Genomic DNA, 56,258 nt, shown 5'->3' on the forward strand with positions numbered 1-56,258 from the left:
GTTCCAGTCGATCCCGACCGTGGCGTGTTCGATGCTGAATTGCTCTCGAAGCACCGCCTCGACGCGCTTGACCACGGCTCGCGCTTCCTCGTCCACATTGGGTCGCACGTGTAGCGTGGCCATGGTGCGACCGGAGGTGAGTTGCCACACGTGAACATGGCTGACAGCCGCTAGGCCGGGAACGGCGCTCATCAGGCCTTGTTCCACCTTCTCCGGCGAAGCGTCCTCCGGCGCGCCCTCCAGCAGGATATGGATAGACTTGGCCAGGAGCTTCCAGGCGCTGCGCAGGATCAGCGCCGCCACCAGAACCGACAGGATGGGATCAATGGGCGTCCACCCCGTGAGATAGATGATGACCGCAGCGAGGATTGCTCCCACCGAGCCCAACAGGTCGCCTATCACATGCAGGATGGCACCTTTCACGTTGACGTGCTCGGTATCGCCGCGTGTCATGATCCACAGCACGAGCAGGTTTATCAGCAATCCCAACACGGCGACGATCATCATGGGGCCAGCCAGGATCACCGGCGGCGCTTGCAGCCGCCCCCATGCTTCATAGACGATCCAGGCGACGATGGCGAAGAGCGTGACGGCGTTGATGAAGCCGGCAAGTACCTCGAAGCGTAGATAGCCAAAGGTGCGCTTGCTGTCTGCGGCGCGGCTGCCGAACCGGAACGCCATATAGGCCAAGGCCAGCGCCATCGCATCGGTCAGCATGTGGCCCGCATCGGCCAGCAGCGCCAGCGAGCCGGAAATCACGCCGCCCACCGCCTCCACGATCATGAAGGTGAAGATCAGCACGAAGGAAATGAGAATCTTGCGCTGGTTGGCGCTGGTCACAGTTGGCACATGGCTGTGGTCGTGACCATGGTCATGTGAGTGAGAGTGGGACATGGGAGCCTCGGGCAAGTTAAATTTTGACTACGCGAGGAAATATAACACATGAACACATGTTCATGTGAAGTGTTTTATTTAGCCATACCAGTGTTCGTGGCGGATGCGTTGCAACGCCGCGGCAAGACAGCCCTGTGTGCTGCCATTGCCGAGAAGAGGCCTATCCTCTCGGCCAGATCCGGTGCAGATCGTCCACGATCAGCGAATGATGGTGTCTGCCCTGATCTGCGTGCGTTCGCAAATGAGGGTGATCCGCCGGTAGGTTTGGATGGTCATGGGTCAGATCGGACGGGGCGCTGGCCGGCCACAGCCGAAGCGCCAGCGCCACGCCACTTCGATTTCGCCCAGGCCGAAGCGCGCCTTCACGAGGACCACCGTGTTCACGATCACCATCGAGCCCGCGGCCGAGACGGCCAGGCTGATCGCCAGCAGGCCCGCAGGCGCGGCCGAAACGAGGAAGCAGAGCATCGTTCCCACGAACAGGTTGTGAAAGCTGATGACGGTCAGCAGCGCGGCGGCCAGCATTGGGGAAATCACGCTTTCCAGGTCGTAGGCCTGCGGGACAGCGACAGCGTCTTCTAGTGAGAATGCCTGCAGCAGCGGCCACCCACTGCTGCGCGTAATGGTAGGTTTTGCGATCCGCTCGGCTACTCGTCGTTGTGGTCTTCAGCAATGTGGATGGCCATGTCCAGCAGCACCTGGCTCACGTGCTGGTCGGCCACCTCATAGAAAATCTGCTTGGCCTGGCGCGCACCCTTGACCAGCCGAGCTCCACGCAGCAGCCGCAGATGGTGGCTGACCAGTGATTGCGAGAGGTCGAGGGTCTCCGCGATGTCCCCCACCGAAGTAGACCCCTTCATGCAGCACAGCATGATTTTCAGCCGCGAAGGATCGCCCAGGAGGCGGAAGGTTTCGGCCAGGATGGTTACATCATTGTGCGACAAGGATGTCAGATCGGCGCTTGCGCCGTGAGGTGTGCTTGCTGGTTTGCGTGAAGTCATTTGTCAAAAATTCCTGCTCTCGAACGGCTGTTCATGCCCTTCAGGATCAACGAGGCTGCGGCAGAGCGATCATGCGCAGCTAGGGATCTGGGAAAGCTTGGCAACCAGAACCCGCCGCACCTCTGTCGCCAGCGCTTTCCCAAACCAGACAGTACACATAAAAAAATATGCTTGACCTTCCCACGATGGTAAACCCTAAGCTTCCCTCATGTCGAATCTCAACTACGGGAAATAAACCATGAGCATGCCAATAATGAGTGATGCTCGCGCCACAGCAGCTGCGATCAGCCTGCCCATCGAGGGCATGACCTGCGCGAGCTGCGTCGGCCGAGTCGAGGCCGCCCTGGCCAAGGTCGAGGGCGTGGACACTGTGTCCGTCAATCTGGCTACCGAGCGGGCGGACATCCGCCTGGCTGGTCCTGTTGATCGCATGGCGCTGATTCAGGCGGTGGAGAAAGTGGGCTACGAGGTGCCGGCCGGCGTCACTGAACTGGCGATCGAGGGCATGACCTGCGCATCCTGCGTAGGCCGCGTCGAGAAGGCGCTCAAAGCCATACCAAGCGTCACGGAGGCCACGGTGAATCTGGCGACCGAGCGCGCCACCGTGCGCGGCTTGGCTGCCGTGGAAGATCTGATCGCGGCCGTAGACAAGGTTGGCTACGAAGCCCGCCTGGTCGATACCGGCGCACAGGCCGAAGATGAAGCAGCAGAAAAGAAGGACGCCGAGCGGGCCGAACTCAAGCGTGACCTGACCCTGGCCGGTCTGCTGACATTGCCGGTATTCGTGCTCGAAATGGGCTCGCACATGATTCCCGGCATGCACGAGTGGGTCATGAACACCATCGGCATGCAGCAGAATTGGTATATCCAGTTCGTACTGACCCTGCTGGTGCTGGCCATTCCGGGCCGGCGCTTCTATGAGAAGGGCTTTCCGGCCCTCGTGCGCCTGGGCCCGGACATGAACTCGCTCGTCGCGGTCGGCACGATGGCCGCGTTCGGCTTTTCGATGGTCGCCACCTTCGCGCCCGGCCTGCTGCCAGCAGGCACGGTGAACGTCTATTACGAGGCGGCTGCCGTCATCGTGACGCTGATCCTGCTCGGTCGCTTCCTGGAGGCGCGCGCGAAGGGTCGTACCTCCGAGGCCATCCAGCGGCTGGTCAAGCTGCAGGCCAAGGAGGCCCATGTGTTGCGTGACGGCCGTATGGTGGATATTCCCATCAACGACGTAGCCCTTGGCGACATCGTGGAAGTGCGTCCCGGCGAGCGCGTGCCGGTCGATGGCGAAATCACCGAGGGCCGCAGCTTCGTCGATGAGTCGATGATCACCGGCGAACCGATCCCGGTCGAAAAGGCTGCTGGCAGCACGGTGGTCGGTGGCACCGTCAACCAGAAAGGCGCGCTGACGCTGCGCGCCACCGCCGTGGGCGGGCAGACCATGCTGGCGCAGATCATCCGCATGGTCGAGCAGGCCCAGGGCTCGAAGCTGCCGATTCAGGCCGTGGTGGACAAGGTGACGTTGTGGTTCGTTCCGGCAGTGATGCTGGTCGCCTTGCTGACCTTTCTGGTCTGGCTCGTGTTTGGCCCGTCGCCCGCCCTGACTTTCGCCTTGGTCAACGCCGTAGCCGTGCTCATCATCGCCTGCCCGTGCGCTATGGGCTTGGCGACGCCGACCTCGATCATGGTCGGCACCGGCCGCGGCGCCGAGATGGGCGTGCTGTTCCGCAAGGGCGAGGCCTTGCAACTGCTCAAGGATGCCAAGGTGGTGGCCGTGGACAAGACCGGCACCCTGACAGAGGGTCGCCCGGTGCTGACCGACCTGGAAATCGCTGAAGGCTTCAGCCGCGACCCAGTGCTGGCGAAGGTCGCTGCCGTAGAATCTCGCTCGGAGCACCCGATTGCGCGCGCGATCGTCGAATCTGCGACAGAAGGTGGCATCGCGCTGCCGACCATGACCGATTTTGATTCGGTCACGGGCATGGGCGTGCGCGCAACCGTGGACGGTTCCCGTGTCGAGGTTGGCGCCGACCGCTACATGCGTTCGCTGGGCCTGGACGTCGGTGTATTCGCAGGCACTGCCGAGCGTCTGGGCAACGAGGGCAAATCACCGTTGTACGCCGCGATCGATGGCCGCCTGGCCGCCATCATCGCCGTGGCCGATCCGATCAAGGCTAGCACGCCCGCCGCCATCGCCGCGCTGCATCAGCTTGGCCTGAAAGTGGCAATGATCACCGGCGACAACGCGCGTACCGCACAGGCGATTGCCAAGCAACTGGGCATCGACGAGGTGGTGGCCGAAGTCCTGCCTGAAGGCAAGGTGGATGCGGTGCGCCGGCTGAAAGCCAGCCACGGCCAGATTGCTTACGTGGGTGACGGCATCAACGACGCCCCGGCGCTGGCCGAGGCCGACGTGGGCCTGGCAATCGGCACCGGCACTGACGTGGCAGTCGAGTCAGCCGACGTGGTGTTGATGTCCGGCGACCTGCGAGGCGTGCCCAACGCCATCGCGCTGTCGAAGGCTACGCTGGGCAATATCCGCCAAAACCTATTCTGGGCGTTTGGCTACAACACCGCGCTGATTCCGGTGGCCGCCGGGGCGCTGTACCCAGCATATGGGGTGTTGCTCTCGCCGATCTTCGCCGCCGGCGCGATGGCACTCTCCAGCGTGTTCGTGCTGGGCAACGCGCTACGCCTGCGCGGCTTTCGGCCGCCGCTGGCGGCGGATACCACTCATTGAGAAAGGGGAGGAAGACCATGAACATCGGTGAAGCATCCAAAGCATCCAAGGTCTCGGCCAAGATGATCCGCTACTACGAGCAGATCGGCCTGATTCCGCCAGCGGATCGTACCGAATCTGGCTATCGCACCTACACCCAGGCCGATATCCACCGGCTGCATTTCATCCGCCGCGCGCGCGATCTCGGCTTCTCGGTGGCCGAGATCACGAATCTGCTGGGCCTGTGGAACGACAAGTCGCGCCAGAGTGCCGACGTCAAGCGCCTGGCCCAACAGCACATCGCCGAACTGGACCGACGCATCGAGAGCATGCTGCAGATGACAGAAACGCTCAAGGCGTTGATTCATTGTTGCGCGGGTGATGAACGACCAGACTGCCCGATCCTTCAGACGCTGGAGCAACCCGACACCAGTGAAGACGAACCTGAAGAGCGCACTGGTGCCGTACCGCGCCGCTCGCACGGCACCAGAACAGCGAAACGCTCGCGCTGACGACCAGGAGAGACATGCCCAAAATCACTGTTCTTCCCCACTCAGAACTGGCACCTGAAGGCGCGGTGCTGAACGTGCCAGCAGGCACCTCGATTTGTGAGGCCCTGCTGGACAATGGCATCGAGATCGAGCATGCCTGCGACATGAGTTGCGCATGCACCACCTGCCATTGCATCGTGCGCAAGGGGTTCGACTCTCTAAACGAAGTCGAGGAGTGCGAGGACGACCTGCTCGACAGGGCCTGGGGACTGGAGGTGCAGTCGCGCCTGAGCTGCCAGGCCATCGTGTCGACAGAGGATCTGACCGTCGAAATCCCCAAGTACACGATTAACCACGCCAAGGAGAACCACTAGGGCCTGGCGTGCCGCCGCAGGCACGCCGGCCTGTGGCCGGATTGTCCTGGCAGGTGGAGAACAGCCTGACGACCTACCCATGAGCCAGGCGCCTACACACTCTTGCGCCAGGGCGGGTTAGGGTAAAGAGGTAGTCTGAAGTCTTTTGCTCACGGTCGGCTCCGCCGACCTCCCTTAAGGAAGACCCCACAGGAGAAGTCCAGCATGTCTGCGCTCAAGCACGCCAAGCTCTACCGCATGGTCATGCCCGACCATACCTGCCCCTATGGGCTGAAGTCGCTCGATCTGCTCAAACGCAAGGGCTACAAGGTCGAGGACAAGCACTTGGCGAGCCGCGAGCAGACGGATGCGTTCAAGCAGGAACATGGAGTCGAAACCACGCCGCAGACGTTCATCGATGGGCGGCGCATAGGGGGCTACGACGAATTGCGTAAATTCTTCGACATGCCCGTGAAGGACAAGAACGCTGTGACCTATACCCCCGTGGTCGCGCTGTTCCTCATGGCCGCCGCGCTGGCGCTCGGGGCGAGTTGGGCCGCCTTCGGCCAGCTACCGGGCATTCAGACCGCAGAGTGGTTCGTGGCCTTTGCCATGTGCTTGCTGGCGTTGCAGAAACTCAAGAACGTGGACAGTTTCGCGACGATGTTCCTCAACTATGACCTGTTGGCCAAGCGCTGGGTGCGGTATGGCTATCTCTACCCGTTCGCAGAGGGTACCGCTGGCGTGTTGATGGTCGCGGGAGTGGGTATGTGGCTGTCGATTCCGCTGGCACTGTTCATCGGCACCGTCGGGGCCGTGTCGGTCTTCAAGGCGGTTTATGTCGATCGCCGGGAACTCAAGTGCGCCTGCGTGGGCGGGGACAGCAATGTACCGCTGGGCTTCGTATCCCTGACAGAGAACCTGATGATGGTGGCGATGGCCCTTTGGATGTGGGTCAAGGTCGCCTATTTCGGGATGCACTGAGCAACAACATGGCGCGTGCGCCAGCATCGCGGCCAACCTGCGTTCAGGTCGACCGCGATCGGATGTTACTGCGCGCGCGGCGGGAAACCAGCCTCGCGCAGGGCTGCGACGATCTGCTCTTCGGATGCCGACGTTTGCACCTCGACCCGGCGGGATGGCGGATCAGTGACGACTCTGGCGTTGGGGTCGATCATCTGAATCGTCTTCGTCACGGTGCGGGCGCATCCACCGCAGGTCATGTCATCGAGATGGAATTGCATGGAAAACTCCTTTCGGGTTGGGGTGCTTGGCAGTTTGGTCCTTGCCACGGTTGGAAGGTCAAGTGGTAGTTGCATCGACGGGACGCAGCGGCTGCCAAGTTCCCTCACGCTGTCACTGACGCGCAACCTTATTGATTCGCGCCGATGGCATTTGCAACGAAGCCAAGCAGCACACCGTCATCAAGCCGGCTCCGATCCCTTATCAAGCTCCAGATCAGAGGCAGGAGGTCTTTTTTGATAAAATATATGAACATATGTGTTATTGTTCAATCGAATCAATGGCCTTTTGCCCTGCCCTGAAGGGGAGCACCTGCTACTTCATCCACTGAGCACACTTCGGCATCAATGCGCCGTGGCCAATTGAATTGACCAAGATTGCTGAAGGACGCAACCATGGAACTTCGTCACCTGCGCTGCTTTGTGGCGGTCGCCGAAGAACTGCACTTCACACGAGCTGCCGAGCGCTTGCATATCGAACAATCCCCCCTGTCTCGAACGATCAAAGAGCTTGAGGATGAGCTAGGGGTAATACTTTTTGACCGAAACCGTCGAGGCACTGTGCTGACCCCCGCTGGAGCCGTGTTCTTGCAGGACGTCCGCAGACTGTTCACTGTTTTGGAGCATGCACGGGAGAACGTCCAGGCGGTCGCGGCGGGTCTGCGAGGGAGCCTGCGCATCGCTGTCTCCGATGGTGCAATCGATCCCAGGTTATCGGCGTTTCTGGCTCGTTGTCGCGCAGAAGAGCCGGAGGTCGAGATACGCCTATCCGAAGTACCTCTGGCCGAGCAACTGCGTGGTTTGCGATCAGGCGACTTCATGGCCGGATTCGCGCACACTGCCAACGTCGGTTACGGCATCGTCGCCGAACCGATCTGGCAAGACCCGCTGGTTATCGCGCTCCCCGCCCGCCACGAACTACTCGCTCACAAGAAGGTTCCGCTCCATACCCTCGGGGGGCATCCGCTCATCATGTGCGATCCCCAGGCGTGCGAAGGTTGCTGCCTCGAACTGGCTCGACTTCTTCGGCAACTGGAGCATGAACCGAACATCGTTGAGCACGCGTCCTCACTAGACATGATGCTCACCTTGGTCGGTGCAGGCTACGGCATCGGCTTCACGACGACGACCAGGATTACTGCTTACCAGCGCTCTGACGTTGTAATCCGCCCTCTGGCAGTGGAATCAGCGGTCATCACCACCTACTTGCTGTGGCCCGAAAACACCCGTTTGTCGGTTCCACTGGAGCAGTTCATTGCTCGGCTACGCGACCGATTGAGCGACTAACGAAGCTGGCCAAAGAAGGCAAGGCTCAAGAGCCGTTGCCAGAACCAAGGTTGTCCTCTGTTGCAGTCATCAATTCAGCCGAACTTATCCTGAGCGCCACGGCAATTTTCAGTATCAGAGCCAACGTGGCCATGTGCTGCCCGCGCTCAATCTTGCCCATGTGAGAACGTTCGATCCCGGCCAGTGCAGCCAGTTCTTCCTGAGAGATTCCTTGCGCCTTGCGGGCGGCACGCACTGCCTCCCCGAAGGCCTGTGCTGGCTCGGCTTCAAATGTGGTTGTACCTGGGGGACGGCCTCGTTGAACTATACGCTTCTGCATTGACAGAAGCGTCGGGCAGCCATGAGAATTTAACCACGTTAAATTTAACTCATTGCTATCATATTGGGTTGCTTTTTTGCGGCCAGATAGCTTCGCGGGGCTCTCATGCACCACGCCACCAGCCGATCTTTCAAACTCGCTATAGCGCCCGGCGTACCATCCTCTCGGCTATCAACGCTTCTTGCCCTTCAGCGTGCAGAGGAACCGGATATCGCCATCACGTTCTTCGAGGTCGCAGGCGACGACCTAGCTGTCGGCCTTCAAGAAGGTCGCTACGACGCTGGGATGTCACTTCAAGATACGAGCGCCCCGAGCCTGAGCAGCCAGCCCTTATGGTGTGAAAACATGGCCGTTGCTGTACCGCCACGGTTCCCCTTACCGAACCAGGCGATGCTCACGGTTGCTGAGTTGTTGAGCTATCCCGTTTTTCGCTGGCAGGCAGAGGCCTGCCCCCTGCTGGATCAACGGCTGTCTTCCTTGGCGCCGCCGGTGGATCAGCAGAGCATTCAGCACGTCACTTCGTTCAAGCTGTTGGCCCTATGGGTCGCGGCTGGCTATGGTCTTGGCATCTCTGCGCAACCGCGCATCGAGCGCGCCCATGAGTGGAGGATTACGATGAGGCTGCCCTCGGATGGCCCCTACGAAATCGTGACCCACCTGCAGCGCCCCCACCGGCCAACCAATGCTGTTACGGAGCGGTTCGCGCGCAGAGCGCTGCAGGTTGCCAGGGCCGGCGCACGGTAATGACAACCTATGGCCGGGGCCACTTCCCGGCCATAGGTTGCAGCGTGCAGGTTAGGCTTCCTCAAGAACCACCGCACTATCCATCAGCCGACGAACGCTCTGCCGCACGTCCTCGGGGATCGGCTGTGGGATGACCGTCTCAGGGGCATCCGCATGCTCCTGACCGTTCGTGATGATCCGGATGATTTTGGCCAGATTGGTCGGCGTGACGGTATCGATGGCCGTCCGATCGCCCAATTCCGGATGCGGCCGGGTCAACATGCGGTACAGATCCCACGAATCCGCGTCCGGACACCGCTTCATGAGGGTTTGGGCCAGCTTTTGCTTGAGTGGCACCAATTGCCAATCGGGAACGCGTTGTCCCCGGTTGCCCAAACCGATGGACAGCAATTTGCCGGCTTTCAGTTCGCGGTTGATCTGGTCTTTGGACTTCCCGGCCAACTTGCCGAACAACTGAACCGGCATGTTGCACGGCAATTCGTAGATCTCGAGCATTTCCTCGCGCTCACGCTGGATCGCGGACACTTCCGGCTCCGGAACTGGCTCAGGGGGCGGCGGCACCTGTGACAGCCGCTGAAAGGTGCCTCCCGAGGCGTTTGCCGTCACGACGATGGGAGTTGCCGCTACCGGTGGGATGGTGCCAATAAAAGACGCTTCCTCGGCAGAAACGGTATTTTCCGCCTCTACCATCGTTGGCACCCCATCGATACGGATGGTGAGATGCACGCTGGCGGCCTCCACCTGGCCCTGCTCCAGCAGGTCGAGGCGATCGGCCCAATCCTGCATCATCCTGCGGCGCGGCTCCACGTGTTTGGCGTGGTTATAGGCTGAGCTCACCTTGTTCGGGTCCGAGTGCGAGAGTTGCGCGTCCACCCAAATCTTGGGGTAGCCGATTTCATTGAGCGCCGTCGAGAGGGTTCCACGAATACCGTGGCCGGTCAGTTGATCGTCGTAGCCCATGCGCTTCAAAGCCTGATTGAGCGTGTTCTCACTGATGCGCTTCTTGAGGTCGCTGCGATGCGTCAGCAGGTATCGCTGGGCTGGCCGCATTTCTCCCAAGAGGTGGCGTACGATCTCGACGGCCTGGATGGACAGCGGCACGATATAAGGCGGGATGTCTTGCGCACGCTTGCCAGCCTTGCGCATCTCGTCCAGAAGTTGCTTGACGCTCTCTGGCGGGATGATCCACAGACCCCGGTCGAGGTCGAACTGGTCCGGGGTCGCCAGCCGCAGCTCGCCAGTGCGCACTCCGGTCAAAAACAACAGCCGAATGCCGAGCTGGGTCTGCCAACCACGAGTGTTGTAATGCCTGAGCTTCTGGAGAAACGCGGGAAGCTGGGGCAGAAGCAGGTACGGGTTGTGGTTCACCGGAGGTTTAGGCTCGGCTACGACATCAAGATCCGAGGCCGGATTGATCTCCAGTCCCTCAACGATCACCAGAGCGTAGCGGAACATCTGCCGGAACCAGGTACGAATTTTTTCGGCGGTGGTGTAAGCCTTGCGTCCCTCAACCCTTGCCAGCACACCCAGCAGTTGGGGACGACGGATATCGTAGATCGACATCCTCCCGAGGGTGGGCAGCACATCGTTGTCGAAGATACGGAGTATCTGGGACATCGTGCTTTGCCGGCCTTCCTTGAGCTCCTTGCGGCGATGCTCGACCCAGGCGTCGAAAACCGCCTTGAAGGTGTATTCGGACGCCAGCTTGATCGCGTGCCGCTTCTGCTTACGGTCGGTGTGAGGATTGATGCCCTTGGCCAGGAGCGCCCGGGCCTCGTCACGCAATGCGCGTGCTTCGCGCAGGCCGATCTCAGGGTAGTTGCCCAGCGAGATGCGCTTTTGTTTGCCGAGCCAGTAGTAGCGCAGGTGCCACGACTTGCCGCCAGTGGGAGCGACGACCAGGCCGAGGCCATCGGTGTCGGGGAGGTTGTAGGCTTTGTCAGCGGCCTTGGCTTGCCGCACAGTCAGATCAGAGAGAGTCATCTTTGAGCTCCTAAGTTAAGAACTTAGACTCAATGCTCGTCACGACTCCCGCCCAACCCCAGCAACAATCCGGAACCGGCACCACCCGCATTCTTTGGCCTCAATTTTGGCCTCAAAAACGCTGGCTGTCAGTGGATTTCCATGGCTTTTGCTGGAATGAAAAAAGGGCCTTTCGGCCCTCTTTTCAACGACTTACAGACGTCAGTGGAAGTCTGTAGATCATAAATTGGAGCGGGAAACGAGATTCGAACTCGCGACCCCAACCTTGGCAAGGTTGTGCTCTACCAACTGAGCTATTCCCGCTTGCTGTCAGAGGGCGTTGCCTCTCAACGGCTGCGTATTCTACTGATCAGCGTTCGGCCGTCAACAATTTTTGTTAAAAATTTGTGATTACCCTCAACCGCGCCGTTTTACTGACCAAATCGGCGACCGCCCGCCAGATAGGCCTGCTCTGCCTCCGTGGATGTTCGCCCCAGCGCCTTGTTTCGATGGGGGAAGCGGCCGAATTGCAGCACGATATCCCGGTGATCAACGGCCGACTGCAGGAAGCTACCCAAAAATTCGGCGAGCAATCCGTCGGCACTGGCAACCAACTGCTCATAACATGCCACTGACAAATCCTGATCCTTCTTGAGCTCCGAATGCTGCATGGGCATATAAAGAAACGCCCTTTGAATTAGAGGTAGCTCAAGATCCTGCCCCCTATCCATTGCCTGCCTGCTCAGATGGCGGGCCAGCCGATCACTTTCGAACGCCAGGGCACCGCCACGGAAGATGTTACGGGTAAACTGATCGAGCAGCAGTATTTCGGCCAATGCGCCTCCCGCTTCATTTCGCCAATGCTCCAAACCCTGCTCAGAGGCGAACAGCACCAGCGAAAGAAAGCGCCTTCGAATTTCCTGGTCAAACTTCCGATCGGACCGAAACCAACGGTTTCGGTGATCGGCATCCGGCAGCCCATGCTCATCCAACTTTCCAAACCAGAAATCCAGAAGCTCTTTCCAATCGAACATTTACCGACTCCCTGTTACATTTAAATCAGCGGGTGTACAGGATCTTATTTGATTACGACCGAAGCATTCCATTTGACCACCCAGGAGCAACCATGACCCAGCCTCACCGAATTATTCTGCTGGCCCACGGCAGCAGTGACCAACGCTGGTGTGAAACCTTTGAACAACTGGCAGCACCAACACTCAAATCGGTCGAGAACGCCGCCATCGCCTATATGGAGCTGGCCGAACCCTCGCTGGAAACCATCGTGAGCCAGGGCAAAGCCGAGGGTACCGAGCACTTTACCGTGGTTCCCCTGTTCCTGGCAGCGGGCCGGCACCTGCGCAAAGATGTACCGGCAATGATCGCAGACCTGGAAAGCCAGCATGGCGTCCAGATCAAACTGGCGCCACCCATTGGCCAGAACCCTCAGTTGGGCGATGCCATCCGGGACGTTGTGCTCCAGGAGCTGGAGAATAACGGATCCTGAAACCATCAGCCGACAGGAGGAGATCACCATGGAGAAAAAAATCCTGATTACCGGCGGTACCGGTTTTATCGGCACCATACTCTGCCGCGAGCTGGTCAACAAAGGGTATGGGCTGACCGTTCTCAGTCGGCAACCGGCAGATACGGTTCGGGCACTGTGTGGTCGAGTAGAAGCGACATCAGACCTGAAGCTTCTTGAAGGGCACCAAGGGTACCATGCCGTCATCAATCTGGCCGGCGAAGGAATCGCCGACAAGCGTTGGACGGCGTCCCGAAAACAGGCCCTGCGGGACAGTCGTATTGGCGTAACCCGGACTTTGGTTGATGTATGCAAAAGCTGGCAAAGCCCGCCGGAAGTTTTGGTATCTGGTTCTGCTGTGGGCTACTACGGCGACCAGGGAGATCATCTGGTTACAGAGGATACCCACCCACATCCGGAGTTCACCCATGAATTGTGTCGTGACTGGGAACAGGCAGCACTGCCCTTGGAGGAGCTGGGCACCAGGGTTTGCCTGTGTCGCACCGGCATTGTAACTGGCAGGGGTGGCGGGTTCCTGCAGAGAATGATCCTGCCCTTCCGGCTTGGCCTTGGCGGTCGCCTCGGCAACGGACAACAGTACATGCCCTGGGTGCACAGGGATGATGTGGTTTCAGGGCTTATCTGGATGCTTGAGAACCCCCACGCGAAAGGAGCCTACAACATGGTAAGCCCTAATCCGGCCACCAATAGGGAGTTCACCAAAACCCTCGGCAAGGTTGTTCACCGGCCCACGGTATTCCCGGCCCCCGCGCCGGTGCTCAAACTGGTACTGGGTGAGATGGCAGGGCTATTACTCACCGGGCAGAAAGCAGTTCCGGCGAAATTGCAGCACGAGGGCTTCCGGTTCAAATACGCCGAACTGGAACCAGCACTTGCGGATAGCGTGGTGGGGTAATTTTTTCAAATAAATCGTTGACAGGGCAAAAGCCCTTACTTAATATACGCGCCACCTCGACGAGGCAAGTTGTTGAAAACGTTGCGTCCCCTTCGTCTAGTGGCCTAGGACTCCGCCCTTTCACGGCGGCAACAGGGGTTCGAACCCCCTAGGGGACGCCAATTTTTTCAATCGGTTAAGCGATTTTTTGCCGGTTAGCCGCCCTGCCCTCCATGATGACTTTTGTGCCCCTTTTCTCCGTGGGCTTTCTGGTCTTTCATGACGAAAATCCCAACCCCCACAAAAAAGCCAACCATCAGCAACACGGTTGCGATACCTGCGATAACCACTGCATCCATATACATAGCGTTAACTCCTGCCCTATCTGAAACTTGATTAAGCTCAGGTTACGCTCGGGCGACCAACCCCGTATTGATCTGTGTCAAAGGCAACTATCACCTCTTTCATTTCACAAACTGCGAAACACCGCCCGAATTATTCCGTTATTTCCTGTATTTGCAGCGCATTCGACATAAACTACTGCTATAGTCGATAACAGGATAAGCACCCACTCTGCGCATCTTATGCCTGATATCCAATGTGATAGCGAAGTTCACAACATGCCAGAATTCATGCCCCGATTGAGGCGTATTCGCACAGCCTCTCCGCTTTCGTTCAGGCTCCTGGCATGGATCCTATTGTTCAGTACTGCCTTCACACTTCTGGCGGCGGGCGTGCAGATCTATTCTGATTACCGTAAAGACCTGTCGCTGATCGAAGAACGGATGGAAGTGATTGAATCCGGCTACGCCTCAAGCCTTGCCCGAAGCCTCTGGGCCCTCGATCAGAAACTTCTGCAAACACAGATGGAAGGCATCCTGAGCCTGCCGGATATCACTCACCTTCGACTCCGAATCGAGCCTGACTCCGAACTCGTCATGGGAGAAATCCCCAGACAGGCCGATACCCTTGTCCATCGTTTTGAACTGGTTCAGCGAGATGGAACTGAGTTCCTGCTTGGAGAGTTGGAAGTCACCGCCAACCTGGAGAGGGTTTATGGCGAACTTCAAAGAAAAGTCGGTGTAATTCTGGCCACGCAGTTCCTGACCGTCTTTTTTGTTTCCGTGCTTATCCTGTGGATATTCCAGCACCTTGTGACACGCCACCTCACCGCCATGGCCGACTACACCAAGGATCTATCCCTGAAAAACCTGTCCAGGCCCCTGGTGCTGGACAGGCCTGACAGCTCGGCCAACGGCAAAGATGAACTGGGCATGGTAACGGATGCCATCAACCAGATGCGTGAGCGATTGATTGATGATGTCGCCCGTCGCGAGCGCGATGCGGCCGACATCCTGAAGTTTTCCAAGGCCATTGATCAGAGCCCGTCATCAGTTCTGATCTGCGATCGCCAATGGCGAATCGAGTATGCCAACCGGAAGTTCAGCCAGCTTACCGGCCACACGACAGACGACATCATTGGTAAACACCCGTCTCATCTGATCGAAAACAGTATGGACATCCAGGATGCCCGCCACCTTTGGCAGTCCATCAGGCTCCAGGTGCAACGGGTTGGTGTTTGGCAAGGCGAAGTCAACAGCGTCCGGCGCAATGGTGAGCGCTACTGGGAGCAACTGGTGGTCACCCCTATCCGCGATAATAACGGTGACACCACCGGCTACCTGATCCTCGGTGAAGACATCAGCATCCGTAAGCGTTATGAACAGCAACTGTTGCGCCAGGCCAATTACGACATATTGACCGGCCTGCCAAACCGGATGCTGGCCCTGGATCGCCTCAAGCTGGCACTGGCCCAGGCCCGCCGAGACAATTCCCAGGTGGGGGTCATGTTCCTGGACCTCGACAATTTCAAACACATCAACGACACCCTCGGCCACGATGCCGGCGATACGCTGCTGGTTGAGGCCGCCCGCCGTATCTCCAGCTGCCTCAGGGGCACCAGTACCGTAGCCCGCCTGGGTGGGGATGAGTTTCTGGTTATCCTGCCGGGCCTCACGGGAACTGAGGCCTCATGCCAGGTCGCGGAGAGGATCCTGAAAACCTTTGCCCCCGCGTTTATGCTCAATGGCCAGGAAGTCTTCGTGACAACCAGTATCGGGATCGCCATCTTCCCTACCGACTCCGATAACAGTGGTACATTGCTCCAACATGCAGATGCCGCCATGTATCAAGCCAAGCACAAAGGAAAGAGCTCCTACGCCCAGTTCACGCCGGAAATGACCGAAGTGTCCCATGAGCGGCTTCAAATGGAGTCCCATATGCGTAAGGCGCTGGAGTTGGGAGAATTCGAGCTGTATTACCAGCCGATAGTGGACACCGCTTCTGGCTCATTGATCGGTGCCGAGGCGCTGCTGCGCTGGAATAATCCGGCCATGGGAATGGTTATGCCCGACCGCTTCATTCCGCTGGCTGAAGAAACCGGCCTGATCATCCCGATCGGCGAATGGGTTATCGAGGAGGCCTGCAAAGCCGCTGTCGCCTGGCGAGCCATGACCGGCCTCGAATCCCTTTCGATTGCGGTCAATGTATCGCCCCGCCAGTTCCGGGACCCCGGCTTTACCGATGCAGTCATGCGCTCCCTCAACGCCAGCGGGCTGCCACCGGAATGCCTTGAGCTGGAGATTACCGAAAGGCTCATTCTTGATAACACCATTGAAACCGCCGACATCCTTCGGCAACTGGACAGGACCGGCATCCGGCTGTCAGTTGACGACTTCGGAACCGGCTATTCGGCCCTCAGCTATCTGAAGTCGTACCCGTTCGACACACTCAAGATCGACAAATCCTTTATTCAGGATGTGTTGAACGAAAGTGGAGACGCCTCACTCGTGCGCGCTATCATCAACATGGCCCACAGTCTGGGACTGAAAGTCATCGCCGAGGGCGTCGAAGAAGAGGGGCAAACCCACTTCCTCAAGAATGAAAACTGCGACTATTCCCAGGGCTACTTCTACGGTCGCCCGATGCCCGAGCAGGATTTCATCTACTGGCTGGAAACCAATCATCGGGCCAATCTCTGAATCATCAAAACGGCACCAAGCATGAACGAAACAATACTGGTCGTGAACTGCGGCAGTTCATCTATCAAACTCGCGCTGTTCGACAGCAACCTCGAGAAACAAGCCTCTGCACTGGCTGAACGATTGAATAATCCCGACTCAATGGCAAAGATTTCCGGTGATAGCGTACCGGTGGACTTACCTGCAAACGCTTCCCACGACCACGCCCTGCAGGCCCTGGTAAACGCTTTCTACGACCGCAACCTGATGAGCCAAGAGCCTGCCTCCATCGGTCACCGGGTGGTTCATGGTGGCGAGGCCTTTCGGGAGGCCGCACAGATCGACAAAAACACCATAAAAGCCATTGAGGATTGTGCCTCACTGGCGCCACTTCACAATCCAGTCAACCTGATCGGCATCAACGCCATGCAGCGACTGTTTCCGGATGTACCGCAGGTGGCAGTTTTCGACACCGCTTTCCATCAGAGCCTGCCAAAACGGGCCTTCCTGTATGCCCTGCCTGAACACTATTACCGGGAATGGGGTATCCGGCGCTATGGGTTTCACGGCACCAGCCATCAATTTATGGCCCATGAGGCTTCGCGCCGGCTGGGCAAGACTCCCGCGACGACGTCCATCATTTCAGCGCATCTTGGCAACGGCTGCAGCATGACTGCCATCGATAACGGCATCAGCAAAGATACCAGCATGGGGCTGACGCCGCTGGAGGGGCTGGTGATGGGCACCCGAAGCGGCGATGTCGACCCGGGGCTGTTTGACTACCTGGCCGGGCGCGGCATCAGCGCCAGTGAAGTTCACAGGGTTTTGAACCAGGACAGTGGCTTGCTCGGGCTGTCTGGACAGACCAATGATATGCGCTCGCTGTGCGAGCTGGCTGACCATGGCCACGAACCTTCACAACTGGCCATCGATGTATTCTGCTTCCGTCTGGCGAAGTACTTTGGGGCCATGATGGTGTCCCTGAGCCATCTGGATGCCCTGGTGTTCACCGGTGGCATTGGAGAGAACAGTGCGAGAGTCCGAGCCCAGACGATCGAACACCTGAAATTACTGGGCATTACTCTCGATCCGGACCTGAACAACCATCACGGCCAGTACAGTGAAGGCCATATTGGTGACGCGGATTCCCGTTTTCCGGTACTGGTCATCCCAACCAACGAGGAACTGGTGATTGCCAGAGAAGCCAGCCGGCTCGCTAACCTAAACTGACATTCAAGGACGTAACCAGGAACCATTATGGCTAAGAGTCTGTTTATTGCCCCGACATCCCTTGATTCGGGCCTCACTTCCGTATGCCTGGGCTTGCTGAGGGCTCTGGAACGGGAAGGAGTAAGCGTCGGTTTTTACAAGCCTTTCAGTCAATCGGTGCATCGTGGTGAGGCCCGGCACAACGAAGGCAAGGACTCCTCGGTAGAGTTCGTCCGCTCCCGCAGCCACGTGCAGACACCCGACCCTCTACCCCTCAAGCAAGCCCAGCAGTTATTGAACCACGGCAAGGCGGATTTGCTGCTGGAAACCATTGTCGGGGAGTACCAGAAGGTCGCCAAAGACTTCGACGTTGTCATTATTGAGGGCCTTGTGCCAGACCGAAGCGAGGCCTACATTGCCCGGCTGAATGTAGAAGTGGCCCGGAACCTGAATTCCGAGGTCATTCTTGTCAGCACCCCGAGAACCTGCACGGCTTCCGAACTGGACGAGGAACTGGATTTCTCCGCCCGGATTTTTACCGCCCCGTCGGACCCTGACGTGATCGGCGTTATCCTGAACAAGGTTGGTGCCCCGGAAAAAACGGGCATCGCCCTTGACCAGCACCCCGATCACGAGCACCAGGACATCGATTATCAGACAGCCTGTTCGGTATTCAACACCGGGCGCTTTCGCCTGTTGGGTGAAATCCCCTGGCAACCGCACTTGCTGGCACCCCGTGTTTCCGACGTGGCCCGCGAGCTCGCGGTACCGGTACTCCATGGCGGCCAGATGCACTCCCGGCGGGTACAACGCGTGTCTGTGTGCGCCCGCACCATCCGGAACATGACCGACATCCTCAAGCCAGGCACCCTGCTGGTCACCCCGGGTGACCGGGAAGACATCATCGTGACCACAGCCGTGGCGGCACTCAACGGTGTGCCGCTCGCCGGATTGATGCTCACCGGTGGCCTGATGCCCGATGACAGGGTAATTGACCTGTGTCGGCGAGCACTCGAAACGGGGCTGCCGGTGCTCAGTTCTTCCACCAATACCTATGAAACCGCTCACATGCTTGCCAACCTGTCGGCCACCATTCCCATCGATGACCCCGATCGGATTGAACAGGCCATGGAGTCTGTGGCTACGCGAATCGATACCGACTGGCTGCAGGAACATTTGAAGGTTCAGCGCCAGGGGCGCCTGTCGCCACCAGCGTTTCGTTATCAACTGTCCGAACGGTCCCGGGCCGCCAACAAACGCATCGTGCTGCCTGAAGGTGCGGAACCCAGAACCGTTCAGGCCGCCATCATTTGCCACCAGCGTAAACTTGCCCGCTGCGTTCTGATCGGTGATCCGCGAGAAATACAATCGGTTGCCAGCTCCCAGGGCGTTGAACTGCCCGAAGACCTTGAGATTCTTGATCCTCAGTCAGTCCGGAATCGCTATATCGCGCCCATGGTGGAATTGCGAAAACACAAAGGGCTAACTGAAGACATGGCCGAAGCCATGCTCGAGGACAACGTGGTACTGGGCACCATGATGGTTGCCATGGATGAAGCCGACGGCCTCGTGTCAGGGGCCATTCACACCACCGCCAATACCGTTCGACCGGCTCTGCAGCTGATCAAAACCCACGATCACGCCAAAGTGGTGTCATCGGTATTCTTCATGCTCCTGCCCCAGCAGGTACTGGTTTACGGTGACTGCGCCATCAACCCGGACCCCAACGCTGAGGAATTGGCAGATATTGCCATCCAGAGTGCCCAGTCCGCCGAGGCCTTCGGCATCGAACCAGTGGTTGCCATGATCAGCTACAGCACCGGGGAATCCGGCACCGGCGCCGATGTGGATAAAGTCAGGGAAGCCACTCGCATTGCCAGAGAACGCCGCCCCGACCTGCTTATCGACGGCCCACTGCAGTACGACGCCGCAGCCATCGAGAGTGTCGGCAAGGCCAAGGCACCGGACAGCAAGGTGGCCGGCAAGGCAACGGTATTTGTGTTCCCGGATCTCAACACCGGCAATACCACCTACAAGGCGGTTCAGAGAAGTGCCAATGTGGTCAGTGTTGGCCCGATGCTGCAAGGCCTGAGAAAACCCGTAAACGATCTGTCGCGTGGGGCGCTGGTGGAGGATATTGTCTTCACAATTGCCCTGACAGCGGTTCAGGCCCGCCAGGTAGAGAGTGCCGGGTTGGCGTAACGCCAACCCGTTACAAAATGGGCGCGGCCCGGCAGATCAGCGCTTGACGCTCTTCTGTCGGGTTTTGCGCACACGGCGCCCCTTCTTGATGTCGTTGTCTTTCTTCACTTTCTGGCGCGGCGTCAGGCGGTCCACCTTGGTGGCGAAGGGGTTTTCACCAGACCGGAACTCAAACCGGATGGGCGAGCCCACCACCTTCAGCACCTTGCGGAAGGTATTTTCCAGGTACCGTTTATAAGCACCGGGCAACGAATCCACCTGATTGCCATGCACCACCACCACCGGCGGGTTAGAACCACCCTGGTGGGCATAGCGCAGCTTGATACGACGACCATGAACCATGGGGGGCTGATGCTGGGCCACGGCATCCTGCAGGATGGCGGTCAAGCGATTGGTTGGCCATTTGGCCATTGCGGACTCATAACAGGCCTGCACAGACTCGTACATGGTGCCAACACCGGTACCGTGCAAAGCCGAGATATAATACTTGTCGGTGTAGTCCAGGAAGTCCAGGCGGCGCCCCACCTGCTCTTTCACCTTTTCACGGTCTTCCGGATCCATGCCATCCCATTTGTTGATGGCAATCACCAGGGAGCGGCCCGCATCCAGAACAAAGCCAATCAGGTGCATATCCTGGTCAACGAGGCCTTCCCGGGCATCAATCACCAGAATAACCACATGGGCGTCGTCTATGGCCTGAAGGGTTTTGATGATGGAGAACTTCTCCACCACTTCTTTCACGTTCTTCCGGCGCCGCACACCGGCTGTATCAATGAGGGTGTACTGATGGCCGTGCCGCTCGTAGGGGATATACACGCTGTCCCGTGTGGTGCCGGGCATATCGTAGACAACGACCCGTTCCTCACCCAGCATCCGGTTGACCAGAGTCGACTTGCCTACGTTCGGGCGACCGACCACTCCAATTCGAATACCCGGGTACCGATCAGCCCGGTCCTGCTCTTCAACGTCCACCGGCTCAGGCAGCAGAACTTCCAGTAGCGAGCGGATACCCCGGTTATGGGCAGCCGCAATCGGGAAGGTGGACTCAAAACCCAGGGAGTAAAAATCGGCGGAGGCAACATCCGGGTCCTGGCCATCGGTCTTGTTCACCACCAGATGCGCCTGCTTGCCGGAACGGCGCAGGTGATCTGCAATCATCTCATCACCGGCTGTCAGCCCTGCCCTGCCGTCGACCAGAAACAGGACGATATCGGCTTCCTCAACGGCCTGCATGGACTGCCGGGCCATCTCTGCGTCCAGCCCCACCTCGTCACCGGTCAAACCACCGGTGTCGATGACAATGAACTTCTGCCCCTCGTACTGACCCTCTCCGTATTTCCGGTCACGGGTCAAACCCGGAAAATCCGCCACCAGCGCGTCGCGGGAACGGGTCATCTGATTGAAAAGAGTGGACTTACCCACGTTCGGGCGTCCTACCAGGGCAATAACTGGGGTCATAATGTTCTGCTATATAAAAAGGTCAAAAGCCCGGCTCATGCCGGGCTGATCATGTGAACGGTGTTACTTTTTTGGTTTCAGGCTATAGACCGCCATTCGCCCACCGTTGCCGTAAACCAGCAGGTTACCATCTTCAATCACCTGAACCGGTACGCGGATACCGTCACTGTCGAACTTCAGCTGGCCCTGCAAGGCGCCATCCTCCCGGGACAGTGCGTGCAGGTAGCCCTCGTAATCCCCGGTGACCACGTAGTCACCACTGGCCACCGGCCGGGTGACCTGGCGCCACGACAACCGGTCCTGAACCCAGAGTTCACGGCGGTCGCTGCCCCGATAGGCAATAATGTCGCCGTTCGCCGCCGCCAGGAAGATGCTGCCACCACCGATACTTGGCGAGTAGAAACTTGAAGCACGGCGGCTCCAGATTTCCTGCCCGGAGCGAATATCAACCAGCGCCAGTTTGCCCTGGTACCCGGCCACCATAATGGCCGATTCAAGGACCAACGGCTGGCCACCGATATCCACCAGCCGCTCCAGTTCTGTACGGCCCTGTGGTTGCCCGACCTCGTACTGCCAGACCGGCTGGCCAGCATCCGCGGTGAGCGCTATAACACGGCCGTTGGCGAAAGAAGCAATCACAATGTCGCCGCCCACCAAAGGAGCCGCCGCCGTCCGCATGGACAGCACCGGTACCTGGCCGTCGTATTGCCAGAGGCGTTCGCCATTAGCAGCATCGAAACCGATAACGCGGCCATCGGTGGTTTGCGCAACCACCAGAGAGCCATTGGACTGGGGCGCAGCAAGACCTTCGGTCGGTAATGAGGCCCGCCATAACTCCTCGCTGGTTTCCCGTGACAAGGCAACCAGTTCGGCATCGCGGGTGATGTAATACAACTGGTTACCGTCGCCACCGAAGCCGGCAAATATCCGGTCTTTCGACCGCCGCTGCCAGAGCGCCTTGCCATTCCCGGGCTCCACCGCCACCAGCAGGCCATCGGCAGAGGCTGCATAGATCACGTCGCCGGCGTACAACGGTGCCAGGTGCAAAAACTGGTCATCATGCCCCTTACCGACTGACATGGTCCAGATACGCTTGAACTCAACACTGGCATCAATTTCAGGAACCGGCACCGGCTGTTCAAAGGTATCCTTGGTGCTGCAGCCCACGAGCAGCACCACCAAGGATGCCAGAGAAAAACGAACGAACCTGTTGCGAGTTACCCGCATCAGGCCCCCTCCCCAACACCAAGGTCAGAGAGCTTAAGTTCCAGAATACCGCTGCGGCCCTGTTGGTTTTGCTCCCGTGCCGTGATGTAGGCATCACGGGCGCCGTCGGTGTCACCTTGTGCGAGCAGGATGTCCCCACGCAATTCTGAGAACACGCCAGCAAAGGCGTCGGCATTGGCCGCACCATCCAGGGTTGCCAGAGCGTCATCGTACCGCTCGGCAGCAAACTGTGCCCGGGCCAGTCGGTTACGCACAACCAGGCTCAGGGCCGGGTAATCCGCTGCCTTGTCCAGGGCCCAGTTCAATGAGTCAATGGCGGCCTCAGCGTTACCGTCCACCATCATCTGTTGGCGAGCCAGTACCAGGTTGCCATAGATGGCGTAGGCGCTCTTGCCATAGTCGTTGCGAAGGGACTCGGCAACAAATGCGACGGTTTCGCTGGCATTCTCGTCGGATTCGTCGGCAAAGGCATTGAGCAGAGTGGCAAACTGGTTAGCCGCTTCCGCACGCTGCTGAGCCTGGTGGTTCTGCCAGGCCTGCCAGCCGAATACGATGGCCAGCGCAGCACCGATACCAATCAGCAGAGAACTGCCGTTCTTCTTCCACCAGTCCTTGATCGCCTGGATCTGTTCCTCTTCGGTGCGCAACTCAGCCATGTAAACTCCTGTTCATCAATAATGTTGCTGTTCTTGTGAAAATCATTGTGCAAGCCGGTTGGCGAGCGCCTGGGCCAGTTCACTGCGGGCAATGTCCTGCTGCGGCTCATCGTCGCGCAAGGGCTTCAGGCCAACATTGCCACTGGCCAGCTCATTCTCGCCCAGGATGACCGCGTAGCGGGCGCCGCTGCGGTCCGCCTTCTTCATCTGGCTCTTGAAGCTGCCACCGCCACAGTGAGTGACAACCACACGACCGGGTAACGCGCTGCGAAGTTCTTCCGCAATCGCCATCGCCGGGGCGATAACCTTGTCGCCCATGGCGGTTACGTATACGTCGGCATGGTTGTTAACGTAATCAGGCACCAATTCCAGGGTTTCGAGCAACAGGATCAGTCGCTCCAGCCCCATAGCAAAGCCCACCGCCTTGGTTGGTTTGCCACCCAACTGCTCTACCAGGCCATCGTAACGGCCACCAGCACACACGGTGCCTTGTGCACCGAGACTGTCGGTAATCCACTCGAAAACGGTTTTGCCATAATAATCCAGACCCCGAACGAGGGCCGGGTTTACGCTGTATTTCACGCCGGCGGCGTCCAACAGCCCCTTCAATTGCTCAAAGTGGGCCCGGGATTCGTCATCCAGGTAATCGTCCAGGCTTGGCGCCCCTTCCAGGATTTTCCGGGTTCCGGCATCCTTGCTGTCCAGAATCCGTAACGGATTCGTGGTCAACCGGCGCTTACTGTCGTCATCCAGCTGATCCCGGTACTGGTCCAGATAATCAACCAGAGCCTGGCGGTAGACTTTCCGGGCTTCACTGGTGCCAATGGAGTTAATCTCAAGGCGCGTATGCCCGGCAAGACCAAGGACCTGCCACAGCCGCGCCGTGAGTATCAGCAACTCGGCGTCTATATCCGGACCATCCATGCCAAAACACTCCACGCCAATCTGGTGGAACTGGCGGTAGCGGCCTTTCTGGGGGCGTTCGTGGCGGAACATCGGGCCGGTATACCAAAGCCGGCGGGTCTGGTTGAACAGCAGGCCATGCTCTTCGGCTGCCCTGACGCAACCGGCTGTGCCTTCCGGGCGAAGGGTCAGGCTGTCGCCATTCCTGTCGTCAAAGGTGTACATTTCTTTTTCGACGATGTCAGTGACTTCACCAATTGAGCGCTTGAACAGTTCGGTCTGTTCAACCACCGGCATGCGGATTTCCTGGTATCCGTATTGCCCAAGTACCTGACGTACCGTTGACTCTACATACTGCCAGACGGGGGTCTGCTCCGGCAGAATATCGTTCATTCCGCGGATTGCCTGAATCTTAGCCAAGTTAAAACCCTGATACTTTAATGAATGATGTCGAATTGGACGGCTCAGTCCGCAGACCGGGCAATCACGGATTCTTCCTGCTGCTGCCGCTCTGCAACTTTTTCCCGGATGATTCGCTCCAGGTCGTCCGTCAACGTCGCATTGTCCAACTTCTGATTTGGCTTTCCGTCCAAATACAGAAGGTTTTTCGGCGTACCGCCCGTCAACCCGAGGTCCGCCACCTTGGCTTCTCCAGGACCGTTCACTATGCAGCCAATAATGGCAACGTCCAGGGAGGTATTGACGTCTTCGAGGCGAGCCTCCAGATCATTCATGGTCTGGATCACATCAAAGTTCTGCCTGGAACAGCTGGGGCAAGCGATGAAGTTGATACCACGGCTGCGCAAACGCAGGCTCTTGAGAATATCGAAGCCAACCTTGATTTCCTGCACGGGGTCTGCGGCCAGTGATACCCGAATGGTGTCGCCAATACCGTCCATCAGCAACATGCCCAGGCCGATAGAGGATTTCACTGTACCCGAACGAAAGCCACCGGCCTCGGTAATACCCAGGTGCAAAGGCTGTACAATCTGGGAGGCAATCTTCCGGTAGGCATCAACGGTCATAAATACCTCTGACGCCTTCAGGCTAACCTTGAAATCCTGGAAATCGTGTTTATCCAGAATATCGATGTGCCGCATGGCAGACTCTACCAGGGCCTCTGCGGTAGGCTCACCGTATTTACGCTGCAGGCTCTTTTCAAGAGACCCGGCATTCACGCCAATACGGATCGGGATATTGCCGTCCCGAGCCGCGCTGATGACGGCGTTGACGCGATCGTCCCGACCAATGTTACCGGGGTTGATGCGCAAACAGTCAACACCAAGCTCGGCCACTCGCAGGGCAATTTTGTAATCGAAGTGAATATCGGCAACGAGCGGCAGAGATACGCGCTTGCGAATCTGTCCGAACGCTTCAGCGGCCTCCATGGAGGGTACTGAAACACGGACGATATCGGCGCCGGCCTCCTGCAACGCTGCAATCTGGCCAACAGTCGCCTCTACATCACAGGTGTTTGTGTTGGTCATGCTCTGAACCGCAATCGGTGCATCGCCGCCAACCGGCACATTGCCCACCATGATCTGGCGGGATTTACGTCTTTTGATCGGGGATTCGTGTTTCATTTGCTGGAACCAACAGTTATTCGGGCGTTCGGATCAAAGTTCGAGCGTGAACTCCGACCGGTTGTTCACTACGCGAAAATCACCAATATTCAGGGCTTCACCCTGGAATCGAATGGACTCAACGGCGCTCACAGCACCAATAACCACAGTCAACGGTGCATCTCCGGTCACATCCAGTTGCTCTCCGCTACGTCGCAAGCCGCTGACCAACCGGCTACCGCCGGCGTCTGTCACCTGTACCCAGCAATCTCCTGAAAAGGCAATCTGCAGCCTGGCCTCGGTTGTCGCCGCGGGAGCAAGCAGCTGCTCTTCCTGCAAGGCAGGCTCTGTCGACGGGGTGACAGCGGGCACCCGATCAGCCGGAAGCTCATCCAGCTCCGCACCGATGGGTTCAGGCTCCAGCGGCTCTGCCGGGGGTACACGTTCACTTTCCAGAACCGTCGAGCCTTCTTCAGGTAACGGCTGTTCCGCAGCGCCGAACTCGTCATTCGGCTCGGTCACCGGCTGCACGTCCTGACCATCGGCCGCCGGGCCCTGTTCCGGCGTCACTGTCTCGGCCGGGGTTTCCGCCTCTGGAGCTGCCTCGCCGTCCTCTCCCTGCTCCGCAAGATATCCTGCGATCAGGTAGGCCACCAACGCGACAACCAACAGCGCCAAGAGCACTTTTGCAACCTGACGCTTGCGGCGTTTCTTGCGTTCAATGGAAACCAGGGGGCTTGCCTGGTGTTCCTGTTCCCTTTGCTGGCGAGCCGGCTCCAGCTCCCGATTCAGGTCGGCAATAACCGCGTCTGCGTCCAGCCCCACCTGGCGGGCATAGGCACGCACATACCCTTTTAGGAAAAGCTCACTGTCTATTTTGCTGTAATCGCCGTTTTCTATAGCCTGAATCACAGACGGCCGGAGATGCTGTTCATCAGCAATGGCTGAGACGCTCAATCCGAGACGCTCCCGCCCTTGCCGAAGCTGCTCCCCGACAGGCTCCGCCGTCACCTGATCTGGCTCCACGTCACCGGTCATTGGCAATCAACACCCTGTATTGTTGGTATTCCAGAGAATCTGAGTAATCATTTCGGAGCAACATCGCCAGGCTCACTTCCTGATCACGATCATTAAAATGCCGCGCTATCCGGATACCCGTATACAGGCTCTCAGCCGAGTGTGACAAGCGGGTATTGCGCTGAATCATGGTCTGGAGACGGCTGTAATAACGCGAGGCCTCGGTAAAATCTCCTTTCTCAACCAACACCCTGGACAGGGAAAGCAAGGTTCTTGCTTCACCACGGGTCAACTCCACGGCTCGACGATAGGCTCCCTCAGCGGCGTCCAGGTTGCCAAGCCGCTCCTCGGTCATGCCCAAATTATAGAATACCGCTCCGCGTTCCCGATAACCGGTGTCGCGTGAAGCAACACTGAACTGATCCCGGGCTTCGGAAAACCGTCCGTTACTATATAGAAAAGCACCGTAGTAAACCCGCGCCCGGGAGTAACTGGAATCCTGACTGATGGCACGTTTGAAGTTACGCTCGGCCAGTTCCGGCTCGCCCTCAGCGTTATAGACCAACCCCATGGCTGCCAGGGCTTCAGAACTGTTCGGGGAGAGTTCCAGGGCACGTTCAAGGTGGTGGCGAGCACGATCAAGATTGCCCTGACCGATATAGGCCGTGGCCAGCTGTACGTAGTTACTGACCGCTTTGTCGCGGTCCGCTTCCCGGGAAAAGCGACTGTCGGTTGTGGTCACACAACCGGAGAGAACAAGACCGAACAATAGAACAGCCATTGTAAACAGATGCGAGCCTTGTGCTTTTCCTTTCACGAAACACCTTACCTTAGTCGCTTCCGCGTTATTAAATCAGGGATTTACCTGCTGTACTGCAATGTATCTCTGGCTCCTGCGAGTTCGGTCCTCCACCCGCCCGACCAATTGCCCACAGGCAGCGTCTATGTCATCACCACGGGTGGTACGAATGGTGGTTACGTATCCGCCCTCGTTGAGTACCGTCTGGAATCGCCGCGTTGCGTTCATGCTGGGCCGTTTGAAATCGCTTTCCGGGAACGGGTTGAACGGGATCAGGTTAATCTTGCAAGGCAGGCCTTTCAACAGGGCCACCAGCTCCCGCGCATGTTCCGGTTTATCATTAACGCCTTCAATAACCGTATATTCAATGGTGGCCTTACGTTTATCCGGCAACCGAGCCAGATACCGCCGTGTCGCCGCCAGAAGTTCCGCTATGGGATACTTTTTATTCAATGGAACCAGCGTGTTGCGTAGCTCATCATTGGGTGCGTGGAGCGAGATGGCCAGTGAAACATCGGTAACCTCACCCAACCGGTCCAGGGCAGGCACCACGCCAGACGTGCTCAGGGTCACCCGCCGTTTGGAGATTCCATAGGCCAGATCTTCCATCATCAGGTTCATGGCATCGACGACATTGTCAAAGTTGAGCAGTGGCTCACCCATGCCCATCATCACCACGTTGGTGATCGGGCGGTCGGTGGGATCAAAGGGCATGAAGGCTCTTCGGGCAACCCAGACCTGACCAATAATCTCAGCAGCAGTCAGGTTACGGTTGAAGCCACGCTTGCCGGTGGAACAGAACGTGCAGTCAAGGCTGCAGCCAATCTGCGAAGACACGCACAGGGTGCCCCTCTCGCCATCCGGAATCAGTACGGTTTCAACACTGTTGCCGTTATCCATGCGCATCACCCACTTTCGGGTGCCATCTTTGGAGGTTTCGTCGTAGACCACCTCCGGACCACGAACTTCGGCGATCTCCTTGAGCCGTTCACGCAGTACGCGGCTCATATTGGTCATTTGATCGAAGTCATCAACGCCTCGCTGATGGATCCACTGCAGCACCTGCTGCGCCCGGAAGCGCTTTTCGCCCAGGGTCTCAAAGAACGCCTCAAGCTTGGCTTTGGGCATCCCCAGGAGATTGATTTTTTCGGCAGTGCCAGTCATGCAATAACCTCGATCAGATAACCAATTCAGGGGTGGTTTTCACCACCCCTGAACCAACAACATCAACCGCGCGGGCAGATCTCGTTGTCATTGAAAAAATACGCCACTTCACGCTCAGCGGAAGCTGCTGAGTCTGAACCGTGAACGGCATTGGCATCAATGGATGATGCAAAGTCGGCACGGATAGTGCCGGCCGCCGCTTCTTTCGGGTTGGTAGCACCCATCAGATCGCGGTTCTTGAGGATGGCGCCTTCGCCTTCCAGCACCTGCACAACCACCGGGCCAGACGTCATGAAAGCAACCAGGTCGTTGAAGAACGGGCGCTCTTTGTGCTCGGCGTAGAAACCTTCTGCCTGCTCCTGGGTCAGGTGCATCATCTTGGCAGCGACGATTTTCAGGTCAGCTTTCTCGAAACGGCTGTAAATTTCGCCGATAACGTTCTTGGCGACCGCGTCGGGCTTGATAATAGAGAGCGTGCGCTCGTTTGCCATGGTATTTCTCCAGTCAGGTTCATGAAAATTCAGAGGTGCGATTATACGCAGTCCGGGTCCAACTGCCTACCGCACGGCACGAAGTCGGGTAACAACATCAATAATTTGCGAACAGGCAAAATCCATTTCCTGCTCGGTGCTGAACCGGCCAAACGAAAACCGAAGGGCACGGTGCGCCAACTCATCGCTCAAACCTATGCCCCGCAACACAAACGAGGGCTCTACTGTCGCTGAGGCGCAGGCGGAACCGGACGATACCGCGAGATTTCGCAGCCCGAGCATTAAAGACTCAGCCTCCACACCCTCGAATGACAGATTGACAATGCCAGGCACCCGATGTTCCCGACTGCCGTTAAAGTGCACCCCTTCGAGCCCTTCCAGCCCTGTGAGAAATCGTTCGCGCAGCGATTCAAGCCGGGACAGTTCATCATCAAGCCCCGCGCCGGCCAGCTCAAACGCCCGCCCCATGCCAACAATCTGATGGGTTGGCAGGGTACCAGAACGCATCCTCCGCTCATGGCCACCGCCATGCATCTGGGCCTGAATACGCACATCGGGAGAACGGCGCACATAAAGCGCTCCCACGCCCTTCGGGCCATAGACCTTGTGCGCTGACAAAGACAGAAGATCAACGTTCAGCTCGCCCACCACCACCGGGATTTTACCCGCAGCCTGAGCGGCATCAACATGCAGCAGGATGCCTCGCTGGCGAAGCTGCTCGCCGATGGCGGCAATATCGGTCACACACCCCAGCTCATTATTCACCATCATCAGGCTGACCAGCACGGTGTTATCACGCAGGGCGGCTACCACCGCCTGGGGGTCAATCCGGCCGTCAGACTCGGGGTGCAGCCAGGTAACGTCAACACCGTTTTGCTCGAGCCATTTGCAGGTATCCACAACCGCCTTGTGCTCGATCACCGAGGTTACAATGTGAGGCGATTCGTGGCCGGCAACCGCACCCTTGATGGCCAGGTTGTCGGACTCGGTAGCGCCGGAGGTCCAGACAATCTCCCTTGGGTCGGCGTGAATCAGGTCAGCGACCTGGCGTCGAGCGTTTTCAACGGCCGCTTCCGCTTGCCACCCGTATCCATGGGAACGAGAAGCAGGATTACCAAACACTCCGTCAAGGGTCAGGTAGTTCATCATGTCTGAGGCAACAGACGGATCAACGGGCGTCGTGGCCGCGTAGTCCAGGTATACGGGCTTTTTCATAATCACAGGATGCTGTTTATCAGGCAGTGGCCTGGTCGGTCAGGCGTTGGGTATTAATCGCGTCAGAGTCATCATCCGAGTGCTTCCGGTTCTGGCGATCCGCCACCTGACGGATCTCGCGCTTCCGCATCAAATCCCCCAGACTGATTTCACTCAGGAACTGGTGGATCTGATCACTCAAATCAGACCATAAATGGTGGGTAAGACACTTCTCGCCATTCTGGCAATCGCCCTTGTTGCCGCAACGGGTGGTGTCGAGCGATTCACTGACCGCATCCACCACTTCAGCAACAAACACGTCGTCGGCAGGCCGACTCAGGCGGTAGCCACCGCCCGGACCACGCACACTCACCACCAGATGCTGGCGACGCAAACGCGAGAACAACTGTTCCAGATAAGAGAGGGAAATTTCTTGCCGGGCTGAAATATCCGCAAGACTTACCGGCCCCTGGCTTCCGTGCAGAGCCAGATCAAGCATCGCCGTCACAGCGTAGCGGCCTTTGGTGGTCAGCTTCATATTCTCAGCCCCAGTGATGGGATTGAATCTCGATTCGCAGGGCTGAGTATGAATTGACCCACCAAAACAGTCAAGTATTCAACCCCTGCCCTCGTTGTCCGCCTCGTCGCGCACACAGTCAAAGTCTTCTTCATGCAACGGCGGCAGCTCTCCGTTCTGATATTCACTGTTCACCTTACGGAGTGCTTTGCACATGGTTTCAATTCGATCATCCACCGCATGCATGTGGTCGAGGAGCGAACGCATGGCCCGGGCAACCGGGTCTGGCATCTCTTCCGTCACACCATAGGCGTCAAAGCCCATGCGCTCTTCCATCTCCTTGCGCCGCACGTCATCGTCGGAGTGGCGCTTCACAATCACCCGGCCCGGAATACCCACCACTGTAGCGCCGGCGGGGACGGCCTTGGTCACCACGGAATTGGAACCAATCTTCGCACCAGGGCCCACTTCGAACGGCCCAAGAATCTTTGCGCCTGCACCGACAACCACGCCATCACCGATGGTTGGGTGGCGTTTGCCTTTGTTCCAGCTCGTTCCGCCCAGGGTAACGCCCTGATAGAGGGTGACGTCATCGCCGATAACCGTGGTTTCCCCGATCACCACGCCCATGCCGTGGTCGATAAAAAACCGCCGACCAATGGTCGCACCCGGATGAATCTCAATGCCGGTGAACCAGCGCGCCAACGTGGAGATGGTCCGTGCCAGCCACTTCAGCCCAAGATTCCAGAGCCAATGGGAAAACCTGTGAAACAGCAATGCATGGAGGCCCGGATAATTGGTAAGCACCTCGAAGGTGTTCCGCGCCGCCGGATCCCGGTGAAATACGCTTTTGACATCTTCCCTTAAACGCTCAAACATGGCCTTTTTCCTGCCCCTCATCCGCAGTATTTTTCTGCTTGTCGCTCCCCGGCAGGGTTCCGGCAGCCTTTTGTACGGATGTCAGAATGCCCCTAAGGATATTGATTTCCATCTGGTCAAGACGTGCACGCTGAAACAGGCGTCGCAGGCGGGTCATCAGCTGCCTGGGGTTGTTACGACGATGGAAATCCACATCCACCAACACCTGTTCCAGATGCCCGAAGAAGCCTTCCACCTCCTGCACTTCTGCCGGCGGCACATCCCAGCCACGGTCGCCCGGTCCAACCATGGCCTCAAGATTGGGACTCGCCTCACCTTCTTCAAGGTTGCGCAGGTAATGCATGCGCAATTCGTAGCAAACCACCTGCACCGCCATGGCCAGATTCAATGAACTGTAGTCCGGATTCGACGGAATATGAATGTGGTAGTGGCAACGCTGAAGCTCATCATTGGACAAACCGTGGTTTTCACGCCCGAACACCAGCGCAACCCGACCCTGCCGGCTATATTCGCCCGCCGTCGCTGCCGCCTGGGGCGGAGCAATCACCGGCCAGGGCACCTTCCGGCCGCGGGCACTGGTACCCATCACCAGAACACAATCCGCCAGCGCGTCGTCAAGCGTGGCAACCACCTGGGCCCTGTCCAGAACATCTGAGGCACCGGCAGAACGCGCGTAAGAGGCCTCATCCGGGAACGAAGCCGGGTTAACCAGCCATAAGTTGCCCAGCCCCATGTTTTTCATCGCCCTTGCGACCGCACCAATATTGCCGGAATGCGAAGTTTCAACCAGGACGATCCTGACCTGATCATTGAACGTGTCAGAACCTTCCTGTGGCAATGCGGGCTTGTGCATGGTTTTCGGGCCTATGAATTAACAGACGTTAAATATTGGTAGGGAATGATAGCAGAAACCCGGGCCGCCCTGCTCTCCGGAGTTGCCGAAACCCATGGTATCCGTGCATTTGCTGAGCCAAAAAACGTACAAGCGCGGGTTGTTTTTGCTATCATACCGGGCCTTCACACACCCGGATAATGAACACTCAGATGCAACCAGCAATTAAAATGGCCCTGCGCGTTGCCCGCCAGGGATCAGATTACCTGAAAGCACATTTCGAGCGACAGGAACCCAACGGCAAGGACGAGGCCGAGCGCTACCGCCAGCTCGAACGGGTTGAGAAATCCATTTATGACAACTTCACCGAGCAACTGGAAAAGGCATATCGAGATCACACCATCGCACCGATGGGCGAGGCCGACGCCGCTGGCAGCGAGCGCAGCTGGCACATCTTCCCCGTGCTTGGCCGCGAAAACTTCATTCGTGGTATTCCGGAATTTGCCCTGGCACTGAGCCAGAAAAAGAACAACCGGACAGAAAACCTGTTGCTGGTCAATCCGATCACAGGTGAAGAATATTCTGCCAGCCGCGGCCATGGGGCAGCCCTCAACAGCCGCCGTGTGCGCACGTCTGAAATCAAATTACCCGGCAAGGCGGCATTTGCCACCAACCTGCTGGATCAGGCTCGCAAAGGCGACGACCCGATGATCTGGGGCGAAATGGCCGCAGTGCTGGCGCGTGAGAGCGCCATGTTCCGCACCTCCGGCTGCGTTGTTCTGGATATTGCCCGCGTTTCTGCAGGCCTTCTGGACGCCGCTGTAATCTTCCGGCCGGAAGCCTCAGACCTGGACCTGGGTGTCACCCTGGCCATGGAATCCGGCGCACTGACTGGCGATTTCTCCGGCAACCCGTCTGCTGGCAATGCCAAACAGCTGGTTGTGGCCAATCCAAAGCTGTTCCGCGAAGTGCTCAAGGTATTGCACCCGTTCCGCGGCCGTCTGCCCAGGTAGACTTCCCGGTACAAAAAAACCGCCAGTCCCTCACGGGACTGGCGGTTTTTTCATGCCTCGGAAAGCGGGAGGCCCGGGCCTCCCCACCGGATCACATCCGGTTAAGCCACTCGGGCGGCTGCTCTTCTTCGGCTTCTTCACCGGTGCCTTCCTTCGCCGGTACCATCAGGTCTTCGCGGGTAACACCCATCACCATCAGCATATTGGCAGAGACATAGATGGAGGAATAGGTACCCACAACCACGCCAATAATGAGCGCAAGGGCGAAGTTGTTGATGGCCTCACCACCGAAGAAATACAACGCCAGCAACACCACCAAGGTTGTACCAGAAGTATTGATGGTACGGGTGATGGTCTGGTGAATGGACTCGTTGATGATATCCCAGGGCTCACCTACCCGCATTTTCCGGAAGTTCTCCCGAATACGGTCCGCCACAACGATGGTATCGTTCAGCGAGTAACCGATTACCGCCAGCAACGCTGCCAGCACGGTCAGGTCAAACGTCCACTGGAACAGCGCAAACACGCCCAGCACAATAATGACGTCGTGAGCCAGCGGTATCACAGACGCGATACCGAACTTGAACTGGAAGCGCATGCCCACGTAGATCAGCACCACCGCCAAGGCAATCAACAGCCCGAGACCACTGTCTTCTTTGAGCTCATCGCCAACCTGAGAACCGACGAACTCGGACCCCACCAACTCGAGCTCGGCGCCGGAGGCAGCCAGCATGCCAGCCACCTCACGGGCTAACTGATCGTTCTCAGCTTCCGCCATGCGGATCAGGATGGTGGTATCCGCGCCGAAGTTCTGAACGACGAACTGCTCATAGCCCGCTTCTGCCAGTTGGTCCCGGATAGCGTCAAGGCTCGGCGCCTCGGCGTACTCCAGCTCTACTGAGGTACCGCCGGTGAAGTCCATGCCAAAGTTCAGGCCGCGAACACCCAACAAAGCCAGGGAAATCACCACCAGTGTGATCGAAAGCACGGAAGCAATCTTCCGCAACCCCATGAAATCAAATGGTTGTTTCTGTGTATCAGCCATTAGCCAGCTTCCCCCCGATCGACAATTTCTCAACCCTGCGGCCGCCGTAGACAACGTTCACAATGGCGCGACTGACCACCAGGGCACAGAACATCGAGGTCAGGATGCCGATGCTCAGTGTTACCGCGAACCCTTTGACCGGGCCGGAACCCATGGCAAACAGGATCACAGCGACCAACAGAGTGGTTATGTTGGCATCAAAGATAGACACAAAGGCTCGACCATACCCCGCGTTAATCGCACTTTGAGGGGGCGCCCCGGATTTCAGCTCTTCCTTTATTCGCTCAAAGATTAGAACGTTGGCGTCAACCGCCATACCCACTGTCAGAACGATACCGGCAATACCTGGCAAGGTAAGCGTGGCAGACAGAATGGACATACACGCCAGCAGCAACATCAGGTTCAGGGTCAGCGTGACATTCGCCACTACCCCGAAGCCACGATAGAACACCAACATATAAATGAGCACCAAGGCAAAACCAAAGGCAACAGAGGTTACACCAGCGTCGATGTTCTTCTGCCCGAGGCTTGGCCCAATGGTCCGCTCCTGAACAAAGTACATGGGTGCCGCCAGTGCACCTGCCCGCAACAGGAGCGCCAGCTCTGCAGCTTCCGGTATCGAATCCAGACCAGTAATGCGGAAACTGCTACCCAGCGCTGACTGCACGGTTGCCAGGCTGATCAGCCCCTTTTCCACAATCCGCTTTTCGACTTCCCGAATCTCACCGTCTACTTCCTGCGCTTCAGTCTCGGTGCGGAACTCGATAAACAGCACCGCCATGCGGCGCCCCACATTATTGCGGGTAGCGCGGTTCATCAGGTCGCCGCCAACCGAATCCATGGTGATGTTAACCTGCGGCTGACCATTCTCATCGAAGGCCTGCTGGGCATTAGCCACATTATTACCGGTGGCAATCACGTCCCGCTCGAGGCGAGCTGTTCGCTGGGGGTTGTCACGGAAACCGAACTGCTCGGTTTCTGCTCCCGGGGTATCCTGGCGGGCTTCCATCCGGAATTCCAGATTGGCTGTTGCGCCGAGAACCCGCTTGGCCTGGGCGGTATCCTGCACACCTGGCAGCTCAACGATAATACGATCTGCGCCCTGGCGCTGAACCAGAGGCTCCGCCACGCCGAGTTCGTTGACACGATTACGGATGGTGGTCAGGTTCTGTTCCAGGGCATATTCCTGGATATTCCTCACTTCAGCTTCAGAGAGGGTCAGTGCCAACAGGAATTCGCCTTCCCGGGTGCTTTCATTGAGCAGAAACTCATTGTACTGCCGACGAATCAGATCAAAGGCTGCACTGCGAGACTCAGAATCCCGGAAGCTAAGAACAATCTCCCGGTTGCCTTCAACATCTCCACCCCGATAGCGAATACGCTCATCCCGAAGTTCTCTTTTGATCTGCCCGGAAAACGCCTCCAGACGCTGGCTGACAGCCGTGTCCATGTCTACTTCCAGCAGGAAGTGAACACCACCTCGCAGGTCAAGGCCGAGCTTCATCGGGCCTGCACCGAGGCTACGCAGCCAACCAGGAGTTGAGGGAGCCATGTTCAGAGCCACCAGGTAATCGTTACCAAGGGCGGCCTGCACTGCCGGGCGAGCCCGCAACTGCGCGTCGGAACTGTTCAGGCGAATCAGGGCATTGCGGTCTTCAAGAGAACTTTCCTTGACTTCGATCCCGCGGCTTTCAAGGGCGCCGAGGGCACGGTCCAGCACACGCTGGTCTACCTCGGTGCTGCCCCGGGCGCCGGTAACCTGTATGGCAAAATCATCGGGAAAGAAATTCGGTAACGCGTAAATGAACCCGATGACCAGTGCGAACACTATGATCAGGTTCTTCCAGAGAGGATACTTGTTCAGCATGAGAATCCTTCGAGCCAGCTATGGCGCCGGCCTTGGTGTTTCAGCAAGTCAACACAAAACGGGCGACCATAGGCCGCCCTGCGCACAACTGGCTCAGATATCTTTCAGTGTGCCCTTGGGCAGCGCCGCGGCCACCGCCACTTTCTGAATCTTGATCTCGACGTTATCAGACACTTCCAGCACGATGAAGTCGTCAGACACCTTGGTGATGCGGCCGGCAACGCCACCGGAAGTCACCACTTCGTCGCCCTTGTTCAGGCCGGACATCAGCGCTTTATGCTCCTTGGCACGCTTGGACTGCGGGCGCCAGATCAGGAAGTAGAAGATCAGGATAAAGCCGGCGAAGAAGATGATCTGACCCATCACGCTCATGCCCTGGGCACCGGCATCCTGCGCCATGGCAAGTGCAGGCATCAGAGACAGCAGACCAACGATGAGCAGTTTGATTGATTTCATTCAGGTTCTCCGTTTATTGACTGATATTGAGATAAAAATTGCTCAGGATTCACCCAGCGGCGGCACAGATTCGCCACGTAAGGCATAGAATTCGCTTATAAAGTCGGACAATGTACCTGCTTCAATGGCCCCACGCAATCCACTCATCAGGTTCTGATAGAAGCGCAGATTGTGGATGGTGTTGAGCTGCGCGCCCAGCATTTCACCACACTTATCCAGATGATGCAGATAGCTCTTTGAGAAATTCTGACAGGTATAACAGTCACAACGTTCATCCAGCGGGCCGGTATCGTGACGATTCTTCGCATTACGAATCTTGACGATGCCGGTCGAGGTGAACAGGTAGCCATTCCGGGCGTTACGGGTTGGCATAACACAGTCGAACATGTCTACCCCCCGGCGAACTGCCTCAACAATGTCTTCCGGACGTCCAACCCCCATCAGGTAACGAGGCTTGTCTTCCGGCATTTTGGAAGGCAAATGGTCCAGAATGCGAATCATGTCTTCTTTCGGCTCGCCCACCGACAGACCGCCAATGGCGTAGCCATCAAACCCGATATCGGTCAGTCCCTGCAGGGATCGGTCCCGTAAGGGCTCGTACATGCCACCCTGGACAATGCCAAACAACGCCGCCGGATTGCCCTCATGGGCCTTTTTGCTGCGTTCCGCCCAACGAAGGGACAGCTCCATGGATTCTTTTGCCTGTTTCTCGGTAGCAGGATACGGCGTGCATTCATCAAATATCATGACAATGTCGGAACCGAGGTCACGTTGCACCTGAATGGCAATTTCCGGCGACAACTCCACCTTTGAGCCGTCTACCGGGGAGCGAAAGGTCACGCCCTGCTCGGTAATCTTGCGCATCTCGCCCAGGCTGAACACCTGAAAGCCGCCGGAATCGGTCAGTATTGGCCCCTGCCACTGGGTGAAATCGTGCAAGTCGCCGTGGGCCTTGACCACTTCCGTGCCCGGGCGCAGCATCAAGTGGAAGGTGTTGCCCAGGATAATTTCCGCGCCGATTGCCTCGATATCTCTTGGCAACATCCCTTTAACCGTGCCGTAAGTACCGACCGGCATAAACGCAGGCGTTTCAACCGTTCCACGGGGGAAGGTCAGCCGGCCCCGGCGGGCCCTGCCATCTTCGCCCAGCTTCTCGAACGACATAAAACAGGAATTGCTCACAAGGATTCTCCACGGGATTCGGTCTGGTTTGCCCCGGCCAGCATGCCCCGGCTTGGCTCCTGGGCGGTCAGGAACATGGCGTCACCGTAACTGAAAAAACGGTACCGCTGTTCAACGGCTTCCTGATAGGCAGACATGATATTACGGTAGCCGGCAAAGGCACTGACCAGCATGATCAGTGTGGACTCCGGCAGATGGAAATTGGTGATCATGGCGTCAACGGTCTGGAAACGATAGCCCGGGTAGATAAAGATATCGGTTTCCCCCCGGAACGTATTCAGCTGCCCTGCCCGACTGGCGGATTCGAGCGAACGTACGGAAGTGGTTCCAACCGCAACCACCCGGCCACCCCGGGCCCGGGTGCGCTCAACCGCATCCACGGTTTCCTGGGGCACGTGGGCCACTTCGCTGTGCATCAGGTGGTCTTCGATCTTGTCGACCCGCACCGGCTGGAAAGTTCCAGCGCCCACGTGCAGAGTCACATAGGCAAACTCGATACCAGTGCTTTTGAGGACGTTGAGCAGCTCGTCGTCAAAATGCAGCCCAGCCGTTGGCGCGGCGACAGCGCCCGCCTCCTTGGCATAGACAGTTTGATAACGCTCCCGGTCAGACTGCTCATCATCCCGCTCCATGTAAGGCGGCAACGGCATGTGCCCGAGTCGTTCAAGCACATCAAGGACCGGCTCACGGCCCTCGTATACAAATCGGAAAAGTGCGTCCTCCCGGCCCACCATGCGCAGAGCAGAGCCATCTTCCAGGATGACCTTCTGGCCTTCTTTAACAGCCTTTGAGGCACGTGCGTGGGCCAGCAATTCAAACTCACCCAACAGTCGCTCCACCAGGATTTCAACACGACCACCGGATTCCTTCTGGCCAAACAAGCGGGCCGGAATCACACGGGTGTTGTTGAATACCAGAAGATCGCCAGGCTGCAAAAGGCCGGGGAGATCGGTGAAGTTCAGGTGTTGGGTCTGGCCGGTAAGGCCTTCGAGTGCCAGCAGTCGGGACGCGCTGCGTTGCTTGAGCGGGTAACGGGCGATAAGCTCGTCCGGCAGGTCAAAATGAAAATCGGAGACGTTCATGGGCCGGCTATTCACGATGCCGCAGGTTGCGGCCAATAAGTGGTAGCGGCGGGCGGACTCGAACCGCCACGGGTTTTACCCCAACGGATTTTGAATCCGTCGTGTCTACCAATTTCACCACGCCGCCATCGGAGAGTGGGAGGATTATACTGAGCCTGAATCTGAAAGCAACCGGGCGGGGAGTAAAAATCTCCTACCGCCTCAGCCAATTACAGACGATCAAACAAAGAGAGCCTGGAGATCTGCGCAAACGACTGCTGGGCGGCCTGTAACACAAAGCTCTGGAAGCTCAGGTTACTGATGGCCTCGGCATAATCCACGTCTTGCAGCTGTGAACGGATTTCCTTGGTGTACAGCCCCGAATCCTCAAGAAATGACGAAGTGGATTCGATGGCATTCAACCGGCCACCCAGTTCAGTTTGCTTGAGGATGATGGACTCCTGGCCGTTGTCCAGGTTAGTCAACGATTCCGCAATGAGCGCATCGTACTCGGCGCTGGATTTTGGTGTCGCCTTGTCGATGCTGTCCAGACCAGCGATCAGTTTCTCGATGGTGCCGAAGATGGACTGCTTGTCGCTGATACCCAGTGTAAATTCGTCACCATCGGCGGCATCGTTAACGGTCATACGCAGACCAGCGACCACAAACTCCTCACCAGGCACCGCCGGCGAGGGTTGTGTCGTCAAAATCGTGCCTGTACGCGGATCCTCCACTTCGATATTCAGATTGCCGCCACCAACATCAATCACCCTCACCGTCAGGTCATCGGGAACCGCCGGGCTGAACGCGTCTTTCAGGCCTTTCGGTGCAATCAGCTCCAACCCGGACACATAACCCTGGGCAGCAACACCGGTGCCCGTGCCGTCATCCGAACCAGTAACAGAAACCGCCGCTGGCACGTTCACAAAAATACCCTTGCCATGGTCGCTGATCGGAACTGTCACGCCGTCATCTATTTCGAGTACCCGCTGGCCCTCATCACCCTGATATTTCCAGGCGCCAAAGTCGTCCTTGGCGAATGCCGGGGTACTGCCCTGAAAGCCGCTGAAAATGTATTCACCGGAGGCATCCCGGGTGTTGGCAATGTTCGCCAGCTGGCCCAGTCGCTCTTTCAGCTCTGCGGAAATGGATTGACGGTCATTGGCAGACAACGAACCGTTACCCGCCTGAACCGTCAGTTCCCTCACCCGCTGGATGATATCCACCGCGCTGGCCAGGGTGCTCTCTTCCTGTTTGATGCGGTTATCGGCAAGGTTGGCGTTGCGCTCATAAGTCTCTATGCGCTTGACCTCCTGATTGAGCTTCAGGATGCGTGCGGCAGCCACCGGGTCATCGGAGGGCCTGTTGACCTTTTTGCCGGTGGAAATCTGCTCCTGGGTTTTGACCAGGTTGCTGTTCACGTCCTGCATCCGGCTGATGCCGCCAGAGAAAATCTGCTGAGATGAAATCCGGATCATTTTCGTTTACCTCGCCTTACCGGAAGCTCTGCAACAAGGTGTTGAACAGATCCTGCGCTACAGACATAACCTGTGCCGACGCGTTATAGGCCGCCTGATACTGAATCAGCTTGCCGGCTTCCTCATCCAGGTTCACGCCGGAGATCGATTCACGTTGGTTATTGGATTGCTCCAATAACGTTTTACCAGCCTCTTTATCAAGCTGGCTCTGGCGTGTTTTGACGCCGATATCCTCGACCAGGCCCGCATAGCCCTCGGTGAAGCTTTGCCGGCCACCGTTCAACGTATTGGCGGTACCCAAGGCAGCCAGCAGCTCAGCATTTCGGTTGTCGGAGATGCCGTTGCTGTTATAGCCAATGGTGAACACATCACCGTCGGCCGGCTCGCCGGTCATTTCGAACTGGTAGCCCTGGTAGAGGTCGCCGGCGGTCGGATCGTTACTGAAAATGGTGTTGATCCGCTGCGGATCATAGGCCAGGTTCGCAGGATTCAACGGGTCACCATTACCATCAAATATGGTGTAGGTAACGTCGGTGCCATCATTGCTGAATCGTATCTCCAATGGCCCGTTCGCCAGCTCGCCCCGGGTTTCAAACCCCGGCAACAGGGCATTGGTGTTCGGGTTGCGAACGTTCAGCATGTTGCCCTGATTGATCTTCGCCGTACCCAGGTTGGCATCATCCGCGTTGGCACGGATCGGGCTTGCGAATGCAAGGTCTTCTTCCCGCAGAACATTCAGATTTATATTCTCAGCGGCATTTCGGCTCGGCTGAATGAGGTACTTGTCACCGGCGTTGAACTGCCCTCCTTCCACCCGGATATTGAAACCGGGCATGGAAATCTCGGACTGTACCGGGTCTGGCAGTCGGCCCTGGTTGACGGTTTTGCCAGTGGCGGAATCAATCAGCTCGAAGTTGCGGCCGTCGCCACTGAACTGCAATGTCCAGGTGCCCGCTGGTAACAGGCTGCTATCGGTAATCTCAACCGCCAGCTGGCCATTTTTGGGATCTGCATTGTTAGCGTTGGGCACAACCCGGCTGCGCTGAAGCCCGATGTCGTTAACATCCGTAAAGAAGTTACCGCCCAGATCACCCTCGAGATCCATCCCGATTTCATGCTGATGGTTGATGGACGCTGAAATTGCAACGGCCAACCGCCCCAACTCATCGAACGCGGGTTTCAGGGCCTCCTGGTCAAACCGGCGCAGGCCGCCGAGTTTGCCGCCATTGATCTGCTCATCCACCTGCAGGGTGCGGCCACTGGTGGTCAGGGTGAACTCCAGGCGGGTGGGGTCTTCTGCACTGGTCCGGGTGGCAAACTCGGAGGCATTGGCGCCGGTTACCAGCGACAAGCCATTAGCCAGTGACACATTCACCTGGCTACCCTCTGTCTGGGTAACCCGAATGCCCACCAGTTCCGACAACTCCTTGAGCTTCTGATCACGCTGGTCCATCAGCTCCAGGGGCATCTTGCCCTGGGCCAGGCCCGGAGACTCAGAAATAGCCAGGTTCAGATCGGCGATGCTCTTGAGCAGGGAATTGGCGTCTTTCACACCCTGCTGCATCTGGGTTTTGACCGATTCCCGTTGCTGTATAAACTCCTGGTTGAGCGCCTGGAAGCGGTTAACCACCTGCTGGGCCTCACTAAGCACCAGCTGGCGTTGAGGCAGTGAGGCCGGGTCTTCCGCCGCATTCTGCAGGGCCGCGAAGAAATTGTTCAGGGCGTTATTTAACCCCGTGCTTTCGCCCCCCAAAAGGTTATCCAGCCGGGTCAGCTCAGCGTTCAGGGCGTTCTGCTCCCCGAACAGCGTGCTGTCTTCCCGCAACTGCTGGGTCAGGTACTCATCCGCCAGCCGGCGAATGTTTGAAATGGACACCCCACTGCCAATGGTACCGGCACCAGTACGCCGCCCTTCCTGGGTATCGAATTGCACTTCCTGCCGGCTGTAACCGGGTGTGTTTGCATTGGTGATGTTATTGGCGGTGGTGTTCAGCGCTGTCTGATGACTGAGCACCCCGGTCAAACCGATTCCGATCAACCCTGCCATGATGCTTTACTCCCTCGGCACGTCGCTGTTCATGGACAGCGTCATCAGAGAATCCCTGTTCATAATCCGGCGAATCTTGGAACCATACTCCGGATCAGTTGCATAACCGGCTTCCTGAAGTTTGTCTGCAAAGACTTCAGGCTGGTCGGCTGAGGACAGCACATCCCGGTACCGCGGGTTGCTGTGAAGGAAATCCACGTAATCCCTGAAGCTCGCCTCGTAATCCGGGTAGGCCCGGAAATCCGCGCGCTCCTTCATGGGTACTCCCCCACGAAACTCGGTGGTGGTAATGGTCACGGCGTCACCACCCCAGCGGGTATCGGCCTTGATACCGAACAGGTTGAAACTGGGCTGGTCGCCATCCCCTTTGATCATGTGGCGCCCCCATCCGGTTTCCAGTGCCGCCTGGGCCACCATCAACCTGGGGTCGATGCCGCTTTCTTTACCGATGCGCTCTGCAAATGGCATCAACTCGGCCACGAAGTGCTCCGGCGATTCAAAGGTCAATGGTAACTCTACCGCCGTCGCGGTTTGCTCGGGCTGCTTCTGTTCGGCCGCCTGAGTCATTTCATCGATGGCCTTCAGCTGCTCCGGCAAGTTGCGGGATATCGCCGGCACACTGCGATCATAGTCCGCCAGGGTGGCCTTGTGCCCCGCCAGCCGCTCGCCATTACTGGCCATGCCGGGTACATCGCGGCTCAGCTGCCTGACCAGCGCCTCCGCAAGACCTGTTCCACTGCCGCCAGACATGCTCAAACTGACCTGGCTGTCGAACATGTCCCGGTAGAACTCGGATTCGTTGCTGTTGAGATAGTTGCCCTCGGCAAACGCTTCACCGGCCTTACGCATGGATTTCAGCATTTCCGCCAGGAACAGGCTTTCGAACTGGCGCGCCACCTGCTCCAGGGCTGCCTGTTTATCCGATCTTGCCTGGCTCTTAAGAGCATTCAGCCCACTGAAGTCGGTGTAGATCTCGGCCTGTTTTACGCGATAGTCCTGCATGGCTACACCTAGATCACGATCAGCTCGGCACGCAGAGCGCCCGCTGTTTTCAGGGCTTCAAGCACCGCCATAACATCCCCGGGTGCTGCCCCCACCTGGTTAACGGCCTGGACAATTTCGTTAAGAGTGGTTGCAGGGCCAAACTGAAACATTCTGGCTGGGTCTTCCGTCACCGCAATCTGGGTGTTTTGCTGCAATGCAGTGTCACCCTGGGCAAACGGATTGGGCTGCACCACCTCCGGGTTTTCCTGAATGGTCACCGTCAGGTTGCCGTGGGTGACGGCCGCCGGGCTGACCCGCACGTTCTGGCCAACCACTATTGTGCCGGTGCGGCTGTTGATCACCACCCTGGCGGCTTCTTCAGCCGGCTCCACTTCGATGTTCTCAAGAATCGACAGGAAGCTGACCCGCTGGGAGGGGTCGCGGGGAGCCCGCACGGAAATGGCTGTCGCATCGTGGGCATAGGCCATATCCGGCCCCAGCGTATCGTTAATGGCTTCCACTACCCGCCGAGCGGTGGTGAAGTCGGCCCGCATCAGGTTGAAGGTGATGGTGTCACCCCGGGTAAACGGAGACTCGACTTCCCGCTCGATGGTGGCACCGTTGGGAATCCGGCCAACACTGGGCACGTTCACGGTAATCCGGGAACCGTCCTGCCCCTGGGCGCCGAAACCGCCTACCACAAGACTGCCCTGGGCCATGGCATAGACTTGGCCATCAGCGCCTTTGAGCGGTGTCATCAGAAGTGTGCCGCCTCGCAGGCTGTCTGCGTTACCAATGGAAGATACCGTAATATCCAGCTCCTGGCCGGACTTGGCGAATGGAGGCAGTGTGGCACTCACGGTGACCGCGGCGACATTTTGCAGGTTCGGGTTAACGCCATCCGGCAGCGTAATGCCGAACTGATTCATCATGTTGCGGAAGGTCTGGTTGGTGAACGGCGCTTTATCGCCGGTACCATCCAGGCCCACCACCAGGCCGTAACCGATCAACTGGTTGTTACGAACACCTTTGACCTTCGCCAGATCTTTCAGGCGGTCAGCCATCACCGGCGAGGCACACACCGCCAGCAACGCGAACACAGCAATCATTCGGCGCATCATAGCGGCCACCACTCACTGTTAAAGAACCGCGCCAGCCAGCCCATCTGGTTGGCCTGGTCAAAGTCACCGGTGCCGCCATAGGCAAAGCGGGCATCCGCTACCCGGTTGGAGGCCACGGTATTATCCGGCTTGATATCCTGCGGCCGCACCATACCGGTCAGGCGTATGTACTCGTCGCCGTTGGTCAGCGACAGCCACTTTTCACCACGAACGCGCAGGACACCGTTGGGCAGAACTTCCGTGACGGTGACGGTGATGCTGCCGGCCAGGCTGTTGCTCTGGTCCGCCTCTGCAGAACCGTTGAAGTCCCGCTCAAAGTTCGCCCTGGCATTCAGGCCAATGTTGGCCTTACCAAAGATGCTCGGCTCCGGAATGTTCAGCTCCTGGTCTTTGGTGATACTGGTTTCGGCGCTCTTGCTGGCACGGGTTGATTCCTGCAGGGTCACAGTCAACACATCACCGATGTTCAGGGCCTTGGTATCGCCGTACAGGTTGTAGTTACGGGCCGGCTGGTAGATTGCCCCGGAATCTGGATCCCGCTGCATCATGGCCTGAGCGCGTACCGGTGCAAATGCCGGATCATCCGGCATGGCCCGAGGCCGGCTCATGGCAGTGCAGCCTTGCAGAACAATCAGCACACCCACCAGTGCCAGGGTGGCGAACCGCTCTTTCTTGAAGGTGTGATGAATGATGTTCATAACTTACCCGATGTTATTGGTAATGAACTGGAGCATCTGATCGGTGGTGGAGACCACCTTGGAGTTCATCTCATAGGCCCGCTGGGTGGTGATCATATTGACCAGTTCTTCCACCACTTCGACGTTGGATGACTCAATGGTGCCCTGCTCGATATTTCCCAGACCGGCCAGGCCAGGCTCACCCTCTGCCGGGTCGCCACTGGCGTTGGTTTCCTTGAACAGGTTGTTGCCGATGGCCTGCAAGCCCTGGGGGTTGATGAAGTCCACCAGGGTGATCTGGCCAAGGTTGATTGGCGCCGCCTGGTCATCGGTTACCACAGTGACGGTGCCATCCTTACCAATCGTGATATTGGTGGCATCTTCCGGCACGTTGATATTGGGTTCCAGCGGGTAGCCATCCGGCGTGACCACATCGCCATCAGCGTTCAATTGGAACTGACCATCCCGGGTGTAAGCAATCTGGCCATCCGGCAGCTCAATCTGGAAGAAGCCACGGCCATTCACGGCCAGGTCCAGCGGCTGATCGGTAATCTGCAGGTTGCCCTGGCTGAACTGCTTGGCAGTGCCAACCACCCTCACCCCGGTACCCAGTTGCAGGCCAGACGGAAGCTCGGTGTTCTCAGTGCTCAGACCACCCGGCTGCCGGTTGATCTGGTACAGGAGATCCTGGAATACCGCCCGGTCACGCTTGAAGCCGGTGGTGTTCACGTTTGCCAGGTTGTTTGAGATGGTGGACATGTTGGTGTCCTGTGCGCTCAACCCGGTTTTGCTGACCCAAAGTGCTGGATGCATTGCTCTACTCCTTACCCGCCGGCTGCAGCGGCGATTCTTTGCCGCTTGTGGCCAGTGGATGATCTGATCTCAGTGTTATCAAAGGTTCTGCAACAGTCGTGCCGCAGCCTCGGAATTCTCGTTAGCAGTCGACATGACCTTCACCTGCATCTCGTACTGACGGGATAACTGCAGGTTGGCAATCATTTCTTCCACAGCATTAACGTTCGAACTTTCCAGAAAACCAGTGGCGACGCGCATAGCGGCATCCGGCGGCTCCGGGCCATCCAGGGCCTGATCCGGCTTACGGCGGATGAATCCATCCAGCCCCTTCTCGAGGGCATTGCCGGGCGGGTTCACCAGTTTCAGGCGGTCCACTTCCACCAGCTGATCCGGCGGGCCACCCACGGGCACAATAGAGATGGTGCCGTCTGCCCCTACCTGCAGGTTGTCAAAGGGCGGCAGGGCCACGGGGCCACCATTGCCCAGCACCAGCTCACCGCTGGCGAGGCGAACCAGGCCGTTTACATCCACCTGGAGGCTGCCGCTGCGGGTAAACACCTCTTCACCCAGATCGTTCTGCACTGCCAGCCAGCCATCGCCCTCTACGGCAACGTCCAGCTTGCGACCGGTGTCCATCAGGGCGCCGGCAGAGAGATCGGTGCCGGGGCGCTCGGTCATGGCGTAGGCGCGGGTGGGGTGGTGTTCACCAAAGACAGGCATACTGCGGGCCTGGGCAAAATCCTTTTTGAAACCGGTGGTGTTCACGTTTGCCAGGTTATTGGCATGGGCACGCTGGGCCAGCATGTTCTGCTTGGCGCCAGACATTCCAATATAAAGGGCTTTGTCCATGGGCAAACTCCTGCCGGAATTTTGACTGTTTCCAGTCATCCTGCAGGAGTCATGCCATGTTTACGGAAGGGCGTTACCGGAGGTTGATGATGGTCTGGGTGACCGCATCGGAGGTTTCAATGGTCTTGGCGTTAGCCTGGTAATTGCGCTGGGCAATGATCAGGTTCACCAGCTCTGCGGAGAGGTCCACATTGGACTCTTCCACCGAGCTTGCCTTAATGGAACCCAGGGTACCGGTATCCGGCGCGCCGATAATCGGCTGGCCGGATTCAAAGGTTTCCACCCAGGTAGTCTCACCCACCGGCGACAGCCCGTTGGTGTTGTTGAATGAGGCCAATGCTACCTGCCCTAGGGATTTGGATTGCCCGTTGGTATATCGTGCAAAGATCACACCCTGATCAGACACGTCCAGGCCAGACAAACGGCCGGTGCTGTAGCCGTTCTGGCGCTGGTCGTTGACACCAAACGCAGCGCCATATTGGGTGGTGTTCCCAAGATCTACGACAAAGGCGGACGTCGTTGGCGGCTCCGGAATGGGAGTAACCACTTCCTCGCCGGCCAATGGTGGGCCGTCTGCACCATTCGGCTCTCCGTTCGGGTCCTTCGGAACCCAGTCGGTAACCACAATCTCACCGTTCGGGTCACCGTTGATGGACTGCAAGGTGCCGTCTTCGTTGAAGCGCGCAGTGTACGGAGAAGTATCTGTACCGGCCACGAGCTCACCATCAATCTGAAGGTAGACCGACCATTCACTGACACCCACGCCGTTACCCGGCGAAGGATTCTTGACGAAGAACTGGGTCAGTTCGTGGGAATTACCCAGGCTGTCAAAAATGGTGGTTGAGGTAGCATGGTTGTAGGTTCTCTGATCCAGGGGATTGAAGGAATTGGTAATCCGCAGGTCGCCACCTGCAAAGGCATCGGCAATCTCGCTGCTCGCACCAGCCGGAAGAATGTCCTGAACCGTGCGATCAGACTGAATGTTCACATCACCCTGGAACACCTCAAGAGGCTGGTTGACCCCCGCATCGGTGCTGGCAAAACTGATACCCACATCAGAGCCTCGGTTATCAATAATCCGGATGTCGCTTCCACCATCAACCAGGGAGGCAGACAGGCTCGTGGCGCTCGACGCGTTGATGGAGTCCACCAGCCCCTGCAATGAACTGACCCCGCTGAGCGAGATAGGCACATTCTGGCCATCCAGCTCTATCCGGAATTCGGTATCACCCGCGGCTAATGCATTTTCCAGATCAGTGATCGAGAATTCCTGGCCCAGGCTGACCGCCGTGGTGGCAGAGGCAGACAGACCACGCTGCTGGTTGATGATGCCCGCCGCATCCCGTGCGGAGGTGCCAGCGGGAATAGTGATGTCTGGCGAGTTGGTACCATCCGAGTAGGCAACACGGAACACATCATCTACGGTGATATCCCCCATAGACACCGCCTGGAAATCCACCACTCGGCTCTCCAGCACAGATTGCCGGGAATCCAGGTTCAGATCGGATCGCAGATTGGTGGTGCGGCGCGGCGCCAGGTTGTCGGTTTCAATCTGAAGATCACCCCGAATACCAGACAGGTTGCCGTCGTTATCAGCGGTGTAGCCCTGAACCCGCATGTTCTGGTTGTTGGTCACAAAACCGTCTTCATCGATTCCAAACTGGCCAGCCCGAGAGTAGCGAATCTCGCCATTGTTATTCAGGATAAAGAAACCATCACCACTGATGGCCATGTCCAGGCCATTATCGGTAAAGCTGATGTTGCCCTGGCCAAAGGACTGCTTGACGTCCTGAACGCGCACACCATCACCGATCGGGTTAGTGCCGCCACTCAGAAAGCCGCTGGCGTACAAATCACCGAACTGTACCTTGCTGCCTTTGAAGCCCACCGTGCTGGCGTTGGCAATGTTGTTGCCGGTGACATCCAGATCGACCGAAGCTGCCCGAAGGCCGCTCAAACCTGTGTTAAATGCCATGACTTATACCTCCTGGTCTGACACCGGATCAGTTAATTTGTTTGACGTCGGACAGGGCAATGGAGCCCATACCGGCAAGATTGAGAGTGATCAAACCACCCTTACCCAGGGACACACTGTCCACATTGGCGCTAACCATGGTGCCCAGTTGCTCTGGGCCGGATGGATAAGAGCCCTGCGCGACAATCTGGTACGGCCCAGGCGGCAAAGGATTGCCGTTGCCGTCCTCGCCGTCCCAGCGGAACGACACCACACCGGCCTGGCTGCTGCCCATATCAATCTGGCGAACCAGCTCACCACTCTGGTTCATTACCGACAAGCGCAGCCCACCGGTAGATGCTGGCACTTCGATGGTTCCGGTAATCTCGCCATCATTACCCAAAATTCCCACATTGGAAGGCGCAAGAACGGTCTTGCCAACCATTGCAGACGCCTGCAGCGCCTGGCTGGAACGGAACTGTCCGGCCACATCCTCAACGGTACTCGACAGGTTCTGCATTTCTTCCAGAGAGCTGAACTGCGCCAGCTGAGCGATGAAATCACCGTTGTCCTGAGGGTCAAGCGGGTTCTGGTTCTTCAACTGGGCAAGCATCAGCTCCATGAAAGCATCTTTGCCAAGCTCGCTGCCGCCACGGGCTTTGTCGTCCTGCTTGATCTGATACTGGCTCAGTACGTCTGAGGCCGATGCGGAATTCACTGCACTCATGACTCACTCCTCACTATTTACTGCTGACCCAGCGTCAGGATTCGTTGCATCATGGACTTGGCAGTGTTCATGACGTCCACATTCATCTGGAAGCTGCGGGAGGAAGACATCATGTCTGCCATTTCCTCAACCACATTCACATTCGGGTAGAACACGTAACCGTCTTCATTGGCAGCGGGATGGTTGGGCTCGTAGCGCATCTGCAACTCTGCATCGCTCTCCAGGATTCCCTCAACCCGTACACCGGCACCGGGGCCGTCGTCCAGGCTGGTGCCGAAGCCCTGCTGTTGATCCGGGTTCAGCATGGCCTGCTGAATGGCGGCGAAGACTGGTTTGCGTGCCCTGTAAGCATTCTCGGTGCTGGAACTGGCAGTCTCGGCGTTCGCAATGTTGGAAGCCGTGGTATTCAGCCGCAGGGATTGTGCGGTCATGCCGGAACCGGCGATGTCAAAAATGTTGCCCAGTGACATGGCAATCTCCTCAAATCGTAAATGACTGCGGCTTACTCACCCTTCAGGGCTTTGGTCAATCCGGAAAACTTGCTGCTCAGAAACTGGAAGCTGGCCTGATAGTCCATGGCATTGCGCATGAAGCGGCTCTGCTCTTCCTGGGCATCCACGGTATTACCATCGACAGACGGCTGGTGCGGATTGCGGTAAAGCAACTCGCCGTCACTGCCGGGGCTGGAGGTGTCCATGTGGCCTTGGTGAGTGGTCGCCATTTGCAGACCACTGACCGACTCCTGGGCTTTCTGCATCATCGCCCTGAAATCGATATCCCGTGCCTTGTAGCCCGGGGTATCGGCATTGGCCAGGTTGTTGGCGAGTACTTCCGCACGCTGCACCCGGGCCTGAAGTGCGTGCTCGTGAATACCCAATGCCTTATCAAATGTAATTGCCATGACTGCCTCCGGAATTCTGCACCGGCACCGCTTGAACGGCGGCTTGCCGGATTTGCGTTCTGGAAGAGTCAAAGCAAAGGTGGTGCCAGTTTTCGAGAGTGCTTGGGCGCCAGGGCTTCTGGAGGGATGCGATCAGATTTTGAGCGGCAACGGAGAAGGGTTCAGAGCAAAGGCGGCAAACCATTTCCCTTGGCGGTTAAACGGATTGCCGCTATCAAAACATCAGCGGGAAGCTCACCAACTTTCCTGGCGCCCGGGCCCACGCCAGACCTTTACAAAATCCCCGGTAGCCGGGCGTGGCACTGAAGGTTTCTCAACCGACACCGTACCGGTATACAGGAAGCCGACGACCGTTTCCCCGGGCTCTAAACCCAACCCTTCAAGCACATCGGGATGGTAGGCCACACCCCCGGTACGCCACATCACGCCAAAACCAGCATCCTGCAGGGCAAGGCCGAGAAAGCTCATGCCCGATGCGGCAGACATAAGCTGTTCGACCTCCGGCACTTTCGGGTGGGATTTGGGCGTTGCGATTCCTACGATCACCATCGGTGCCCGCAGCGGCGCCCGCCGGGCTTTCTCGATTTCCTGCTCACTGGCGCTATCAGGACATGCCTTGGCGAACAGGTCTCCCAGGGCCTGCCGGGCATCCCCTTCCACCACAAGATAGCGCCATGGCCTCAGTAAGGCATGGTCCGGTGCCCTGGCGGCACACTGAAGGGCCACATCAACTATACTCCGCGGCGGTGCCGGGTCTTCTAATCGGGGTTCGGATGCTCTTTCGAGTAAAAATCGGGTTACAGACGTCATACTGGCTCACAGTCAAGATGGCTGTATCTGTTGCCCTAAGGGCAAAGATGCCTCAGCGAATTGTGGGTTATACGTAATACTGTTAACCTTTAGTAGTAACTACACATAGAAAAATAACCACCAACAACGATAACGTGTTCGGCGGCATACAATGAGTGACCAACAAGCTTTTCGCAACTGCAGGGCCCTGTATTCCTGCCACCGGGAAGACTCGGTTCTGACATGATGAGCGCACAGGCCGATTTGCGCAATGTCGCCAGCAGCGCGGGTAAACTCGCTTCCGCGGACATCCACGACCACACCGTGGCCATTCCGCCCATGCCGGATTATAACGGCCGAATCATCGCCTACACCGCAACGGCAGCGATTATTGTCGCCGGAATCCTCCAGGGCGTGTTTCAGCAATGGTTGCTGTGGTTTGTGGCCGGCGCACTTACCTGGCCGCACATCGCCCATTTGCTGACCAGGCGTACGTTTCTTCGCCGCTCACCACGAATCCGGCAGAAGATGCTGTTTCTGGACTGTGTTATTGGTGGCACCTTCATCGGCCTTATCGGCCTGATTGCCATTCCCTCGGTGTCCATATTGTTAATGCTGATGTTCAGTTGCCTGATTGTGGGCGGTATCCGCCAGTGGCTGTTCGGCACCGTACTCATGATCGCCTCACTTGCGGCGTCTGCAGCTACCTTTGGCGTTGCCGACAGCCTGCAATCGCCACTGCTGACCAGCATCCTGGCCCTGGCCTCTACCGGCGTCTATATTTGCGTAACCGCCTACTATTCCCACCAGCAGGCCCGCACGCTACTGCTGGCAAAAACCCAGATCCAGAACCAGCGCGAACAGTCCATCGCACTCTCCCACAAGCTATCCAAATACCTGTCCCCGCAGGTCTGGCAATCCATTTTTACCGGCGAGCGTGACGTTCGGCTGGAAACCCAGCGCAAGAAACTGGCCGTGTTCTTCTCCGACATCAAGGGCTTCACCGAACTGTCTGAAGAAATGGAACCCGAAGCCCTGACCGAACTGCTCAATCACTACTTCAATGAAATGTCAGAAGTCGCTCTCCGATACGGCGGCACCATCGATAAATTCGTTGGCGATTCCATCATGATCTTCTTTGGCGACCCGACCAGCCGCGGCCAGCGAGAAGATGCTTTCGCCTGTGTGTCGATGGCCATCGACATGCGCAAGCATATGAAGATCATGCGCCAGAAATGGCGGAGCCAGGGCATCAAAACCCCGCTTGAGATCCGTATGGGTATCAGTACCGGGTACACCACGGTGGGTAACTTTGGCGCCGAAAACCGGATGGACTACACCATTATCGGCAAGGAGGTGAACCTGGCCAGCCGGCTGGAAAGCCTCGCAGAACCTGGCGAGATTCTAGTGTCCTACGAGACCTTCTCTCTGATCAAAGATCGCATCATGTGCCGGGACAAAGGCGAGATCACCGTGAAGGGCTTCGGCAAGCCGGTGCCCATTTACGAAGTGGTGGACTTCCGCCGGGACATGGGCCCGAACCGCAGTTTCCTGGAGCATGAACACAGCGGCTTTGCCATGTACCTGGACTCCGACAAGATCACCGAAAGGGAACGCAGAGACGTACTCGCCGCCCTGGAAGACGCAGCCGACCGGCTGCGTCAGGAAGACGACGCCGACTAACTACTGCCGGACCAACCTCGGTCCGGCATCACCCTCTGCACGGGTACTGCGCCACGGGTTGATATCCAGCCCTCCACGCCGCGTGTACCGGGCACAAACCATCAATTCCGTTGGCTGGCACCGGGCCATCAAATCCGTAAACACGGTTTCCACACAGTGCTCATGGAAATCCTGCTTCTGGCGGAAACTGACCACGTAACGCAGCAAACCCGCACGGTCTATCTTCGGGCCGGTATAACGAACGAACACGCTGGCCCAGTCAGGCTGACCAGTGACCGGGCAATTGCTTTTCAGCAGGTGGGAACACAGCTGCTCGCTGACCACTTCCTCATCAGCGCTGAGTGAATCCGCCGAGTATTCGTAAACCACATCGTCTACCGGCTCGTCATCAATCAGCTCATAGCCCTGCGGCCGACCTTCCGCAGGCGCGGATTCGTCGACACTGAACAGCCGCACAGTCACGGCGGCACCACAGGCACTGGACAAGTCTGCGGTAATGGTCTCGGCAACCTGATCCGCCGATGAGAACACCGCCTGGTTCAGGGAATTCAGGTAGAGCTTCAGGGATTTACTTTCGATAATCGACGGCGACGCCGCCGGAAAACGGATCTCCCCCCAGGCAACTGCTGGCACGCCGCCCGGGCGCAACCAGGATATCTCCCACGCCTGCCAGAGGTCCTCACCAAACCATGGCCAGCGGCCATCCTCCAGCCCAATACGGCGGCGGTTTTCCTCACGGGCAACCGGGAACAACAGGGTCGGATCGTACTGATCCGGATAGTCGCTGGACTTACCCAGCGGCGCATTGTGCAAAGCCATAGTTTTTCCTGAAACCTGTCAGTGGCGGATACCCTTGCCCCGGGCAAGCATACGCAGTGCAATGGTCGCCAAAAGGACAATGAAAACCAGAATCATACCAAGGGAGACAAACGGATTAACGTCTGAGACACCCAGTATGCCGAATCGGAAACCATTCACCATATAGAGTATAGGGTTGGCCATCGACACGCCCTGCCAGAACCCCGGCAACATATCGATGCTGTAGAACACCCCACCAAGGTATGTCAGTGGTGTCAGCACAAACGTGGGCACAATGGAAATATCATCAAACTTGGTGGCCAGCATGGCATTGATAAAGCCACCCAGGGAAAACAACGCCGATGTCAGGAATACCGTCACCACCACCATGGGCAGGCTGTGAATCGATAGCCGGGTGAAGGCAAGAGACAGCAAGGTAACCACCAGGCCAATACTCAGCCCCCGGGCCATACCGCCCGCCACGTAACCGGCCAGGATAGTCCAGTTGGGAACCGGCGACACCAGAAGCTCCTCAATGCTGCGCTGAAACTTCATGGAAAAAAACGATGACACCACGTTGGCGTAGGAGTTGGTGATCACCGCCATCATGATCAGCCCCGGCACAATGAACTGCATATAGTCGTACCCGCCCATTTCACCAATGCGCGAGCCGATCAGGTTGCCGAAGATAATAAAATACAGCGTCATGGTGACCGCAGGCGGCAACAGAGTCTGGGGCCATATCCGGGTAAACCGGCGAATCTCCCGAAGTACAATGGTACAGAACGCGGTCCACAAAGCATGCAAGGTCACGCCGTCACCTCCGCCTGCCGGTTGGTCTCACGGGCGTTATCTTCCACCATGCGCACGAACAACTCTTCCAGCCGGTTGGCTTTGGTGCGCATGCTGATTACCTTGATGCCCTGCTTTTCCAGCTCAACAAAGAGGGCGTTCAGGCCCTGCCCTTTGGCCACCTCGGCCTCCAGTGCCCCGTCGTCGTTGAGTTCGCAATGAAAGCCTTCGAGCTCCGGGGCGGCATCAACGGGCTGCTCGAGATCCAGCACGAATGTTTCCACACTCAGCTGTTTAAGCAGCTCGCGCTTGCTGGTGTGCCGGATAATCTCCCCGTGGTCAATGATCGCAATATTGCGGCAAAGCGCCTCGGCTTCTTCAAGATAATGAGTGGTCAGAATGATCGTGGTGCCCTGGCGGTTCATTTCTTCCAGGAACTGCCACATAGAACGGCGCAGTTCGATATCAACGCCGGCGGTGGGCTCATCGAGAATCAGCAGGCGTGGTTCATGCACCAGCGCACGGGCAATCATCAGCCGCCGCTTCATACCGCCAGACAGCATCCGCGACGGGGTGTCGCGCTTGTCCCACAAGCCCAGTTTCCGGAGGTACTTCTCCGCCGAGATCCTGGCCTGCTTGAGTGGAATGCCGTAGTAACCGGCCTGGGTGGTGACTATGTCGAAGACCTTTTCAAACTGGTTGAAATTGAACTCCTGTGGCACCACTCCAAGGTTCAGCTTCGCGGCGGACAGTTCGGTATCGATGTCATGGCCGAACACCTTCACCCGCCCACCGGATTTGTTCACCAACGAAGACACAATGCCCAGGGTGGTGGATTTTCCAGCACCATTCGGGCCCAGAAGTGCGAAAAAATCGCCTTCCTGTACCTGAAGATCAATCCCCTTAAGCGCCTGAAAGCCACTGCTGTAGCTTTTGACCAGCCCTTCAATTTCCAATGCGTAGGTCATAACCAAACCGTTATCTGAGAGGAACGTGTGCCGAAACCGGCAAATAGGTAGAGAGCTAGGTGATTGTGGCGATCTGACGAAAATCAAGGGGGGTGAGCACAACCAGGCAGACCACCGGCAAACGCAGAAACTGCGACAGGTTTCCCGATATACCTCTGCCGCCCTCCCTATAATGCTGTTACAACAACTTACAAAAAGCCTGACACCCGGCACCGGATGCGCCAGGCCAACGCGAAGGGATTGTACGACACACTATGAGATTCGTTCACCTCACCCGCCTGCTCTTACCTTTTTCCGCTGCATTTGTTCTGGCAGGTTGCCTGGACAGCGGTGGCAGTTCCGGCTCAGACGACACCAGTACCGGGCGTGTGCACTTCCTGGGGGTTAGTGGTCTCGTTTACCAAACCGCCAGCCAGACCGGTACAACGGACGATCAGGGCCGTTTCCGCTACTATCCCGGCGAAACCCTGTCGTTCAACGTTGGCAATCTGCCCATTGTCTATGACGTTCCGGCACGGG

At 57.7% G+C, this 56,258-nt stretch carries 54 protein-coding genes, 3 tRNA genes and 1 pseudogene (2 of these 58 only partly in view); 15 read left to right on the forward strand and 43 right to left on the reverse strand.

Going from position 1 to position 56,258, the window contains the following annotated elements; genetic code table 11:
- The 3 genes and pseudogenes from RVM24_RS06680 to RVM24_RS06690 all read right to left on the reverse strand — a co-directional run.
- Positions 1 to 840 carry the 5' portion of a cation diffusion facilitator family transporter gene (locus RVM24_RS06680; RefSeq protein WP_431021671.1) on the reverse strand. Its footprint begins 117 nt before the window's first position, so only the first 840 of its 957 coding nucleotides appear in the window; it begins with the start codon at positions 838 to 840; the stop codon falls past the left edge of the window.
- A gap of 381 nt (positions 841 to 1,221) precedes the next feature.
- Positions 1,222 to 1,449: pseudogene (locus tag RVM24_RS06685) on the reverse strand (MFS transporter); the annotation flags it as partial.
- A gap of 92 nt (positions 1,450 to 1,541) precedes the next feature.
- Positions 1,542 to 1,895, reverse strand: coding sequence for an ArsR/SmtB family transcription factor (locus RVM24_RS06690; RefSeq protein WP_106763577.1), 354 nt, complete (start codon positions 1,893 to 1,895; stop codon positions 1,542 to 1,544).
- A 238-nt stretch (positions 1,896 to 2,133) separates the two neighbouring features.
- Between RVM24_RS06690 and RVM24_RS06695 the strand changes: the two genes are divergently transcribed.
- The 4 genes from RVM24_RS06695 (at position 2,134) to RVM24_RS06710 (ending at position 6,436) form a co-directional block, all read left to right on the forward strand.
- Positions 2,134 to 4,629, forward strand: a complete 2,496-nt coding sequence (locus tag RVM24_RS06695) for a heavy metal translocating P-type ATPase (protein ID WP_106763579.1) — start codon at positions 2,134 to 2,136, stop codon at positions 4,627 to 4,629.
- Positions 4,630 to 4,646: 17 nt separating this feature from the next.
- A complete protein-coding gene (gene cueR / locus RVM24_RS06700) occupies positions 4,647 to 5,120 on the forward strand; it encodes a Cu(I)-responsive transcriptional regulator (protein WP_106763581.1) in 474 nt (157 codons plus the stop codon).
- Between the two features lie 14 nt (positions 5,121 to 5,134).
- Positions 5,135 to 5,473, forward strand: coding sequence for an ISC system 2Fe-2S type ferredoxin (gene fdx / locus RVM24_RS06705; RefSeq protein ID WP_228247427.1), 339 nt, complete (start codon positions 5,135 to 5,137; stop codon positions 5,471 to 5,473).
- A gap of 204 nt (positions 5,474 to 5,677) precedes the next feature.
- Positions 5,678 to 6,436 (forward strand): MauE/DoxX family redox-associated membrane protein, encoded by a 759-nt coding sequence (locus tag RVM24_RS06710; RefSeq protein WP_106763585.1) that lies wholly within the window; start codon positions 5,678 to 5,680, stop codon positions 6,434 to 6,436.
- 65 nt (positions 6,437 to 6,501) lie between these two features.
- Here RVM24_RS06710 and RVM24_RS06715 read toward each other — a convergent pair whose 3' ends face one another.
- Complete coding sequence (locus RVM24_RS06715) at positions 6,502 to 6,696, reverse strand: heavy-metal-associated domain-containing protein (RefSeq protein ID WP_228247426.1); 195 nt, start codon at positions 6,694 to 6,696, stop codon at positions 6,502 to 6,504.
- 393 nt (positions 6,697 to 7,089) lie between these two features.
- Here RVM24_RS06715 and RVM24_RS06720 point away from each other — a divergent pair, with 393 nt between their 5' ends.
- The gene (locus tag RVM24_RS06720; RefSeq protein ID WP_106763590.1) at positions 7,090 to 7,980 is read left to right on the forward strand and encodes a LysR family transcriptional regulator; all 891 of its coding nucleotides are present in this window, start codon (positions 7,090 to 7,092) and stop codon (positions 7,978 to 7,980) included.
- Between the two features lie 25 nt (positions 7,981 to 8,005).
- Here the strand turns inward: RVM24_RS06720 and RVM24_RS06725 are convergent, their stop codons facing one another.
- The gene (locus RVM24_RS06725; protein ID WP_106763593.1) at positions 8,006 to 8,299 is read right to left on the reverse strand and encodes a helix-turn-helix domain-containing protein; all 294 of its coding nucleotides are present in this window, start codon (positions 8,297 to 8,299) and stop codon (positions 8,006 to 8,008) included.
- A gap of 105 nt (positions 8,300 to 8,404) precedes the next feature.
- Between RVM24_RS06725 and RVM24_RS06730 the strand changes: the two genes are divergently transcribed.
- Positions 8,405 to 9,043, forward strand: coding sequence for a substrate-binding domain-containing protein (locus tag RVM24_RS06730; RefSeq protein WP_106763595.1), 639 nt, complete (start codon positions 8,405 to 8,407; stop codon positions 9,041 to 9,043).
- Between the two features lie 51 nt (positions 9,044 to 9,094).
- On the opposite strand, the gene RVM24_RS06735 is transcribed toward RVM24_RS06730, so the two are convergent.
- The 3 genes from RVM24_RS06735 to RVM24_RS06745 all read right to left on the reverse strand — a co-directional run bounded on the left by RVM24_RS06735 (position 9,095) and on the right by RVM24_RS06745 (position 12,039).
- A complete protein-coding gene (locus RVM24_RS06735; protein ID WP_106763598.1) occupies positions 9,095 to 11,026 on the reverse strand; it encodes a tyrosine-type recombinase/integrase in 1,932 nt (643 codons plus the stop codon).
- 227 nt (positions 11,027 to 11,253) lie between these two features.
- Positions 11,254 to 11,329, reverse strand: a tRNA-Gly gene (locus RVM24_RS06740).
- A 107-nt stretch (positions 11,330 to 11,436) separates the two neighbouring features.
- On the reverse strand, positions 11,437 to 12,039 hold the full coding sequence (locus RVM24_RS06745) for a DUF924 family protein (protein ID WP_072677180.1): 603 nt from the start codon (positions 12,037 to 12,039) through the stop codon (positions 11,437 to 11,439).
- A gap of 92 nt (positions 12,040 to 12,131) precedes the next feature.
- Here RVM24_RS06745 and RVM24_RS06750 point away from each other — a divergent pair, with 92 nt between their 5' ends.
- The 3 genes from RVM24_RS06750 to RVM24_RS06760 all read left to right on the forward strand — a co-directional run bounded on the left by RVM24_RS06750 (position 12,132) and on the right by RVM24_RS06760 (position 13,604).
- Entirely contained in the window at positions 12,132 to 12,509 is a 378-nt protein-coding gene (locus tag RVM24_RS06750) for a sirohydrochlorin chelatase (protein ID WP_374786542.1), read from the forward strand.
- A gap of 28 nt (positions 12,510 to 12,537) precedes the next feature.
- The gene (locus RVM24_RS06755) at positions 12,538 to 13,443 is read left to right on the forward strand and encodes a TIGR01777 family oxidoreductase (protein ID WP_374786541.1); all 906 of its coding nucleotides are present in this window, start codon (positions 12,538 to 12,540) and stop codon (positions 13,441 to 13,443) included.
- Positions 13,444 to 13,528: 85 nt separating this feature from the next.
- Positions 13,529 to 13,604: transfer RNA gene (locus RVM24_RS06760), tRNA-Glu, on the forward strand.
- 33 nt (positions 13,605 to 13,637) lie between these two features.
- Here RVM24_RS06760 and ccoM read toward each other — a convergent pair.
- Complete coding sequence (gene ccoM, locus RVM24_RS06765) at positions 13,638 to 13,787, reverse strand: cytochrome c oxidase subunit CcoM (protein ID WP_374786540.1); 150 nt, start codon at positions 13,785 to 13,787, stop codon at positions 13,638 to 13,640.
- A gap of 255 nt (positions 13,788 to 14,042) precedes the next feature.
- On the opposite strand from ccoM, the gene RVM24_RS06770 reads away from it, so the two are divergent.
- Genes RVM24_RS06770 through pta form a run of 3 tightly spaced genes read left to right on the forward strand, consistent with a single transcriptional unit; the run spans position 14,043 to position 19,853 of the window.
- Positions 14,043 to 16,463 (forward strand): EAL domain-containing protein, encoded by a 2,421-nt coding sequence (locus RVM24_RS06770; protein WP_431475148.1) that lies wholly within the window; start codon positions 14,043 to 14,045, stop codon positions 16,461 to 16,463.
- A 21-nt stretch (positions 16,464 to 16,484) separates the two neighbouring features.
- A complete protein-coding gene (locus RVM24_RS06775; RefSeq protein ID WP_230714225.1) occupies positions 16,485 to 17,672 on the forward strand; it encodes an acetate/propionate family kinase in 1,188 nt (395 codons plus the stop codon).
- A 27-nt stretch (positions 17,673 to 17,699) separates the two neighbouring features.
- Positions 17,700 to 19,853, forward strand: coding sequence for a phosphate acetyltransferase (gene pta / locus RVM24_RS06780; RefSeq protein WP_152438280.1), 2,154 nt, complete (start codon positions 17,700 to 17,702; stop codon positions 19,851 to 19,853).
- Between the two features lie 36 nt (positions 19,854 to 19,889).
- Here the strand turns inward: pta and der are convergent, their stop codons facing one another.
- From der to trmJ, 13 genes are all read right to left on the reverse strand, one after another.
- On the reverse strand, positions 19,890 to 21,311 hold the full coding sequence (der, locus tag RVM24_RS06785) for a ribosome biogenesis GTPase Der (RefSeq protein ID WP_286921204.1): 1,422 nt from the start codon (positions 21,309 to 21,311) through the stop codon (positions 19,890 to 19,892).
- 63 nt (positions 21,312 to 21,374) lie between these two features.
- Positions 21,375 to 22,538: an outer membrane protein assembly factor BamB gene (bamB, locus tag RVM24_RS06790; RefSeq protein WP_061332161.1), complete on the reverse strand. Its 1,164-nt coding sequence runs from the start codon at positions 22,536 to 22,538 to the stop codon at positions 21,375 to 21,377.
- Complete coding sequence (locus tag RVM24_RS06795; RefSeq protein ID WP_286921205.1) at positions 22,538 to 23,194, reverse strand: YfgM family protein; 657 nt, start codon at positions 23,192 to 23,194, stop codon at positions 22,538 to 22,540. The genes bamB and RVM24_RS06795 overlap by 1 nt, the downstream gene beginning before the upstream one ends.
- A 42-nt stretch (positions 23,195 to 23,236) precedes the next feature.
- Positions 23,237 to 24,517 carry a histidine--tRNA ligase gene (gene hisS, locus RVM24_RS06800; protein ID WP_286250108.1) on the reverse strand — a complete coding sequence of 427 codons (1,281 nt, stop codon included), beginning with the start codon at positions 24,515 to 24,517 and terminating at the stop codon, positions 23,237 to 23,239.
- Positions 24,518 to 24,561: 44 nt separating this feature from the next.
- On the reverse strand, positions 24,562 to 25,680 hold the full coding sequence (gene ispG, locus RVM24_RS06805; protein WP_061332158.1) for a flavodoxin-dependent (E)-4-hydroxy-3-methylbut-2-enyl-diphosphate synthase: 1,119 nt from the start codon (positions 25,678 to 25,680) through the stop codon (positions 24,562 to 24,564).
- A gap of 33 nt (positions 25,681 to 25,713) precedes the next feature.
- Positions 25,714 to 26,697, reverse strand: a complete 984-nt coding sequence (locus RVM24_RS06810; protein ID WP_286921207.1) for a RodZ domain-containing protein — start codon at positions 26,695 to 26,697, stop codon at positions 25,714 to 25,716.
- Entirely contained in the window at positions 26,687 to 27,457 is a 771-nt protein-coding gene (gene pilW, locus RVM24_RS06815; RefSeq protein ID WP_286250113.1) for a type IV pilus biogenesis/stability protein PilW, read from the reverse strand. The genes RVM24_RS06810 and pilW overlap by 11 nt, the downstream gene beginning before the upstream one ends.
- Before the next feature lie 72 nt (positions 27,458 to 27,529).
- Positions 27,530 to 28,639: a 23S rRNA (adenine(2503)-C(2))-methyltransferase RlmN gene (rlmN, locus tag RVM24_RS06820; protein WP_106695891.1), complete on the reverse strand. Its 1,110-nt coding sequence runs from the start codon at positions 28,637 to 28,639 to the stop codon at positions 27,530 to 27,532.
- Between the two features lie 62 nt (positions 28,640 to 28,701).
- Positions 28,702 to 29,130, reverse strand: coding sequence for a nucleoside-diphosphate kinase (gene ndk / locus RVM24_RS06825; protein WP_058091092.1), 429 nt, complete (start codon positions 29,128 to 29,130; stop codon positions 28,702 to 28,704).
- A 66-nt stretch (positions 29,131 to 29,196) separates the two neighbouring features.
- A complete protein-coding gene (locus RVM24_RS06830; protein ID WP_286921208.1) occupies positions 29,197 to 30,345 on the reverse strand; it encodes an IscS subfamily cysteine desulfurase in 1,149 nt (382 codons plus the stop codon).
- Between the two features lie 19 nt (positions 30,346 to 30,364).
- Complete coding sequence (iscR, locus tag RVM24_RS06835; protein ID WP_061332149.1) at positions 30,365 to 30,862, reverse strand: Fe-S cluster assembly transcriptional regulator IscR; 498 nt, start codon at positions 30,860 to 30,862, stop codon at positions 30,365 to 30,367.
- Between the two features lie 78 nt (positions 30,863 to 30,940).
- The gene (cysE, locus tag RVM24_RS06840; protein WP_058091095.1) at positions 30,941 to 31,720 is read right to left on the reverse strand and encodes a serine O-acetyltransferase; all 780 of its coding nucleotides are present in this window, start codon (positions 31,718 to 31,720) and stop codon (positions 30,941 to 30,943) included.
- Positions 31,713 to 32,573: a tRNA (cytosine(32)/uridine(32)-2'-O)-methyltransferase TrmJ gene (trmJ, locus tag RVM24_RS06845; protein ID WP_286921209.1), complete on the reverse strand. Its 861-nt coding sequence runs from the start codon at positions 32,571 to 32,573 to the stop codon at positions 31,713 to 31,715. The genes cysE and trmJ overlap by 8 nt, the downstream gene beginning before the upstream one ends.
- A gap of 191 nt (positions 32,574 to 32,764) precedes the next feature.
- Between trmJ and RVM24_RS06850 the strand changes: the two genes are divergently transcribed.
- Positions 32,765 to 33,565, forward strand: a complete 801-nt coding sequence (locus tag RVM24_RS06850; RefSeq protein ID WP_058091097.1) for an inositol monophosphatase family protein — start codon at positions 32,765 to 32,767, stop codon at positions 33,563 to 33,565.
- Positions 33,566 to 33,656: 91 nt separating this feature from the next.
- On the opposite strand, the gene secF is transcribed toward RVM24_RS06850, so the two are convergent.
- The 18 genes from secF to RVM24_RS06940 all read right to left on the reverse strand — a co-directional run bounded on the left by secF (position 33,657) and on the right by RVM24_RS06940 (position 51,519).
- Positions 33,657 to 34,610, reverse strand: coding sequence for a protein translocase subunit SecF (gene secF / locus RVM24_RS06855; RefSeq protein ID WP_058091098.1), 954 nt, complete (start codon positions 34,608 to 34,610; stop codon positions 33,657 to 33,659).
- Positions 34,603 to 36,477 (reverse strand): protein translocase subunit SecD, encoded by a 1,875-nt coding sequence (gene secD, locus RVM24_RS06860; protein WP_058091099.1) that lies wholly within the window; start codon positions 36,475 to 36,477, stop codon positions 34,603 to 34,605. The genes secF and secD overlap by 8 nt, the downstream gene beginning before the upstream one ends.
- Positions 36,478 to 36,570: 93 nt before the next feature.
- Positions 36,571 to 36,933: a preprotein translocase subunit YajC gene (gene yajC, locus RVM24_RS06865; RefSeq protein ID WP_058091100.1), complete on the reverse strand. Its 363-nt coding sequence runs from the start codon at positions 36,931 to 36,933 to the stop codon at positions 36,571 to 36,573.
- A 42-nt stretch (positions 36,934 to 36,975) separates the two neighbouring features.
- The gene (gene tgt, locus RVM24_RS06870) at positions 36,976 to 38,097 is read right to left on the reverse strand and encodes a tRNA guanosine(34) transglycosylase Tgt (protein ID WP_058091139.1); all 1,122 of its coding nucleotides are present in this window, start codon (positions 38,095 to 38,097) and stop codon (positions 36,976 to 36,978) included.
- 14 nt (positions 38,098 to 38,111) lie between these two features.
- On the reverse strand, positions 38,112 to 39,197 hold the full coding sequence (gene queA / locus RVM24_RS06875; protein ID WP_431475149.1) for a tRNA preQ1(34) S-adenosylmethionine ribosyltransferase-isomerase QueA: 1,086 nt from the start codon (positions 39,195 to 39,197) through the stop codon (positions 38,112 to 38,114).
- A 40-nt stretch (positions 39,198 to 39,237) separates the two neighbouring features.
- Positions 39,238 to 39,324: transfer RNA gene (locus RVM24_RS06880), tRNA-Leu, on the reverse strand.
- An 82-nt stretch (positions 39,325 to 39,406) separates the two neighbouring features.
- Complete coding sequence (gene flgL / locus RVM24_RS06885) at positions 39,407 to 40,654, reverse strand: flagellar hook-associated protein FlgL (RefSeq protein ID WP_431475150.1); 1,248 nt, start codon at positions 40,652 to 40,654, stop codon at positions 39,407 to 39,409.
- Between the two features lie 16 nt (positions 40,655 to 40,670).
- A complete protein-coding gene (flgK, locus tag RVM24_RS06890) occupies positions 40,671 to 42,701 on the reverse strand; it encodes a flagellar hook-associated protein FlgK (RefSeq protein WP_374814237.1) in 2,031 nt (676 codons plus the stop codon).
- Positions 42,702 to 42,707: 6 nt separating this feature from the next.
- Positions 42,708 to 43,703, reverse strand: coding sequence for a flagellar assembly peptidoglycan hydrolase FlgJ (flgJ, locus tag RVM24_RS06895; RefSeq protein ID WP_374814238.1), 996 nt, complete (start codon positions 43,701 to 43,703; stop codon positions 42,708 to 42,710).
- 8 nt (positions 43,704 to 43,711) lie between these two features.
- Positions 43,712 to 44,806 (reverse strand): flagellar basal body P-ring protein FlgI, encoded by a 1,095-nt coding sequence (locus RVM24_RS06900; protein ID WP_106695899.1) that lies wholly within the window; start codon positions 44,804 to 44,806, stop codon positions 43,712 to 43,714.
- A complete protein-coding gene (gene flgH / locus RVM24_RS06905; protein WP_431475151.1) occupies positions 44,803 to 45,504 on the reverse strand; it encodes a flagellar basal body L-ring protein FlgH in 702 nt (233 codons plus the stop codon). The genes RVM24_RS06900 and flgH overlap by 4 nt, the downstream gene beginning before the upstream one ends.
- Before the next feature lie 3 nt (positions 45,505 to 45,507).
- Positions 45,508 to 46,296, reverse strand: coding sequence for a flagellar basal-body rod protein FlgG (gene flgG / locus RVM24_RS06910; RefSeq protein ID WP_058091106.1), 789 nt, complete (start codon positions 46,294 to 46,296; stop codon positions 45,508 to 45,510).
- Positions 46,297 to 46,374: 78 nt separating this feature from the next.
- On the reverse strand, positions 46,375 to 47,127 hold the full coding sequence (locus RVM24_RS06915) for a flagellar basal body rod protein FlgF (protein WP_058091107.1): 753 nt from the start codon (positions 47,125 to 47,127) through the stop codon (positions 46,375 to 46,377).
- A gap of 73 nt (positions 47,128 to 47,200) precedes the next feature.
- Entirely contained in the window at positions 47,201 to 49,102 is a 1,902-nt protein-coding gene (locus RVM24_RS06920) for a flagellar hook protein FlgE (protein ID WP_431475152.1), read from the reverse strand.
- 28 nt (positions 49,103 to 49,130) lie between these two features.
- The gene (locus tag RVM24_RS06925; RefSeq protein WP_431475153.1) at positions 49,131 to 49,808 is read right to left on the reverse strand and encodes a flagellar hook assembly protein FlgD; all 678 of its coding nucleotides are present in this window, start codon (positions 49,806 to 49,808) and stop codon (positions 49,131 to 49,133) included.
- Positions 49,809 to 49,825: 17 nt separating this feature from the next.
- On the reverse strand, positions 49,826 to 50,278 hold the full coding sequence (flgC, locus tag RVM24_RS06930) for a flagellar basal body rod protein FlgC (protein ID WP_058091110.1): 453 nt from the start codon (positions 50,276 to 50,278) through the stop codon (positions 49,826 to 49,828).
- Positions 50,279 to 50,310: 32 nt separating this feature from the next.
- Positions 50,311 to 50,709 carry a flagellar basal body rod protein FlgB gene (flgB, locus tag RVM24_RS06935; protein ID WP_058091111.1) on the reverse strand — a complete coding sequence of 133 codons (399 nt, stop codon included), beginning with the start codon at positions 50,707 to 50,709 and terminating at the stop codon, positions 50,311 to 50,313.
- A 234-nt stretch (positions 50,710 to 50,943) separates the two neighbouring features.
- A complete protein-coding gene (locus tag RVM24_RS06940; protein ID WP_058091112.1) occupies positions 50,944 to 51,519 on the reverse strand; it encodes a nitroreductase family protein in 576 nt (191 codons plus the stop codon).
- A gap of 222 nt (positions 51,520 to 51,741) precedes the next feature.
- Here RVM24_RS06940 and RVM24_RS06945 point away from each other — a divergent pair, with 222 nt between their 5' ends.
- Positions 51,742 to 53,181 (forward strand): adenylate/guanylate cyclase domain-containing protein, encoded by a 1,440-nt coding sequence (locus RVM24_RS06945; RefSeq protein WP_431475154.1) that lies wholly within the window; start codon positions 51,742 to 51,744, stop codon positions 53,179 to 53,181.
- Here the strand turns inward: RVM24_RS06945 and queF are convergent, their stop codons facing one another.
- From queF to RVM24_RS06960, 3 genes are read right to left on the reverse strand one after another with little or no spacing between them, the layout of a single operon-like run.
- Positions 53,182 to 54,000, reverse strand: coding sequence for an NADPH-dependent 7-cyano-7-deazaguanine reductase QueF (gene queF / locus RVM24_RS06950; RefSeq protein WP_431475155.1), 819 nt, complete (start codon positions 53,998 to 54,000; stop codon positions 53,182 to 53,184). It abuts the gene before it with no gap.
- Positions 54,001 to 54,018: 18 nt separating this feature from the next.
- Entirely contained in the window at positions 54,019 to 54,792 is a 774-nt protein-coding gene (locus RVM24_RS06955) for an ABC transporter permease (protein WP_431475156.1), read from the reverse strand.
- Positions 54,789 to 55,739, reverse strand: a complete 951-nt coding sequence (locus tag RVM24_RS06960) for an ABC transporter ATP-binding protein (RefSeq protein WP_061332121.1) — start codon at positions 55,737 to 55,739, stop codon at positions 54,789 to 54,791. Before RVM24_RS06960 ends, RVM24_RS06955 begins: the two co-directional genes overlap by 4 nt.
- Positions 55,740 to 55,993: 254 nt before the next feature.
- Between RVM24_RS06960 and RVM24_RS06965 the strand changes: the two genes are divergently transcribed.
- Positions 55,994 to 56,258: the 5' end (the start) of an organic solvent ABC transporter permease gene (locus RVM24_RS06965; protein WP_431475157.1), read on the forward strand. Its footprint extends 854 nt past the window's final position; 265 of the gene's 1,119 nt are visible here — the first part of the coding sequence; its start codon is at positions 55,994 to 55,996; its stop codon lies off the right edge, out of view.

This window comes from Marinobacter sp. KM021, from assembly GCF_050707965.1.
GTDB lineage: Bacteria > Pseudomonadota > Gammaproteobacteria > Pseudomonadales > Oleiphilaceae > Marinobacter > Marinobacter shengliensis.

Excerpts from the sequence above, each read along its gene's own strand:
- RVM24_RS06690 (WP_106763577.1), bottom strand. The coding sequence starts at position 1,895 with ATGACTTCACGCAAACCAGCAAGCACACCTCACGGCGCAAGCGCCGAT.
- RVM24_RS06695 (WP_106763579.1), top strand. The coding sequence starts at position 2,134 with ATGAGCATGCCAATAATGAGTGATGCTCGCGCCACAGCAGCTGCGATC.
- cueR (WP_106763581.1), top strand. The coding sequence starts at position 4,647 with ATGAACATCGGTGAAGCATCCAAAGCATCCAAGGTCTCGGCCAAGATG.
- fdx (WP_228247427.1), top strand. The coding sequence starts at position 5,135 with ATGCCCAAAATCACTGTTCTTCCCCACTCAGAACTGGCACCTGAAGGC.
- RVM24_RS06710 (WP_106763585.1), top strand. The coding sequence starts at position 5,678 with ATGTCTGCGCTCAAGCACGCCAAGCTCTACCGCATGGTCATGCCCGAC.
- RVM24_RS06715 (WP_228247426.1), bottom strand. The coding sequence starts at position 6,696 with ATGCAATTCCATCTCGATGACATGACCTGCGGTGGATGCGCCCGCACC.
- RVM24_RS06720 (WP_106763590.1), top strand. The coding sequence starts at position 7,090 with ATGGAACTTCGTCACCTGCGCTGCTTTGTGGCGGTCGCCGAAGAACTG.
- RVM24_RS06725 (WP_106763593.1), bottom strand. The coding sequence starts at position 8,299 with ATGCAGAAGCGTATAGTTCAACGAGGCCGTCCCCCAGGTACAACCACA.
- RVM24_RS06730 (WP_106763595.1), top strand. The coding sequence starts at position 8,405 with ATGCACCACGCCACCAGCCGATCTTTCAAACTCGCTATAGCGCCCGGC.
- RVM24_RS06735 (WP_106763598.1), bottom strand. The coding sequence starts at position 11,026 with ATGACTCTCTCTGATCTGACTGTGCGGCAAGCCAAGGCCGCTGACAAA.
- RVM24_RS06745 (WP_072677180.1), bottom strand. The coding sequence starts at position 12,039 with ATGTTCGATTGGAAAGAGCTTCTGGATTTCTGGTTTGGAAAGTTGGAT.
- RVM24_RS06750 (WP_374786542.1), top strand. The coding sequence starts at position 12,132 with ATGACCCAGCCTCACCGAATTATTCTGCTGGCCCACGGCAGCAGTGAC.
- RVM24_RS06755 (WP_374786541.1), top strand. The coding sequence starts at position 12,538 with ATGGAGAAAAAAATCCTGATTACCGGCGGTACCGGTTTTATCGGCACC.
- ccoM (WP_374786540.1), bottom strand. The coding sequence starts at position 13,787 with ATGTATATGGATGCAGTGGTTATCGCAGGTATCGCAACCGTGTTGCTG.
- RVM24_RS06770 (WP_431475148.1), top strand. The coding sequence starts at position 14,043 with ATGCCAGAATTCATGCCCCGATTGAGGCGTATTCGCACAGCCTCTCCG.
- RVM24_RS06775 (WP_230714225.1), top strand. The coding sequence starts at position 16,485 with ATGAACGAAACAATACTGGTCGTGAACTGCGGCAGTTCATCTATCAAA.
- pta (WP_152438280.1), top strand. The coding sequence starts at position 17,700 with ATGGCTAAGAGTCTGTTTATTGCCCCGACATCCCTTGATTCGGGCCTC.
- der (WP_286921204.1), bottom strand. The coding sequence starts at position 21,311 with ATGACCCCAGTTATTGCCCTGGTAGGACGCCCGAACGTGGGTAAGTCC.
- bamB (WP_061332161.1), bottom strand. The coding sequence starts at position 22,538 with ATGCGGGTAACTCGCAACAGGTTCGTTCGTTTTTCTCTGGCATCCTTG.
- RVM24_RS06795 (WP_286921205.1), bottom strand. The coding sequence starts at position 23,194 with ATGGCTGAGTTGCGCACCGAAGAGGAACAGATCCAGGCGATCAAGGAC.
- ispG (WP_061332158.1), bottom strand. The coding sequence starts at position 25,680 with ATGAAACACGAATCCCCGATCAAAAGACGTAAATCCCGCCAGATCATG.
- RVM24_RS06810 (WP_286921207.1), bottom strand. The coding sequence starts at position 26,697 with ATGACCGGTGACGTGGAGCCAGATCAGGTGACGGCGGAGCCTGTCGGG.
- pilW (WP_286250113.1), bottom strand. The coding sequence starts at position 27,457 with ATGGCTGTTCTATTGTTCGGTCTTGTTCTCTCCGGTTGTGTGACCACA.
- rlmN (WP_106695891.1), bottom strand. The coding sequence starts at position 28,639 with ATGACTGGCACTGCCGAAAAAATCAATCTCCTGGGGATGCCCAAAGCC.
- ndk (WP_058091092.1), bottom strand. The coding sequence starts at position 29,130 with ATGGCAAACGAGCGCACGCTCTCTATTATCAAGCCCGACGCGGTCGCC.
- RVM24_RS06830 (WP_286921208.1), bottom strand. The coding sequence starts at position 30,345 with ATGAAAAAGCCCGTATACCTGGACTACGCGGCCACGACGCCCGTTGAT.
- iscR (WP_061332149.1), bottom strand. The coding sequence starts at position 30,862 with ATGAAGCTGACCACCAAAGGCCGCTACGCTGTGACGGCGATGCTTGAT.
- cysE (WP_058091095.1), bottom strand. The coding sequence starts at position 31,720 with ATGTTTGAGCGTTTAAGGGAAGATGTCAAAAGCGTATTTCACCGGGAT.
- trmJ (WP_286921209.1), bottom strand. The coding sequence starts at position 32,573 with ATGCACAAGCCCGCATTGCCACAGGAAGGTTCTGACACGTTCAATGAT.
- RVM24_RS06850 (WP_058091097.1), top strand. The coding sequence starts at position 32,765 with ATGCAACCAGCAATTAAAATGGCCCTGCGCGTTGCCCGCCAGGGATCA.
- secF (WP_058091098.1), bottom strand. The coding sequence starts at position 34,610 with ATGGCTGATACACAGAAACAACCATTTGATTTCATGGGGTTGCGGAAG.
- secD (WP_058091099.1), bottom strand. The coding sequence starts at position 36,477 with ATGCTGAACAAGTATCCTCTCTGGAAGAACCTGATCATAGTGTTCGCA.
- yajC (WP_058091100.1), bottom strand. The coding sequence starts at position 36,933 with ATGAAATCAATCAAACTGCTCATCGTTGGTCTGCTGTCTCTGATGCCT.
- tgt (WP_058091139.1), bottom strand. The coding sequence starts at position 38,097 with ATGTCGTTCGAGAAGCTGGGCGAAGATGGCAGGGCCCGCCGGGGCCGG.
- queA (WP_431475149.1), bottom strand. The coding sequence starts at position 39,197 with ATGAACGTCTCCGATTTTCATTTTGACCTGCCGGACGAGCTTATCGCC.
- flgL (WP_431475150.1), bottom strand. The coding sequence starts at position 40,654 with ATGATCCGGATTTCATCTCAGCAGATTTTCTCTGGCGGCATCAGCCGG.
- flgK (WP_374814237.1), bottom strand. The coding sequence starts at position 42,701 with ATGGCAGGGTTGATCGGAATCGGTTTGACCGGGGTGCTCAGTCATCAG.
- flgJ (WP_374814238.1), bottom strand. The coding sequence starts at position 43,703 with ATGCAGGACTATCGCGTAAAACAGGCCGAGATCTACACCGACTTCAGT.
- RVM24_RS06900 (WP_106695899.1), bottom strand. The coding sequence starts at position 44,806 with ATGATGCGCCGAATGATTGCTGTGTTCGCGTTGCTGGCGGTGTGTGCC.
- flgH (WP_431475151.1), bottom strand. The coding sequence starts at position 45,504 with ATGAACATCATTCATCACACCTTCAAGAAAGAGCGGTTCGCCACCCTG.
- flgG (WP_058091106.1), bottom strand. The coding sequence starts at position 46,296 with ATGCATCCAGCACTTTGGGTCAGCAAAACCGGGTTGAGCGCACAGGAC.
- RVM24_RS06915 (WP_058091107.1), bottom strand. The coding sequence starts at position 47,127 with ATGGACAAAGCCCTTTATATTGGAATGTCTGGCGCCAAGCAGAACATG.
- RVM24_RS06920 (WP_431475152.1), bottom strand. The coding sequence starts at position 49,102 with ATGGCATTTAACACAGGTTTGAGCGGCCTTCGGGCAGCTTCGGTCGAT.
- RVM24_RS06925 (WP_431475153.1), bottom strand. The coding sequence starts at position 49,808 with ATGAGTGCAGTGAATTCCGCATCGGCCTCAGACGTACTGAGCCAGTAT.
- flgC (WP_058091110.1), bottom strand. The coding sequence starts at position 50,278 with ATGTCACTGGGCAACATTTTTGACATCGCCGGTTCCGGCATGACCGCA.
- flgB (WP_058091111.1), bottom strand. The coding sequence starts at position 50,709 with ATGGCAATTACATTTGATAAGGCATTGGGTATTCACGAGCACGCACTT.
- RVM24_RS06940 (WP_058091112.1), bottom strand. The coding sequence starts at position 51,519 with ATGACGTCTGTAACCCGATTTTTACTCGAAAGAGCATCCGAACCCCGA.
- RVM24_RS06945 (WP_431475154.1), top strand. The coding sequence starts at position 51,742 with ATGATGAGCGCACAGGCCGATTTGCGCAATGTCGCCAGCAGCGCGGGT.
- queF (WP_431475155.1), bottom strand. The coding sequence starts at position 54,000 with ATGGCTTTGCACAATGCGCCGCTGGGTAAGTCCAGCGACTATCCGGAT.
- RVM24_RS06960 (WP_061332121.1), bottom strand. The coding sequence starts at position 55,739 with ATGACCTACGCATTGGAAATTGAAGGGCTGGTCAAAAGCTACAGCAGT.